Origin of the sequence: Marinobacter sp. UBA3607 (assembly GCF_002375525.1) — a bacterium.
GTDB classification, from domain to species: domain Bacteria; phylum Pseudomonadota; class Gammaproteobacteria; order Pseudomonadales; family Oleiphilaceae; genus Marinobacter; species Marinobacter vinifirmus.
In genome coordinates this window covers 57,672-104,849 of the sequence record NZ_DFLY01000032.1, presented here as the reverse complement: position 1 = coordinate 104,849, position 47,178 = coordinate 57,672, and the positions used below count along the sequence as shown (strand labels likewise).

At 59.5% G+C, this 47,178-nt stretch carries 42 protein-coding genes (1 of these 42 cut by a window edge); 6 read left to right on the top strand and 36 right to left on the bottom strand.

Annotated features, from left to right (window positions below; all coding sequences use genetic code 11):
• The 10 genes from B2589_RS14365 to B2589_RS12060 form a co-directional block, all read right to left on the bottom strand.
• A partial coding sequence (locus B2589_RS14365; RefSeq protein ID WP_414673957.1) for a hypothetical protein occupies positions 1 to 78 on the bottom strand: 78 nt, incomplete at its 3' end.
• 75 nt (positions 79 to 153) lie between these two features.
• Complete coding sequence (gene aroC / locus B2589_RS12100; protein WP_286816743.1) at positions 154 to 1,248, bottom strand: chorismate synthase; 1,095 nt, start codon at positions 1,246 to 1,248, stop codon at positions 154 to 156.
• A gap of 37 nt (positions 1,249 to 1,285) precedes the next feature.
• Positions 1,286 to 2,191, bottom strand: coding sequence for a 50S ribosomal protein L3 N(5)-glutamine methyltransferase (gene prmB, locus B2589_RS12095; RefSeq protein ID WP_022990110.1), 906 nt, complete (start codon positions 2,189 to 2,191; stop codon positions 1,286 to 1,288).
• A gap of 84 nt (positions 2,192 to 2,275) precedes the next feature.
• Entirely contained in the window at positions 2,276 to 3,472 is a 1,197-nt protein-coding gene (locus B2589_RS12090) for a patatin-like phospholipase family protein (RefSeq protein WP_286816742.1), read from the bottom strand.
• A gap of 3 nt (positions 3,473 to 3,475) precedes the next feature.
• Positions 3,476 to 4,387: a DUF4892 domain-containing protein gene (locus B2589_RS12085; protein WP_286816741.1), complete on the bottom strand. Its 912-nt coding sequence runs from the start codon at positions 4,385 to 4,387 to the stop codon at positions 3,476 to 3,478.
• On the bottom strand, positions 4,380 to 5,300 hold the full coding sequence (locus B2589_RS12080) for an alpha/beta fold hydrolase (protein ID WP_286816740.1): 921 nt from the start codon (positions 5,298 to 5,300) through the stop codon (positions 4,380 to 4,382). The genes B2589_RS12085 and B2589_RS12080 overlap by 8 nt, the downstream gene beginning before the upstream one ends.
• Before the next feature lie 12 nt (positions 5,301 to 5,312).
• A complete protein-coding gene (locus tag B2589_RS12075) occupies positions 5,313 to 5,663 on the bottom strand; it encodes a PilZ domain-containing protein (RefSeq protein WP_022990106.1) in 351 nt (116 codons plus the stop codon).
• Between the two features lie 59 nt (positions 5,664 to 5,722).
• Positions 5,723 to 6,754 carry a DNA polymerase III subunit delta' gene (gene holB, locus B2589_RS12070; RefSeq protein WP_286816739.1) on the bottom strand — a complete coding sequence of 344 codons (1,032 nt, stop codon included), beginning with the start codon at positions 6,752 to 6,754 and terminating at the stop codon, positions 5,723 to 5,725.
• Entirely contained in the window at positions 6,747 to 8,843 is a 2,097-nt protein-coding gene (locus B2589_RS12065; protein ID WP_286816738.1) for a transglutaminase TgpA family protein, read from the bottom strand. Before B2589_RS12065 ends, holB begins: the two co-directional genes overlap by 8 nt.
• Positions 8,840 to 9,868, bottom strand: a complete 1,029-nt coding sequence (locus B2589_RS12060) for a DUF58 domain-containing protein (protein ID WP_286816879.1) — start codon at positions 9,866 to 9,868, stop codon at positions 8,840 to 8,842. The genes B2589_RS12065 and B2589_RS12060 overlap by 4 nt, the downstream gene beginning before the upstream one ends.
• Before the next feature lie 251 nt (positions 9,869 to 10,119).
• Here B2589_RS12060 and B2589_RS12055 point away from each other — a divergent pair, with 251 nt between their 5' ends.
• Positions 10,120 to 10,734, top strand: coding sequence for a hypothetical protein (locus B2589_RS12055; RefSeq protein WP_286816737.1), 615 nt, complete (start codon positions 10,120 to 10,122; stop codon positions 10,732 to 10,734).
• A 134-nt stretch (positions 10,735 to 10,868) separates the two neighbouring features.
• Here the strand turns inward: B2589_RS12055 and B2589_RS12050 are convergent, their stop codons facing one another.
• Positions 10,869 to 11,918: a DUF6160 family protein gene (locus B2589_RS12050; RefSeq protein WP_286816736.1), complete on the bottom strand. Its 1,050-nt coding sequence runs from the start codon at positions 11,916 to 11,918 to the stop codon at positions 10,869 to 10,871.
• A gap of 160 nt (positions 11,919 to 12,078) precedes the next feature.
• Complete coding sequence (locus tag B2589_RS12045; RefSeq protein ID WP_286816735.1) at positions 12,079 to 12,657, bottom strand: hypothetical protein; 579 nt, start codon at positions 12,655 to 12,657, stop codon at positions 12,079 to 12,081.
• A gap of 171 nt (positions 12,658 to 12,828) precedes the next feature.
• Here B2589_RS12045 and pabB point away from each other — a divergent pair, with 171 nt between their 5' ends.
• Positions 12,829 to 14,190 (top strand): aminodeoxychorismate synthase component I, encoded by a 1,362-nt coding sequence (gene pabB, locus B2589_RS12040; RefSeq protein WP_286816734.1) that lies wholly within the window; start codon positions 12,829 to 12,831, stop codon positions 14,188 to 14,190.
• A 58-nt stretch (positions 14,191 to 14,248) separates the two neighbouring features.
• Here pabB and thrH read toward each other — a convergent pair whose 3' ends face one another.
• Positions 14,249 to 14,863: a bifunctional phosphoserine phosphatase/homoserine phosphotransferase ThrH gene (gene thrH / locus B2589_RS12035; protein ID WP_273134582.1), complete on the bottom strand. Its 615-nt coding sequence runs from the start codon at positions 14,861 to 14,863 to the stop codon at positions 14,249 to 14,251.
• Positions 14,864 to 15,072: 209 nt separating this feature from the next.
• Here thrH and B2589_RS12030 point away from each other — a divergent pair, with 209 nt between their 5' ends.
• The gene (locus tag B2589_RS12030) at positions 15,073 to 15,798 is read left to right on the top strand and encodes a phosphoadenylyl-sulfate reductase (protein WP_286816733.1); all 726 of its coding nucleotides are present in this window, start codon (positions 15,073 to 15,075) and stop codon (positions 15,796 to 15,798) included.
• Here the strand turns inward: B2589_RS12030 and cysB are convergent, their stop codons facing one another.
• Entirely contained in the window at positions 15,799 to 16,776 is a 978-nt protein-coding gene (gene cysB, locus B2589_RS12025; RefSeq protein ID WP_286816732.1) for an HTH-type transcriptional regulator CysB, read from the bottom strand. It abuts the gene before it with no gap.
• A gap of 214 nt (positions 16,777 to 16,990) precedes the next feature.
• On the opposite strand from cysB, the gene B2589_RS12020 reads away from it, so the two are divergent.
• A complete protein-coding gene (locus B2589_RS12020; RefSeq protein WP_286816731.1) occupies positions 16,991 to 19,738 on the top strand; it encodes a LuxR C-terminal-related transcriptional regulator in 2,748 nt (915 codons plus the stop codon).
• Positions 19,739 to 19,986: 248 nt separating this feature from the next.
• On the opposite strand, the gene dinG is transcribed toward B2589_RS12020, so the two are convergent.
• The 5 genes from dinG to B2589_RS11995 are packed head-to-tail and all read right to left on the bottom strand — an operon-like array spanning position 19,987 to position 26,866.
• Complete coding sequence (gene dinG, locus B2589_RS12015) at positions 19,987 to 22,173, bottom strand: ATP-dependent DNA helicase DinG (RefSeq protein ID WP_286816730.1); 2,187 nt, start codon at positions 22,171 to 22,173, stop codon at positions 19,987 to 19,989.
• Positions 22,173 to 22,880 (bottom strand): general secretion pathway protein GspB, encoded by a 708-nt coding sequence (locus B2589_RS12010; protein WP_286816729.1) that lies wholly within the window; start codon positions 22,878 to 22,880, stop codon positions 22,173 to 22,175. Before B2589_RS12010 ends, dinG begins: the two co-directional genes overlap by 1 nt.
• A gap of 3 nt (positions 22,881 to 22,883) precedes the next feature.
• Positions 22,884 to 24,572: an ExeA family protein gene (locus B2589_RS12005; protein WP_286816728.1), complete on the bottom strand. Its 1,689-nt coding sequence runs from the start codon at positions 24,570 to 24,572 to the stop codon at positions 22,884 to 22,886.
• A gap of 6 nt (positions 24,573 to 24,578) precedes the next feature.
• On the bottom strand, positions 24,579 to 26,063 hold the full coding sequence (locus tag B2589_RS12000; RefSeq protein WP_286816727.1) for a DUF3336 domain-containing protein: 1,485 nt from the start codon (positions 26,061 to 26,063) through the stop codon (positions 24,579 to 24,581).
• A 23-nt stretch (positions 26,064 to 26,086) separates the two neighbouring features.
• Positions 26,087 to 26,866: an MlaA family lipoprotein gene (locus B2589_RS11995; RefSeq protein WP_022989023.1), complete on the bottom strand. Its 780-nt coding sequence runs from the start codon at positions 26,864 to 26,866 to the stop codon at positions 26,087 to 26,089.
• 90 nt (positions 26,867 to 26,956) lie between these two features.
• Here B2589_RS11995 and B2589_RS11990 point away from each other — a divergent pair, with 90 nt between their 5' ends.
• Positions 26,957 to 27,364: an acyl-CoA thioesterase gene (locus B2589_RS11990; protein ID WP_286816726.1), complete on the top strand. Its 408-nt coding sequence runs from the start codon at positions 26,957 to 26,959 to the stop codon at positions 27,362 to 27,364.
• 6 nt (positions 27,365 to 27,370) lie between these two features.
• Here B2589_RS11990 and B2589_RS11985 read toward each other — a convergent pair whose 3' ends face one another.
• The 3 genes from B2589_RS11985 to B2589_RS11975 form a co-directional block, all read right to left on the bottom strand.
• Positions 27,371 to 28,492, bottom strand: a complete 1,122-nt coding sequence (locus tag B2589_RS11985) for a beta-ketoacyl-ACP synthase III (RefSeq protein WP_286816725.1) — start codon at positions 28,490 to 28,492, stop codon at positions 27,371 to 27,373.
• 117 nt (positions 28,493 to 28,609) lie between these two features.
• Positions 28,610 to 32,542: an ATP-dependent RNA helicase HrpA gene (gene hrpA / locus B2589_RS11980; RefSeq protein WP_286816724.1), complete on the bottom strand. Its 3,933-nt coding sequence runs from the start codon at positions 32,540 to 32,542 to the stop codon at positions 28,610 to 28,612.
• Between the two features lie 140 nt (positions 32,543 to 32,682).
• A complete protein-coding gene (locus B2589_RS11975) occupies positions 32,683 to 34,356 on the bottom strand; it encodes a long-chain fatty acid--CoA ligase (RefSeq protein ID WP_058340815.1) in 1,674 nt (557 codons plus the stop codon).
• A gap of 165 nt (positions 34,357 to 34,521) precedes the next feature.
• Here B2589_RS11975 and B2589_RS11970 point away from each other — a divergent pair, with 165 nt between their 5' ends.
• The gene (locus tag B2589_RS11970) at positions 34,522 to 35,007 is read left to right on the top strand and encodes a MaoC/PaaZ C-terminal domain-containing protein (protein ID WP_058340814.1); all 486 of its coding nucleotides are present in this window, start codon (positions 34,522 to 34,524) and stop codon (positions 35,005 to 35,007) included.
• An 11-nt stretch (positions 35,008 to 35,018) separates the two neighbouring features.
• On the opposite strand, the gene B2589_RS11965 is transcribed toward B2589_RS11970, so the two are convergent.
• The 14 genes from B2589_RS11965 to B2589_RS11900 form a co-directional block, all read right to left on the bottom strand.
• Complete coding sequence (locus B2589_RS11965; protein ID WP_286816723.1) at positions 35,019 to 36,008, bottom strand: AgmX/PglI C-terminal domain-containing protein; 990 nt, start codon at positions 36,006 to 36,008, stop codon at positions 35,019 to 35,021.
• Positions 36,001 to 36,489: an ExbD/TolR family protein gene (locus tag B2589_RS11960; RefSeq protein WP_286816722.1), complete on the bottom strand. Its 489-nt coding sequence runs from the start codon at positions 36,487 to 36,489 to the stop codon at positions 36,001 to 36,003. Before B2589_RS11960 ends, B2589_RS11965 begins: the two co-directional genes overlap by 8 nt.
• The gene (locus B2589_RS11955; RefSeq protein ID WP_286816721.1) at positions 36,486 to 37,016 is read right to left on the bottom strand and encodes an ExbD/TolR family protein; all 531 of its coding nucleotides are present in this window, start codon (positions 37,014 to 37,016) and stop codon (positions 36,486 to 36,488) included. Before B2589_RS11955 ends, B2589_RS11960 begins: the two co-directional genes overlap by 4 nt.
• Before the next feature lie 40 nt (positions 37,017 to 37,056).
• Positions 37,057 to 37,701, bottom strand: coding sequence for a MotA/TolQ/ExbB proton channel family protein (locus B2589_RS11950; RefSeq protein WP_022989032.1), 645 nt, complete (start codon positions 37,699 to 37,701; stop codon positions 37,057 to 37,059).
• Between the two features lie 26 nt (positions 37,702 to 37,727).
• Positions 37,728 to 38,078: a hypothetical protein gene (locus B2589_RS11945; RefSeq protein ID WP_286816720.1), complete on the bottom strand. Its 351-nt coding sequence runs from the start codon at positions 38,076 to 38,078 to the stop codon at positions 37,728 to 37,730.
• Positions 38,075 to 38,563: a tetratricopeptide repeat protein gene (locus B2589_RS11940; protein ID WP_286816719.1), complete on the bottom strand. Its 489-nt coding sequence runs from the start codon at positions 38,561 to 38,563 to the stop codon at positions 38,075 to 38,077. The genes B2589_RS11945 and B2589_RS11940 overlap by 4 nt, the downstream gene beginning before the upstream one ends.
• Complete coding sequence (locus B2589_RS11935) at positions 38,556 to 41,336, bottom strand: tetratricopeptide repeat protein (protein WP_286816718.1); 2,781 nt, start codon at positions 41,334 to 41,336, stop codon at positions 38,556 to 38,558. The genes B2589_RS11940 and B2589_RS11935 overlap by 8 nt, the downstream gene beginning before the upstream one ends.
• A 5-nt stretch (positions 41,337 to 41,341) precedes the next feature.
• Positions 41,342 to 42,946, bottom strand: coding sequence for a hypothetical protein (locus tag B2589_RS11930; protein ID WP_286816717.1), 1,605 nt, complete (start codon positions 42,944 to 42,946; stop codon positions 41,342 to 41,344).
• Positions 42,947 to 43,326: 380 nt separating this feature from the next.
• A complete protein-coding gene (locus tag B2589_RS11925; protein ID WP_058340808.1) occupies positions 43,327 to 44,505 on the bottom strand; it encodes a vWA domain-containing protein in 1,179 nt (392 codons plus the stop codon).
• Positions 44,506 to 44,527: 22 nt separating this feature from the next.
• Positions 44,528 to 45,370 carry an AAA family ATPase gene (locus tag B2589_RS11920; protein ID WP_199457413.1) on the bottom strand — a complete coding sequence of 281 codons (843 nt, stop codon included), beginning with the start codon at positions 45,368 to 45,370 and terminating at the stop codon, positions 44,528 to 44,530.
• A 31-nt stretch (positions 45,371 to 45,401) separates the two neighbouring features.
• Positions 45,402 to 45,746, bottom strand: coding sequence for a hypothetical protein (locus B2589_RS11915; RefSeq protein ID WP_286816716.1), 345 nt, complete (start codon positions 45,744 to 45,746; stop codon positions 45,402 to 45,404).
• Entirely contained in the window at positions 45,746 to 46,192 is a 447-nt protein-coding gene (locus B2589_RS11910; RefSeq protein ID WP_199457414.1) for a YcgN family cysteine cluster protein, read from the bottom strand. The genes B2589_RS11915 and B2589_RS11910 overlap by 1 nt, the downstream gene beginning before the upstream one ends.
• Positions 46,189 to 46,482, bottom strand: a complete 294-nt coding sequence (locus B2589_RS11905) for a YcgL domain-containing protein (protein ID WP_286816715.1) — start codon at positions 46,480 to 46,482, stop codon at positions 46,189 to 46,191. The genes B2589_RS11910 and B2589_RS11905 overlap by 4 nt, the downstream gene beginning before the upstream one ends.
• On the bottom strand, positions 46,479 to 47,178 hold the 3' portion of the coding sequence (locus tag B2589_RS11900; RefSeq protein WP_286816714.1) for a ribonuclease D. The gene runs 452 nt beyond the window's last position; 700 of the gene's 1,152 nt are visible here — the last part of the coding sequence; its start codon lies beyond the right edge, outside the window — the gene reads right to left on this strand; it ends in the stop codon at positions 46,479 to 46,481. The genes B2589_RS11905 and B2589_RS11900 overlap by 4 nt, the downstream gene beginning before the upstream one ends.

Sequence of the window (47,178 nt, the reverse complement as noted above, 5' to 3'; positions counted from 1 at the left end):
CTGAATGGTCGCCATCAGGGTGGCGATTTGCAGATAGGAAAAGCCCTGCCCCTCCAGGTAGAGGGACCAATAAGGCAAAAGCCCTCCAAGGAGGGCGAAGAACCAGAAGTAAAGGTTAGACAGCCGCCAGTAGATGGTAGCGCCTCCCGGCTATCAGAGCTGGCCGAGTACCGGCGTATCGACGCTTACATCACCATTCTGGCCACGATGGCGCAGGTAATGATCCATCAGCACAATGGCCATCATGGCTTCGGCAATCGGCGTGGCCCGGATACCCACACAGGGGTCGTGCCGGCCAGTGGTGATCACTTCTACCGGTTTACCATTCACATCAATACTGCGGCCCGGCAGGCGCAAGCTGGATGTGGGTTTCAGGGCAATGCTGGCGACAATGGGCTGGCCGGAGGAAATACCACCCAGCACACCACCAGCGTGGTTAGACAGGAAGCCTTCCGGCGTCATTTCGTCCCGGTGCTCGGTGCCCTTCTGCTCTACGCAGCCAAAACCGGCGCCGATTTCCACACCCTTAACAGCGTTAATGCTCATCAAGGCATGGGCCAGGTCGGCATCCAGCCGGTCAAAAATCGGCTCGCCCAGCCCCGGCGGAACACCATCAGCCACCACGTTGATACGGGCGCCAATGGAGTCGCCTTCTTTACGAAGTGCGTCCATGTAGGCTTCCATTTCCGGCACCTTGTCGGCATCCGGGCAGAAGAACGGGTTCTGGTGTACCTGGTCCCAATCCAGCTTCTCGATCTTGATGGGGCCCAGCTGTGACAGGTAACCCCGAATACGAATACCCAGCCGCTGCTCCAGGAACTTGCGGGCAACGGCGCCAGCGGCCACCCGCATGGCAGTTTCCCGGGCCGAGGAACGGCCGCCGCCACGATAGTCACGCACGCCGTATTTGTGGGTGTAGGTGTAATCGGCGTGGGCCGGGCGGAACTGTTCGGAAATCCTGGAATAGTCCTTGGAGCGCTGATCGGTGTTCTCGATGATCAGGCCAATGGGCGTGCCGGTGGTTTTACCTTCGAACACGCCGGACAGAATCCGCACCTCATCCGGTTCCCGGCGCTGGGTGGTATGGCGGGAAGTGCCCGGCTTACGCAGGTCCAGGTCCTTCTGCATGTCGGCTTCAGACAACTCCAGCCCTGGAGGGCAGCCGTCGATAATGCAGCCCAGAGCTGCCCCGTGGCTTTCACCGAAGGTGGTTACGGTAAACAGTTTTCCAAATGTATTTCCGGACATAATTCAGCACTTTATAAAGGTTTTATAATAAATTACTTCAGCTGTTTCTGGCCTGCCATTCACGCAGGTCCCGGGCTGCAACCAGGAACACACCATCGCCGCCATTCTCGAATTCCAGCCAGGTCAGCGGCAGGTCCGGATAGGCATCGTCCATCGCACCCCAGGAGTTACCCACTTCCACAATCAGCAGGCCGTCTTCGGTCAGGTGGTCGGCGGCACCGGCGATGATGCGGTGGGCAATATCCAGGCCGTCGTCGCCTGCGGCAAGGCCCAGTGCCGGCTCATGCTGGTATTCTTCCGGCATGTCCGCCAGGTCTTCGGCATCCACATACGGCGGATTGCTGAGGATGACATCGTAGCGGCCCTCGATGTTGTCAAAAACATCCGAGCGAACCGTTTGTACCCGCCCTTCCAGGCCGTGCATCTCGATGTTGGATTCGGCAACCGCCAGCGCGTCTTCAGAGATATCCGACAAGTCTACTTCTGCCTCGTCGAACACCGTCGCGGCGCCGATTCCGATACAACCGCTGCCCGTGCACAGGTCCAGAATGCGCTGAACGTGGGTGCCGCCAAGCCAGGGCTGCAAGCCGTTTTCCAGCAGCTCTCCCAGCGGTGACCGGGGCACCAGTACCCGCTCATCCACGTTAAAGGGCATGCCCATGAACCAGCCTTCGCCCAGTAAATAGGCAATGGGCACACGCTCGTTAATGCGCCGCTCGATACGCTCGATGATCAGCTCCCGCTCGCTGCGGGTCAGGCGCGCATCCAGGAACAGGTTATTGTTTTCCAGCGGCAGGTGAACGCTGCGCAACACCAGTTGTACGGCTTCGTCCCACACGTTATCGGTGCCATGGCCAAAGTACAGGGGCGAGGCAGCAAACCGCGAGGCGGCATAGCGCAACAGGTCGCGAATGGTCTGCAGGTCATCTACGGGGCTGGTCACAAAGTCGGTTTCCTGGTCGGTAAGTTTCAGCCCGGCATTATACGCTGATTAGGCCGATGGCTGCAGCTTTCCGCCCGCCGGCCATCACAGCGCCAGCGGGCCGGAACTGCTGCGGCTGGCCTCAAAGCGGTCCAGGGCCGCGGTCATACGCTCACGCCCCAGCTGGATCAGCTCCGGCGCTTTGTGGAAGTCATAGCTACGGGACGCGTTCTTGGGAATGTTGATCAGCAAGTCCGGCGGATAACCGGCAATCTTGTACTGCACCAGGGCGCTCTGCATGGTTTCGATGGTCAGGTTCATCACATCAAACTTGCCAATGCCGAGCTTGTCCCAGTCGATGGTGTCGTGCTCTTCCCGCTTTTCCGCATCCGGGTGGTCGGCAGGCACCGGAGCCTTGGCCTTGGCCTCAATCGCTTTTTCCTGCGACTTTTTGGCAATCTCCCGGCTGATCTTCTGTTCCGGAGTTTCGCCCTCACTGCCCTTGCGGTTGGTAAGCGCTTTCAGGGCATCCCAGTCGAACCAGCGGGAAGCTTTGTCCCGGAGCGCATCCATCCACTCTTCCATATCGCCGCCGGTATCTTCTGCAGGCGTCAGCGCTGCGTCCGGAATTCGCTGGAGCTGCTCTTCCTCGCCCGCCAGGTTGACCGCCATAATCAGGTCTGCGTGGGCAGAGATGGTGGGAATAATCGGTAAGGGATTCAGCACGGCACCGTCAACCAGCACCCGGCCGTCCAGCACCAGCGGTGTCACCACGCTGGGAATCGCGATGGAGGCGCGGATAGCCTTGTCCAGGGGCCCTTCCTGGAACCAGATTTCCTTATGTGCCAGCAGGTCCGTCGCTACGGCCGTAAAAGGAATCGGCAGGTCTTCAATGCGGGTATCACCCAGAATTTCCCGCACGATGGAAAACACCTTCTCGCCCCGGATGGCACCGATGGAGCTGAAGGTAAGGTCCAGCAGCTTGATCACATCAAACTGCCCTAACCCGGTTACCCAGTCTTTGTACTCTTTCAGCTTGCCGGCGGCATACATACCGCCAATCAGGGCGCCCATGGAGCAGCCGGAAATCGCAGCAATCTTGTAACCACGCTCTACCAGCACCTCGATTGCGCCAATGTGGGCATAGCCCCGGGCGCCACCGCTACCCAGGGTCAAGGCAACGGTCTTGCCCTTTCCGGTCTTGCGAACATTGCTGCTGGCAGGCGCACTTGCAGGAGAAACATCAGAGCTTTTTATGACAGCACTGGCGCCGTTATCAACCGGTTTATCCTTCTGTGCCATGGCTTACCTCTTGATCACCAATACTTCTACACGATCACCACGACGATCCGGGTCTTCCACCTGCACCACGGGCCCTACCGTGACAATTCGAATCTGGCTGCGGGAGATTCCGGTTTTGCCCAGCACCTCGGCCAGGGCATCACCTGCCTGCCGGGCGCGCTCCAGGGCAGCCTCCAGACGCTCGCCGTCCTGCAGGGAGGAGAACGCGGCCAACACCACCTCGGCGCCCTCATCAGCCGCCCAGTCGGTCAGCCTGCGCCGGTCATCGGCACTGAAATCAAATCGATAGGTAACGCCACCGCTCCAGGGCACCACCACCGGCCCCTTCATGCGCCCGTTTGACGCTTCAAAGCCCGGAATGGACGCACCCGCGCCTACCTCCAGCTGCTCCACCCACACATACTCCCGCAGGTTACCGCGAGTGACGGTATACACCAGCGTGAGCCACTGTGTGCCGTTCTCGTCTTCCACTGCAGCGGCCACGTAATCCTGGCTGCCGTCACGGCCCAACAGGCGGGATTGCTGGAAAATCTGGTTGGCCCAGACATTGTTGCGGCCGCACTGGATACCGGAACACTGGTACAGAACGCTGGCGCCCCTGGCCCGGAGTTCCGTCAGGTAATGGTCCAGTGCAGCCTCGCGACTGGCATCGCGGTTGATCTCGAACAGCTGCCCCTGGCCAGACACCGGCAGGCGCGCCATTACATCGGAACGGATTTCGTTGCGAATCTCCCGCACCGGGCTGAACAGCACCAGGTGGCCGCTGGATTCAATCGCTGCGGTATTCTGCAGCGACGATTGCGAGAACTGAACAGGGGCCTGTGCCAGAGCGTTCGCCTGGACAGCACCGGCAGACGAAAACAGAACTATGGCCGCCAAACCTCTCAAAAAGCCACTGCGGGATCGGTTAAACATCAAAAAGAAACCTTTTTATGGCATCACTGACTGGCGTGGTATCGCCATCCAGGTGACAGTGGTGGCCGCCGGGAACATCCACCGTGGTCAGCTCCGGAATCAGCGCCGCGCGCTGGTCCAGCCCCTTCCGGTAAGTCAGCAGGCCTTCCTCGGCACGCACAAACAGCGTCGGAGTTTTGATGGCCGCCAAAGAGGCTTCCACCTGTTGCTCTGTCATCATCAAAGCCGTGGGGTGCCGCAACCTTGCATCGGTCTGCCAGACATACCCCACCCCGTAACTGCGCATGTTCCGGGGCACCAGCAAGCTGGCCGCCTCGGCACTCAGGGGGCTGAGGCCTCCCTCGCGAATTCGTGCTGCGGTTTCCACATCCGGATAGATCGCCGGCGGTGCCGAACCGTTACGCTTTTTCTGCAATGCCCGGCGTAGCTGGGGAATGGTTTCTTCCGCCGGGCGGCTAAGCGCCCCCAGGCTGTCGATCATCACCAGCCGCCGAACCCGCTCCGGAAAGGCCGCTGCGTACAAAGCACATACGATGCCGCCCAGAGAATGGCCGACCAGGTCTATCGGTTCTTTTTCGCTGTGCGGAAAATGGCTGTCGATCAGTTCGGAAAGGTCGCCCACATAGTCCATCAGCCAGTAGCTGTACCCCGGCGGCCGGTGGCCGGACTGGCCGTGGCCTGCCATGTCGATGGCGTGGACCGGCGCATGGGCGGCAATTTCCGGCGCAAGGTGGGCAAAGCTCATGGCGTTATCCAGCCAGCCGTGCACCATCAGCACAGGTTGCCGGGTAGCTGCTTCGCGGGGCGGATGCCAGCTCAGGCCGGCAAGGGTGATGTTTTCGAGTGGCCAGTGCGCCTCCCGGCAGTCGGCCGGAACTTCGTGCCCACTGTCGGGTAACACTGTGTCATTCATGCAAGGCAGGTCCTACATGGTGTGGGTGGGGCGATCAGAGCTCAGGGAGCCAGCCAGGTAAGATTCAATCTTGGTGCGGGCGGTTTCATCATCACCGTTGAACTGCACACCGATACCGGCAGCCCGGTTGCCCTGGGCGCCTTTCGGGGTAATCCATACAACCTTGCCGGCCACCGGGATTTTCTCCGGCTCGTCCATCAGGGTCAGCAGCAGGAAAACCTCGTCGCCAAGCTGGTACTGCTTGTGGGTGGGAATGAACAGGCCACCCTGCTTTATGTACGGCATATAGGCTGCGTACAGCGCGGCTTTGTCGTTGATAGTCTGGGTCAGAATACCACTGCGTGCTCCGAATCCGGGCCCCATATCAAACACCTTCTTTTTTCTGATATTTCGCAATCATAGCAGCTGTTAACCGCTAAAGCTCAACCTGCGGCGCGCTTTCTGGGCATCAAATCACGCCAGGCAATCAACAGCTGGCTGGCCTCCAGTTCCGGGCTGGCATTATACACGGCGGCCTCCCGGCTCTGCCGGACCTGATCCAGCAATTCATGGGCCCGCCAGGGCGGATTGCTGCGGGCCAGGAACATCAGCATATCTGCCGCTTCGGTATCATTGGGCTGACCGCCGGCGCTGCACCGGGCCAGGTCGGCGGCCCAGCTTTCGAACAGCCAAAGGGTGTCTTCCAGGCCGATGGTCTTGAAGCACTTCGCCGCATCACCCACGGTGACCTGCCCTTTCATAAACTGCTTGAACGCCTCGAAGGCCTTGTCCCGCAACCCCGGAAACTCTCCGGTGGCATATTCCAGCGCCAACCTTGGCGCATTACCCGCCAGCATCAGGCTCTTGGCCAGCACCTCGGCTCCGGGGCGCTGATCCTCCTCCAGCCCGGATACCTGCGCCGCCAGCCAGTTCTGGGCCTGTTCTTCCGCCGGCACCGGAATGGTCAACGCCTGGCACCGGGAGCGAATGGTGGGAAGCACCGGCCGGCCACTTTCCTGCAACAGCAGCAGGGTGACATCCGGCAGCGGTTCTTCCAGGGTTTTCAGCAGGGCGTTGGCGGCATTGATGTTCAAAAGGTCTGCCCGGTCGACAATGGCCACCTTGTGATGGGCCACCTGGGGCGAACCCACGGCAAAGGTAGACAGTGCCCTCACCTGGTCCACCTTCACCATACGGGATTTCTCCGGCGCGTAGATTCGCAAATCCGGATGACTGCCCGCACGCAGCAACTCACACTGCTTGCAGTGGCCGCAAGCCACCAGGTTGCCATTACCCAGGTCTTCCCGGCGATCGCACAGCAATAACCCGGCAACGGCCTCGGCCCAGGCACGCTTGCCCACACCCCGTTCGCCGGCCACCAGCAAGGCATGGGGCAGCCGGTCTTCCGCAAGCCGGTGCTGAACCGCGTGCCAGGCCTTAGTCAGCCAGGGCATGTCTTGGGCGATATCACTCATTGGGTGGAGTCCCTGTTTCGGGTACTGGTTCCGGGCCATTGCGCCGTTGCCGCTTCATGGTGCGCAGCAACCGCTTCAAACGGCGGGTATCGTCGGCAGAGGCCGGCGCAGATGAAGCACTATAGTAATGATTGTTCACGGCCCGGGCAAAGACCCGCGCCGATTCAGACACAGCGGGAACCGCCCGGGACAGCCTTTGCGCCAGCGCCTCCGGAGTTTCACCAGCCCGCACCGGAACTCCCGCCTGTTCACAGAACCGGTGCCAGCTGCTGACCACCCGGCGGAACGCATCCTGCCGTGCGCCCCGCTTCATGCCCAGGGCAGACACCAGGCCGGCCACCAGCAACGCCAGGCCGACAATACCTGCAGTCAGGTAGCCCAGTTCCTTCATACCTACGCCACCGGGCAACCGGGACATCAGATCCATCTGGCTCTGGCCCTGATAACCCACCACCCAGCGCTGCCATTGGTAGTTGATGCGGTCCAGCTGCAGTGAGGCCCACTGCAACACCTGCAGATCGCTGTAACGCTGAGGCGAGATCAGTTCGTTTTCCAGGAACGAACCTTCATCGGCCATGGCGTCCCGCAGCCCGGATTCAATCCGGCTGGGTGCGATGGCGGCCGTAGGATCAACCCTTACCCAGCCGCGCCCTTCAATCCAAACTTCCACCCAGGCGTGGGCATCGTATTGACGAACAATGTAATACTCGTTGTTGGCACCGGCGTCGCCACCCTGGTAACCCACAACCACCCTTGCCGGAATACCTGCTGCCCGGAACACAAAGGTCGCTGCACCGGCATAGTGGGCACAGAACCCCCGCTTTTCATCGAACAGCAGTGCATCAATGCCATCTTCCGGCATGGCCGGTGGCCGAAGCGTGTAGAAATACTCCTGCTCCCGGAACCGGCGCATCAACTCCATCACCGTTTGTTCCGGGCTTAACTGCGAACCCAACTGCTGCGCCAGTTCCCGTGCCCGGGGATTCCCCTGCGCCGGCAGCTGCAGGTATCGGCGTTGTTCCAGCGGTGACAACCCCTGCACTGCGCTGCTCGCCGCCACATTGCCCAGAGCCATCCGATAGCGCACAGAGCTGTCTGCCGGGCGCCGGAAACGGAACAGGTTTTGCTCTGCCTCTACCACGTTATCCGAGACAGCTTCGGAGCCATCCAGGGCGAACGCCCAGCGCTGGTCGGTAGGCTCCAGCAGCACATCGTACTGGTTCGGCTCCAGCGCCCCCACGCCGCCATCAATGGCTACGCGGCCCGGCCGGAAGAAACGCTCGGAATCGCCCTGGCGCCAGGTTTCGCCGTCCAGGCGGTCCAGGATCAGCCCGCGCCAGTATCGGTCACGGTAATCCGGGGCATCACCACCGAAGGTCACCCGAAAGGCCCGTTCGCTGCTCTGGGCCAGGTTGGAGATATCTCCCGGGCGCATGGTGTCCGAAATCCCGCTCTGGGCCTGGCCAGACACCATGGGCACACTCCACAGCGGCGCCATGCGGGGGAAGAACACAAACAGCAGGATCACCACCGGCAGGGTTTTCAGCATCAGAAGGCCAAGGCGCTTCCAGCCCCGGCCGATGGCATTGGGCAGGTCCGGCGCGTTTATGGTTTGCAGCCCCACCAGCAACAGTGCAATGGCGGCAAAGTTCACCAGCGCCCAGAGAATGTCCTGCCGGAACAGGAAATTCACCGTGGCCAGGTACACCAGGATAAAGAACAGCACATAGAAGTCCCGGGCACTGCGGGTTTCCAGCCATTTCAGGCCCACGGCCAGCACAAAGAACGAGGCGGCGGTATCCACCGTAAAGCGCCCCTGAACCGTGGCAATGTACACCGCCATCAGGATCAGCATGATACCGGTGCGCAACCAGCGCCCGGGCAAACGCACCCGGCCCATCTGCGCCAGCCAGCGCCAGCCGGCCAGCACCACACAGGCCGCAATCAGCCACACCGGAAGTCGATCCCACTGGGGCACAAGCAATACCGCAAAGGCCACAATCAACCACAGCAGCGCCTTGCCGGGAATGGTTTCTTTCGGCGGTTCTTCGCGGCCACTGAACAGGCCAAAAGGCAGGGAAAGCTTCATGCTGCCTTGCCTCCCCCTGCTGCCCGATCCAGTTTCCTGCGGGTACCAAAGGCCCTGGCATCATCATCCCGAGGCTTTTCCTCGCCCCAGATAGCCAGCGCCCGCAGGCAACGCTCCACATGCACCTTGCCGGAATCCGGCTCGATCACCTCACCGGGCAGGTTCAGGCCGAAACGGGCGCCCTTTGCTGCCCTGTCCTGCACCAGCCAGGCCAGGTAACTCAAACGCAGTTCGTTATCCACGCCGGGAAACGCGGCAAAATCCAACCAGTGCGGGCTGCCCTGCTTCGCTTCCCAATCTGCCACCACCATCTGGCCGGAGCGGGCAAAGCGCTTCCACATCACCCTGGGGCTTAAGTCCCCTTCCCGCCAGGGCCGCAGGTCGGCTTCGTCCTGCCCGGCTGTTTTTGCAGCAGAAGCGCTTTCGGGGCCATCCTCCAGGGTACTGAGTGCTTCCGGCGCCGCTAATGGCCGCGGAAACACCAACCCGGCCGAAGACGGCCGCACCCAGGACCAGGCCTTCAGCAAACCAAACGGAAACCGGGTTTCAATACGTACCCGGTCGGGGCGCAGATAGCCGCGCCAGGCCGAAGGAACAGGCAGGGTGACGTCTTTCGACTCCCCGGCTGGCACATGAATGCCCACAACCCGGGAGTCCTCCACCGACAATCTGATCGACAAGGCATCGTCCTTGCCACTGCTGACCCGGAACCGGAAAGGAATATCTTCACCAGCCACACCTTCCCCCGGCTGAACGAGCGCCAGCGTCAAGCCGGACAGATTGCGATGGGTCTGATGCATGGCTCCCACAAACAGGGCGCCCAGCATGAAAGTAAGCAGGTAAATCAGGCTGTTCTGATAATTGATGCCGGTAATCAGCATGATCAGCAACAGAATACCGAACACCACACCGGCGCCGGTGGGCAGAATGAAGATGTTTTTCTGGCTGAACAGAACGCTGTCTGAACGGGGAATACGGCGGTTGATCCAGCGGCTGAAACGACGGCCAACAGATTGTTTTATCATGCCCATCAGGCCGGAAGACTCCTGAAAAGTTCAATGCGGTTTACGGACTATGAAACCATATCCACAGTGTTTTTATAACTGTACTCCGTAGGGAAAGATTCTGATCACAATACCGGCACTTTCCGGTTGAAATCGTGTCAGACAAACCGAATACTGACAAAATGAAGCGCATAGCCTGAATGCCTTGAGTTCGGCAGTCTCCGCAGTCTCAGCAGCGCCTCTGCACACACCGGTTACCCAAGAGGCAACTCATGATACGTCGCAAACTGCTTGCCGCTGCCATAACGGCCGCCATCGCTGCTCCCGCCACCGCGGGCGTACAAACCATGACGTCTGACGAAATGGTGGAAACCTACGTAGAAGACTCCGCCGTTATCGTGGTACCCAAAGACCAGCAGAAGTCCGAGGCAGATCGCCAGCGCATCATCCAGGCCCTGACCATTTCCCCGGGCGAGCCGGTCGTCACCGAGGCAGAAGAGGAAGCCTACCGGGAAGCCCTGCAACGCTACCTGGAAGATGACCGCAAAGATTCCTTAACCGACGCCGAAGAAGAGTTCCTGCGCCGCGCCCTGCTGCTGCCAGTCGACGAACTGGCAAGGGTACAGCCACCAGCCGAATTCCGCCCGGACATCCCCCAGCTGATCTTCGGCCAGCAACCGGAAATCCCGGACGAGCCCTTCACCCAGACCTTCCTGAACGACCAGCTGGGTATCGGCTTTGACGGCCAGAACCTGAATTTCAGCATTGGTAATCCGCCGGGGGTAGACCGGATCAATATTCCGCAGGGGATTAACGAAGGGCCGATTAATCTGACACCGCGACCTGGGGGTGGGTTTGATCTTTCTATTCAGGTGCCGGATCAGTAAGGCCTGATAACAATTCTTACGATTAATGAAAAACGGCAGCCGGTGAGCTGCCGTTTTTTGTGCCTGCGTGTTCTGCAGAAACAAAAACGCCCCGCCGAGGCGGGGCGTTGCACCAGTTTTGGTGTCAGGTCGGATTAGCGACCGTAGACCACAAGCTTGGTGTCAGTGATGGCTACGTTATTCAGAGCCACAGAACCGATTGACAGATTAGGCCCGCCGGTGCCAGTGCCATCGTTACCGATGAGGATATCGCCAATAGATACGTCGAGATACACGTCATTCACATCGATGTTCAAGGCTTCGTTAACACCAGCCGCTTTCGCCTCGCCGCTGTAGACATTAACATCCACGTAAGCGTAACCCTTAGACAGATAGGCATCGGCTGTTGCATTACCAGTTCCGCCAACAGGCAGGGAACCAGAGACCTTCAGGTCACGAATACCCACACCCATAAAGTCAACATCGAAATCCATGTCAGCCACATTGAAAGCCGTGGAAATGTTCAGCAGGCCGGTACCAGCTGTTTGGCCGGTCTCCACCGTATCCTGGTTACGAACAGCGATGTCCAGTTTTGCCAGATAACCATAACCACTCATTCCCGAAATGAGGGTGGTTTCAGCTCCAGCGGAAGAGCTCAACTTAATCTCATCGACGGTGACACCCCAGTCGATTGGCGCAGGCGAATCTGGAGTTCCATCGCCATCAATATCAATTGTTGAAAGTGAAGCGATATGGATTATCGCATCACCATTCGCTGCAACGTCGATATTAATCGCCAAATCATCTAATAGACCAGAGTCTTGTGTCGGCGTGAAATCTACCGGATTACCGCCTTCTTCCACAAACTTCTTAAATGCGACAGCGTCTTTGGCAGTTAGGCCTCCGGCAACGCCAGCACCACCAAGAGTAATACCACTAACTACAAATGAACCACCCTCTGCTGCGTCGGCATAAGGATTTCCGAAACCATCAACAATTGGTTTGGTTGGATCGGTTTGATAACCATCTGTATCAGTATAACGGAACTCACCAATACTAACCTTCGTTTGCAACTCGATGGTTACACCTGCCTGGCCAGTGACGTTACCCATTGCGGTATCGTCAAGGGCTTTCATGCCGGCGTGGGAAGCGAACGGTGCAGCGGCAATAGCCGTTGCCAGAGCAATTTTCTTCAGGCCTTTCATTATTTTCTCCTTGAACAACTCAATTTTTGTTGTACGAGTTTCTTAATGGAGCGTCATACTCCACGCCTTCATTTAAGATTGTTTAACACTCCTAGTCCGTGACGGTCTTCACAGTCTATTAAACCGACCACTACCCCCTGATCAAAACTGCGAACCTGCATCATTCGATCTCCGGCTTACCTTCATAAAACCATTGAAAAGGCTTTTTATGGCTTACAGGCTCGCCCCAGACAATTTCTCCACCCTCTACCTCATAGCCCACCACCTTGTGGCCCGACACACCAACCATGTGCTCATGCTCGATAACCAACGCCTTAGTCTCATCACCCTCATGAAGCTGGCCAGCATAGAGTATTGCTGCTGCGACTATTTGTTTGCGCTGTGCGATTGATTTAATTGCCGCCCGATACATCAGCAATTTTACTGATGGAGGGGCACCTACGGCTTGTCCGTCCATATTGATTCGCTTAACGGTTTCGCCATCTTTCATCAGCATCCAGGCTGCAGGCATGACTTCTTCAGAACCGAGCAGATCCGGCTCATATTCCTCGGTTGCTTCAGCGACCAAGTTAACGAGCTGCTCCCGAGCCGCCGTCAGAATAAAGGCCAACTCTTTCTTGGCAGATTCTTCGTCTGTGGCCGAATCATTTGCGTGCACCACGGGGCTCAGCATGCTGACGCTAAAAACAAGGCCAATGCCAAGAATGGATGTGTGAACGAACCGCTTAAATCTACACATAGAGTTATTCCACTTATTGTTTTACAGATTCCCAGAACCCGGGCTGAAACTCCGGTAAAATACCGGCCACCCGATTTCTTGCGTAAAACCATTAGATCAGCGCCTGTCCCGATCGGACAACGCCCGTTTTGTGCAGCGTGTAGCATTCTTCCAATTTTTAACGGAGGTAACTTGGCCTTTCCTGTCTGCCAGTTCATTTCCCGCCAGCAGTTTGATCAGCTTTGCAGCCATTCGGCGGCAGAGCCGGACTTTGTATTTCTGGGTGGCCAGGCGATTTCGGGCGGGCGCGGGGCTGCGCGGGGGTTCTCCTGCCATGCGGTAGAAAGGGTCTCGTTGCCAGCCAATGCAGGCATGGGCGTGGACACTCAGGCTTTGGCCCGGGAGATGGAACAACTTGCGGCGCCTTACCAGCCTGCACTCTGTTCGTTAAAGGAAGCGCCCTGCCCGCTGATCGGCGGCTGGGTGGGCAGCCTGGCCTATGAATTCGGCTATGCCCGCGAGGCAAAGCTGCAGGGGCTGGTACAGGAGCTGCCATTGCCGCTGATGTTTGCCGGGCTGTACCTGTGGTTTGCCAGTGAAGACCTGGAATCAGGGAACTGTTATCTGTGGGTACACCCGGACTTGCCGCAGGATCAGCAGAAACAGCTGGAGAACTGGCTGGCTACGCCCGCTGCGCCACAACCAGAGCACTGGGCCATGGAGCAGCCGTTCAAACCGACTCAAGCCCCGGCCGATTTCCGAAATCACGTGCAACAGGTGCAGGATTACATCCAGGCTGGCGATTGCTATCAGGCCAATCTGTCCCAGTCTTTTGAAGGCCACTACAGTGGCGATCCCTGGCTGGCGTTCACGGAACTGAGCCTTGCCAACCCCACACCCTACGCGGCGTTTCTGCGCCATGAAGGCAGCGCGGTGGTGTCGGTTTCACCGGAGCGGTTTCTCGCAATCCGCGACGGGGTGATCGAAACCAGTCCGATCAAAGGCACCCGGCGGCGTGGTGCCACGCCGGAGCAGGACAAGGCCCTGGCCGATGAGCTGCTGGCCTCGGAAAAAGACCGTGCGGAAAACCTGATGATTGTGGATTTGCTGCGCAACGACCTGAGCGTGAACGCCCTGCCCGGCTCGGTGAAGGTGGACGAGTTGTTTGCGCTGGAAAGTTACCAGAATGTGCACCACCTGGTGAGCCACATTCGCGCACAACTCAAGCCCAGTGTCAGCCCGTTACAGGCGCTGTTTGATGCCTTCCCCGGCGGCTCGATCACCGGCGCCCCGAAAATCCGGGCTATGGAGATTATTCACGAGCTGGAGCCCCACTGGCGCGGGCCCTATTGCGGGTCGGTGTTCTATTACGGGCTGGATGGGCGGCTGGACAGCAACATTGCCATTCGCACCCTGCTGTGTGAGGCGAACGGAACGATCAGATGCTGGGGTGGCGGCGGAATTGTGGCGGATTCAGACCCGGAAGCGGAGTATCAGGAAACCCTGACCAAGGTGAAGCCGCTGATGGACTTTCTGGAACAACTAAAGCGGTAAGGGCTGTGATCTGTGCCGCAGGGTTTCCCGCAGCGGCACAGACCGGAATACCGGAAAATCAGGCGCTGTGAATGGCGCTGGCTTTCAGGAATTCTTGCTTCAGGTCGTCAAAGTTGTGCACCGCCGGGAACTGCGGGAACTCGTCGATCACGTTCTGGGGCGCGTGGAACAGAATACCGGCTTCGGCCTGGCCCAGCATGGTGGTGTCGTTGTAGGAATCACCGGCGGCAATCACCCGGTAGTTCAGCAACTGGAAGGCCCGCACAGACTGGCGCTTGGGGTCGCGCTGACGCAGCAGGTAGTTGGTAATCTGGCCGTTGTCGGCCACTTCCAGCTTATGGCACAGCAGCGCCGGGTAGCCCAGCTTCTTCATCAGCGGCATAGCGAATTCGTAGAAGGTGTCCGACAGGATCACCACCTGGAAACGCTCACGCAGCCAGTCCAGGAACTCCCGGGCGCCGGGCAGCGGGTCCAGGGTGCCGATCACTTCCTGGATTTCCGGCAGGCCGTAACCGTGCTCGTCCAGAATGCGCAGGCGCTGCTTCATCAGTACGTCGTAGTCAGGAATATCCCGGGTGGTTGCCTTGAGTTCTTCAATACCGGTTTTTTCTGCAAAGGCGATCCAGATTTCCGGGATCAGTACGCCCTCAAGGTCAAGACATGCGAGTTCCACAACGGTCTCCTGAATAAATGATAAGGTGGCAGGCACAACAGGCGCCCGACTTGCTGCCGCGTATGATATGAAAAACGGGGCGGGAATGCATCGGGAATCCCGGCCTTTAACCTGCCGGCGAGCTATAAATATATAGTTTGTCATTCCTTCAGGTTATTACCGGTTTGATGATAGCCTTGCGGCAACACGATAACGATTGCTGGAACAACATGACTGATATCGATTCTCTGCGCAGCGAGCTGGACGGCCAGAGCCCACGGGCCATCCTGAAAGCCGCCCTCGCCCGCTATGACAATATCGCCATTTCCTTCAGTGGTGCGGAAGATGTGGTGCTGATCGAAATGGCCCACAAGCTGACGGACAACCTGCAGGTGTTCACCCTGGACACCGGCCGGCTGCACCCGGAAACCTACGAGTTTATCGAGAAAGTGCGCCAGCATTACGGCATTGAGATTGAAGTGCTGTTTCCGGATGCCGCAGAAGTCCAAGCGCTGGTCAGCAAGAAAGGACTTTTCAGTTTCTATGAAGACGGCCATTCGGAATGCTGCGGCATCCGCAAGGTGAACCCGCTGCGCAAGAAACTGGCCACGGTGGATGCCTGGATTACCGGCCAGCGCCGGGACCAGAGCCCGGGCACCCGGAACGAGGTGCCGGTGGTGCAGGTCGATACGGCGTTCTCTACCGATGATAAAACGCTGGTGAAGTTCAACCCGCTGGCGAACTGGACCTCTAAAGAAGTCTGGGACTACATCCGCATGGCAGAAGCCCCCTACAACAGCCTGCACGAAAAGGGTTTTGTCAGCATCGGCTGCCAGCCCTGCACCCGCCCGGTACTGCCAGGCCAGCACGAGCGCGAAGGCCGCTGGTGGTGGGAAGAAGCCACCCACAAGGAATGCGGCTTGCATGCCGGCAACCTGATTGGCAAATCCGGCTGATCAGTAAACCGGCAGCTCAATGTCCTTGAACAGTTCCTGAATCTCGGTACGGCTGCCCTGATGGGCGACTACGCGATCCACCATTTCCTTGGTCAGGTGGGGGGCAAACCGCTGCATGAAGTCATACATGTAGCCCCGCAGGAAAGTTCCCTTGCGGAACCCAAGGCGGGTTACGGAAGACCGGAACAGTTTGCTGGCATCCAGCGCCACCAGATCGGTATCGGTTTTCGGGTCAAACGCCATGCTGGCGATAATGCCCACGCCCAGTCCGAGGCGAACGTAGGTTTTGATAACGTCGGCATCCGCCGCTGTGAACACCACTTTCGGGGTCAAACCCTTGGACTGGAAAGCCTCATCCAGCTTGGAGCGGCCGGTAAAGCCGAACACGTAGGTGACCAGCTGGTACTCGGCCAGCTCTTCCAGCGTCAGCTCCTGCCCCCTGGCCAGTGGATGGTCTTTCGGCACCACCACGCAGCGGTTCCAGCGATAGCAGGGCATCATCAGCAGGTCGTTGAACAGGTCCATGCCCTCGGTGGCGATGGCAAAGTCCACGGCACCGTTGGCTGCCATCTCGGAGATCTGCATGGGCGTACCCTGGTGCATATGCAGCGACACATCCGGATACTCTTCAATAAAGCCGCTGATCACCGGCGGCAAGGCGTAGCGTGCCTGGGTGTGGGTAGTAGCAATACTGAGGTCGCCCTTGCGCTGGTTGCTGAACTCCTGGGCAATTTTTTTGATGCCCTCTACCCGGCGCAGGATTTCTCCGGCCTCGCGGATGATAATCTCGCCGCCCGGGGTGATGCGGGTCAGGTGCTTGCCGCTGCGGGCAAATACTTCCAGCCCCAGCTCGTCTTCCAGCAGGCGGATCTGCTTGGAAATGCCCGGCTGTGAGGTAAACAGGCTCTGGGCGGTGGCGGACACATTCAAATCGTGGTGCGCAACTTCCCAGATATACCGCAGTTGTTGTAGTTTCATTGAATCTGTCGCTCCCTGGATGAGTCTACCGCCTGATAATACGCATAAGAACAGTTATTTTCATTCTTTTTTGATATACAAAAGGTAACTGTATTCAGTGTAGACCAATTCCATGCTTTCGCAGCCATGCCAAAGCCTTGCGTCACCGCAGCCCTTGACTTGCCGGCAGCAAAGCACACAATCCAAGACCTACATTTCGGTTAACCGGACAACCATGCTGCTGAACACCAAGTTTCTGAGGCCAACACCCGACCCGAGAGCCGTGCGCCGGCAACGGCTCGACTCGCTGCTGGAGCCGGAAACCGGCAAGCGGCTGAATATGGTGGTTGCGCCGGCGGGCTTCGGTAAAACCACCCTGGTAAGCCAATGGTGCGCCCTGAACAGCCACCGCACCGCATGGTTGTCGCTGGACGAACACGATAACCAGCCACGCCAGTTCTGGCAGTACGTGGTGGGTGCCTTTGAACACGCAGGGCTGATGGGGCTGGAAGATATCCGCAAACAGCTCGCCCGCAGTGACGGCGAGGACCAGACCGCCGCCATCACCGGTTTGATCAACACCCTGAGCCAGGACGACACGGCCTGGTTCCTGGTGCTGGACGACTATCACGAGATCACCAGCGACACGATTCACCGCCAGCTCGGCTGGTTTATCGACTACCTGCCCCCGGGCATGCTGGTCACCCTTGCTTCACGCACCGAACCACCCTTGCCCCTCGCCCGCTGGCGGGTGCGGCGGCAGGTGCAGGATATTCATCCGGGGTTGCTGGCGTTCTCTGAAGACGAATGCCGGGCATTCTTCCGGGACACCATGGCCATGGAGTTATCGGAGCAGGAGATCCGCTCGGTGTGCCAGCGTACCGAAGGCTGGGTGGCCGCCATGCAGTTGTCGGCGCTGTCGGCCAAGTCCGGCCAGCTCAACCTGGACCAGACTTCCGCGCCTCCAAGCCTGAACCCGGACGGCCGGCTGATCAGCGATTACGTGCTCACCGAGGTGCTGCGCCAGTTGCCCCGGGAACTGATGGACTTCCTGCTGGATACCGCCTGCTGCCCTCGCCTGTCCGGCGCCCTGTGCGATGCCATCCGGGAACGCAGCGACAGCCAGGATGCGTTAACCAGGCTACTGGCCCAGAACCTGTTCCTGATTCCGCTGGACACCCGCAACGAATGGTTCCGCTACCACGACCTGTTCCGGGAAGCCCTGTTGCAGCGTATTCAAAGCAAAGACCCCGCCCGGGCAGAGCTGATGCAATCCCGCACCATAGACTGGCTGCTCAGCCATGGCCAGGTGCAGGAAGCCATCGGCCAGATTGTCCAGCGCAAAGACACCGAGCGCCTGGCCCGGGTGCTCTCGGAGCACGGCAACAACCTCATCCACGGCGGTTTCCATTTGCCGGTACTGGAATGGCTGGAGAAAATCCCTGCGGATGTCATCAGCGACAGCCCGCAGCTGCAAATGCTCAAGGTCTGGGGCTTGTTCTTCGCCAACCGGGTAGAAGGGCTGGAGCCCTTGCTGACCCGGGTGGAAGACCTGCTGGACCGCCGGATGGCGGACTCTCACCCGGATGCCGAAGGCGCCCTGTCCATCCACAGTGAAGTATCGCTGGTGCGTTCGTACCTTGCCCGCAGCCGAAACGACGAGAAGAACGCCTCGGACCTGACCCGGCAGGTGCTCAAGGACATCGACAAGATCAGCATTCCCCTGAAATCCGTCACCTACTACGGCCTGGGCATGGATTATTTCGGTAAGGGCGAGCTGAACGAGGCCGAAGAAGCCCTGGAAAGCGCCGTGTATTACGGCCAGGTGGAACGCAAACCCAGTACCGTGCTGTCTTCCGGCGGGTTGCTGGCGTGGATCCAGTACAACCGGGGCGACACCGACCTTGCCCTGGAAACCACCAGCCGGGTGCGGCAATGGGTAGACGAACACTATGCCGACCCCAGCCAGCCGCGGCTGATCTCCTGCTGGCAGAACAGCGCCCTGATTGAGATCTACCGGGAACAGAACCAGCCCCAGACGGCAGCCGGCTATCTGTCGCCATTGCTCGAACATGTCGAAAAAGGCACCGAGCCCGGCCAGCATGTGGTTATACAGTTTGTTCGGGGCCACCTGGCGTTCAGTGAAGGCAAGCTGGATGCCGCCATCGATGCCCTGAAAGATGCCGTTACCGTGGGCCGAAAACGCCGGGATCACATCCTGTTTGATCCGCCCGCTGCTGCTGCCCTGCTGGCGCGCTGTTACCTCGCCACAGACCAGGCTGACAAGGCCATGGAATGCCTGCAACCAGCCCTTGAAGAACCGGCCACCAACCCCCTGAACCGGGAGCAGAACCAGATCGCCCTGGCCCGGGTATTGATTGCCCGGAATGACAGCCAGAAGGCCCAGGAGATACTGTCTGCGCTGATTCCCGCTGCCGAGCGCAACGCCCATACCCGTCATCTGGTAGAGATTCTGCTGGTGTACGCACAGGCATTGTTCCAACAGGGCCACGAGGAAGAAGCCAACCGGATGCTGGAACGGGCCATGGACAGGGCGGAACATGCCGGCTTCCTGCGCCTGTTTGCTGAAGAAAGCCCGGCACTGCGAGAGAAGATGCTGGAGCTGCCGCGGCTGAGAACACCGGGGCGCTGGAACCGGGAATTGCTGACCATGCTGAAGGATCAACTGCTGGAGCCAGCCGTGGCTATCGGTTCGGAACCGTCAGAGCCGCAAGCCGCCGCCATTTCCCCGGCGCCACGAACAACCGCAGCCAGCGAACTGGCCGAACCTCTAAGCCAACGGGAACAGGAAGTGCTGGAGCTGATCAACCAGGGCCTGGCCAACAAGGATATTGCCGGCAAGATGTCGGTGGCACCGGCGACGGTGAAAGCCCACATCCGTAACCTCTACGGCAAGCTGGGCGTGGGCCGGCGCACCGAGGCACTGGCCCGGGCCCGGGAGCTGGGGCTGCTGGGGGACTAGACAGGAACGTGACGTAGTTCACACTTTGCCCGAATTAAGCCCCCTTACTACGCCCTTTGGACGATCCGTTTACGCCCCTTTACGCCCTATCATTTAACCATGGTGAGGTTAGCGCCTTACCGCGAATTCTGAAATTCAGGCCTTCAGATTTCTTGTTCCGCGTTATTTCGACGCCCGGGTTCGTCAGAACCCCTTGATAAGAGCCACCCGATTGGGATGGCTCTTTTTTTATGGGCAAAGGGAAAGGCTCAGTATTCGATTACACGGCGGAACGGCGGCAGGGCATCCAGCAGCAGCTGGCCATAGCGACGGGCGACGATACGCCGGTCCAGGATGGTCACCCGGCCGGTATCCTGTTCGGTACGCAACAAACGGCCCACGGCCTGAACCAGCTTCACCGAGGCATCCGGCACGGTAATTTCCATGAACGGGTTACCACCACGCTGGGTAACCCACTCCGCCAGGCTGGCGTCGATGGGATCATCCGGCACGGAGAACGGCAGGCGCGTAATCACTACGTGGTGCAGGTACTTGCCCGGCAAATCGATACCTTCGGCAAAGCTGGCAACGCCGAACAGCACGCTGGGCTTGCCTTCATCAATGCGGGCGCAATGCTGCTTGAGCACTTCATTCTTGGCCATGTCGTCCTGGGTACGGATCAGTTCCGGGTATTCCGGAGCCAGGGCATCCCTCACCTGCTGCATCTGTCGGCGGGAGGTAAACAACACCAGGGTGGCTTTTTCACCGGCCCAGAGTTCCGGCAGGCGCTTGATCAGGGCATCGCCAAAACCGTCATCGGTGGGCATGGCATTCATGGCCGGCACTTCTACCGTAGCCATTTCGCCATAACGGAACGAGCTGGGCACCACCAGGTAACGGCTGGCTTCCGGCAAACCGGCCCGGGACCGCAAGCGATCGAACTTCCCCAGCGCCGTCAGGGTGGCACTGGTAAGCACCGCACCATAGGCCCGGGACCAAAGCCGTGAATACAACAGGTTGTCGGCCAGCACCGGCGAGCTGTACAGGGTAATGTCTTCCGCGTGATCCCAGCGCTGGCGCACCGCCCATCGCGCCGCCGGCGGGCCTTTGCGGATAACCGGGGCCGCGTCTGTGCTTTCAGTTTGAGTGGTGGCCTCGGAACCGGTCGCCCCTTCACACCAGGCCGCCCACAGGCGCAACTGCTCTTCTGCCCGGCTGTGGAAGGCACCGATCACGGGATACCAGGAATCGGCGGTGTCCCGGTCCAGTTCCGGATCTTTGCGTTCGTCGAAGGCATTCTGCAGTTCTTCAACCAGGGTGCCCAACTGCCGGCACAGGCCGGCGGTCACAATGCGCGTTTCGGCCGCCAGTTCCGCCAGGGTATCCGGCAGCTCGCCATCCGGGTATCGCCACTGGGCGCTGCGGCGCTCGTCGTTGAATTCCCAGGCGGTATTAAGCTCCACCTCGTCGTACACCTTGGCAAGAGCAAGGTCGAGATCCCGACCAGACAGGCTGATCTTGTCCACTGCCTTGGCTGCCTGCGAACCACCCGGCAACCAGGGCTGCATTTTCACCAGGGCCTGGGACAATTGCTTAAGCCACTGGCGGGTGGAGTTCAGGGGAACCGAGGCGGCAAAGTGGTTCAGGGCCTTGTCTGGCAGGTGGTGGGCTTCGTCGAAGATAAACAGGGCATTTTCCGGCTCCGGCAGGATCGCACCGCCGCCCAGGGCCAGGTCTGCCAATACGAGGTCATGGTTGGCCACCACCACATCGGCATCGTCCAGGTCTTTGCGGGCATCGAAAAAGGCACAGCTGTCGAAATAGGCGCAGTGGCGATTGGTGCACTGGCGGTGGTCGGTGGTCACCTGGCGCCAGATTTCATCGGGGATCTGCTCCGGCCAATGGTCTCGGTCGCCGTCCCATTCCCGGGAGCCGTAGCTGGCCAGCATTTTTTCAAAGGTAATTCGGCTGGCCGCTTCATCGTCTGCCGGCTGGTCCAGCAGGAACAGCGGCATGGTGTCGCTGTCGCCATGGCCTTCGTCGTGCAGCCTGGATTCCAGCCGGGACATACACAGGTAACGACCACGGCCCTTGGCCAGGGTCCAGCTGAAATCCAGCTTGCTGTGCTTGCGCAGGTCCGGCAGGTCTTTCAGGACGATCTGGTCCTGCAGGGCAACGGTGGCGGTGGAAATCACCAGGGTTTTGCCCAGCGCCTTGGCCACAGGGATGGCCGCAATCAGGTACGCCAGGGTTTTACCGGTACCGGTACCGGCCTCCACCACGCAGGTGGCCGGCGGCGAGGTGCGCTGGCCATCGTTGTCGGTGATATCGCCCATGTATCGGGCAATCTCGGCAATCATCAGGCGCTGGCCATAACGGGCACGGATGTCCTTGCCGGCCAGCAAGTCACGGTAGGCCTGCTGGATTTGCTGCTTTACGTCTTCTGTCAGGGCCATTATCTCGGACTCACCCAGTCCCTCACGGTACCAACACGGAAGTACTGGCCGTTCTTGCTGAGCACCACGCCGTCTTCGGTAATGCGTTCAATGGTGAGCTGTTCGAACCGGTCGCCGGTGCGCAGGTAACGATTATTGATCATCACGCGGCTGGCGGACGGGTCCGAGGAATAGATGTGGCTGTTGAAGGTCAAGTCGGGCACGCTCTTCTGAAAGGACAGGGGCAATTCTACCAGATGCGGCACCCTGCCCTCTGGCTGGGGCTGGGTCAAGCCCGGATTGGATTTTGACTGGCTGGGCACGATCACCACCGGTTCTGCCCAGAGCTCTTCTGTGCCGGAGTGGGCTTCCGGTACATCCGGGACTTGTGCCACCGGCGCCGGGGCTGGCTCCGGTTGGACAGTTGCAACCGGTTCCGGTTCGGGCTTCACGTTCGGAGTTTCTGCAGCAGGCTGTTCTGTCGGTGCCGGTTGTTCCGGGGCCGGTTCGGACTGAATGACGGCGGCAGCCGGGCCGGTGTCCGGCCAGAACACATAGGCCATCACCCCGGCATTGACCAGCAAGGCCAGCACCACAATCCATACCACCGCGGGTACCCGCTTTTTCTTCGGCCGGTACACCATCTGTACCTGATGACCGAGATCCGGAGCCTTGCCTTGCCGGCGCTCCGCTTCGGATTTTCTGAGGGCATCAAGAATGTACGACATAACCTACCGGTTGCCTCCCGCCGGGGCTGTTACCAGGCGCGGCACCCGCACTTTCAGGTCGTTGTTCATCTGAATGATGGTCATGGCGCCGGGAATACCGTCTACCGTCAAACCTTTCTGCTCCTGGTACCAGCGCACCTGCTGCTCCATGGCCAGGCGCTTTATCCGGGTACTTTCTGGCCCGGAACCGGCCAGCCGGTCTGCGATTTCCATCATGCGGGCCCCGATCCAAAGCTCCTGGCCGGACTCATCGCCGTAGAAGCCGTCACCGGTCATGAATTCCGGCACCCGCCAGAGTACCTGGAAATCACCGAACCAATAGCGCTCCAGTTCCCGGAACGGAACCGTTTCGGTGCCCCCCGGAACCGCCAGGGTGGCGGTGTCGCCATCCAGTGAACGCAGCACCGCATAGCGGGCCTCGCCATTTTCCGGCTTGAGCACTAACAGGGCCGGGCGATCAATAAATTCCAGGCTGCGGCGGCTGCCCTGGCGCTCCAGGCAACGCAAACCTGAATTCCGGGCGTGGTCACAGGCGTTGGGGAAAGCGGCAGGGTTGTAGTCGTTGCCCCAGATACCAAACAGTTCCACAAAGGCCTCGGCGCGAGGCATGGCGTGGCTGTCGAGAACAAACGAAGCCGGCTGGGTGGCAGCGGGTTCGGCCGGCTCGGGGCTTTGTTCTACAGGAACGGGATCTGTAGTCTCGTCCCGCTCTATGGTGCCACCGGCCTGAACTTCCGGGTCGCTATCGGCCAGGGCCGTGTTCACCGAATCCGGACTGTCCAGCAGCCACAGGGTGGCAATAATGGCCAGCAGAATACTGGCTGCCACCAGGGCCAGCTGGCTTTTGGCCGGCCCGCCGGAGCCGGTCCGGCGGCTGCCGTTACGGATACCACCGGTCACTTCCTTCGCGGCCCGCTTGATGTGGGCGCGGGTTATCTGGTGCTCGCCCTCGGCATAGGCGCCCAGCAATGCACGGTCGCTGATCAGGTTGATCAACCGGGGTACACCCTCGCTGGCGCGATACAGGTTTTTGACCGCACCGGCAGAAAAAAGGTCACCGCGCAGGCCAGCCACGCTCAGCCGGTATTGCAGGTAGGCGGGCAGTTCCGCCTGGTCAATGGCATCCAGGTGGTAACGGGCGGTTACCCGCTGGTTCAGCTGGCGCAACTCCGGCAGGGCCAGGATGTCCTGCAGCTCCGGCTGGCCCAGCAGCACAATCTGCAACAGCTTTTTCTCGGCGGTTTCCAGGTTGGTCAGCAGGCGCAGCTGCTCCAGCACTTCTGCGGAGAGGTTCTGGGCCTCGTCGATAATCAGTACCTTGTGCCGGCCGGCGGCGTGGGCCTTGAGCAGGTCCTGGTTGATGGCATCCACCAGGATCTTGATGGTCGCGTTGGCGGCGTGGGCAATGCCCAGCTCGTCGCAGATAGCCGACAGCAGCTCCCGGGCCGAGAGCCGGGGGTTGAGAATCAGCGCAATGTCGACGTGTTCCGGTGCGTTCTCGATAAAACAGCGGCAGACCGTGGTTTTGCCGGTTCCTACCTCACCGGTAATCACGATAAAACCGCCCTGCCCCTGCACGCCATACATCAGGTGCGCCAGGGCTTCTTTGTGGCGGTCACTCAGGTACAGGTAGCGGGGGTCCGGCGCAATGGAGAAAGGCGGTTCCCGAAAGCCAAAAAAATCGTAGTACATGTTTCCTCAGGACCTGGCCGGCGCAGTACCGCTGACCAGTTTCAATTCTACCGCCCGCCGGTTCTGCTGCTTAAGGCGGCGCACACAACGTTCGAGGGTCTTGGAAATCCGGGCATGGGTCCGGATCATCGAAATCTTCGGCCAGGTGGCCCGCTCGCCAGCCAGGATCATCTCGCGAACATACTCCGGGCTCGGGTTCGACAACATGCCGCGATAGTGCCGCAAGGAATACTCCGGGGCAATGGTTACGTCGCCGGAGTAACGCTGGGCCATGATGGTATACAGTTGCCCGGAGGCCTGCCTGAGCAATTCCGGGCGAACCCGCTTGCGCAGGTAGTCGAACACGCCACGGCCATGGAACTGCACTTCCGACTTCAGGAAATGCATTGGCAGGCGCGGCAGCGAGAGTTTTTCGTCTGTGTGTTCCGCCAGGAACGGCACCACATGGGGGTTGGTCTGGCTGACGATGCTGAAATTGGCATCGTACAAATGCATCAGGCGCTCGATGGGCAGGTCACTGACCACGGAACCGTCCACAAACTGGATTCTGGGCATGTACGGCAGAGCATTACCGTAAAGGTCTTTCTTCATCAGGGTAACCGGCGGGAACACCCCGGGCACCGCCGCACTGGCCAGGGCGGCGCTCCACACCATCAGGTACGGCGAGGTGTAACCGCACAGTAAGCGGGCTTTCTGATTGGACTGCACCGGCGACACGCTGATGTTAATGCTGCGGCCAGTACGCTGATAGGCTTCTTCGAAGGTGTATTCGCCAATATTCGCGCGCAGGCATTGCTGCAGGGTTTGCTGGTCCATCAGGCCTTCGCCGCGCATGGCGCTGATCAGCCCGCGCCATTTCCAGGCCTTGAGGTTGTGGTTCTCCGGCACCAGCATTTCCGGTATCTCGGCATCGGTGTGCACCCCGAGAATACCCGCGATAATGGCGCCGATACTGGAGCCGGCGATCACCTGGGGCAGCAACCCCTTTTCCCACAGTGCCTTGATGACTCCGAAATGGAACATGCCCAGCGATGCGCCACCACTGAGCAACAGCGTGGGCCGGCCGAAGCTGGTCAGGGTATCGCGGAAGAACTGCAGCTTGTCGTAAACCGGAAAGCCCGGCACCGGGTGATCGCACAGATAATCCAGGGCTTCACACGCCTGGCTGATGTATTCTTCGATCAGGTGCTTGGTGCCCACCCGGGAACGGGTGTACAGGGCCGGGTTCCCCATATTACCCAGATCGTGGTGCAGCCCTTCGCGCAGCGCCCGCTTGAGGCGCTCGAAGTCGTTCTGCTGGCGATACTGTTTGAGGTTGCTCAGGCGATCGTAGATCAGCTCGTAGTGGTAAAGGTCAGAAACAAACTCTTCCTTCCACTCGGCATTACCTTCCAGAAAATCCAGCTCCAGCCCGGCTTCCATCCACTGTTCATAGGTCGTGGCGCCGGCCAGGGCTTTGCGAAAACGGGAAATTCTGGGGTCCTTGATCACCTGTTGCCTCCCGGCTTTACTGCTCAGAAATCCTCGAGCATGAAATCGTCGTCGTCCGCGAAGGGATCTTCCGTGATCTTACCATCGTTAATCAGGAATTCACGACGCTGCAGGAAGGCATTGCGCACAAACGTGTACTGGTCCCCGGAAATAAAGCTTTCTGCTGGAATCAGATCTGCCCGCTTATCAACAATCTGCAGGGTGCGCAGGTAATACCATTCCGGGCTGTCGACCGCATCCCAGGCTGACGGCAGCATAAAACTGTCCGAGGCCAGGCCGCTAAAATGCCGTGGCGTGGACGGGCCCAGCAGCGGAAGCATCAGGTAAGGGCCGGAACCTACGCCCCAGTGGCCGAGGGTCTGGCCGAAATCTTCCGGCCGCTCGGGCAGATCCCACGCCGTGGCTACATCAAAGATACCGCCCAGGCCGAACACGGTATTGAAGGTAAACCGGCCAAAGGCCACCACGGCCGACTCCCCTTTCAGCTGAAACAGGCTGTTGGTGAAGTTGCGGATTTCGGTGAGGTTGTTGAAGAAATTGGTTACCCCGCGGTCTACGATGTCCGGGGTCACGGTCCGGTAACCACTGGCTACCGGGCGCAGGAACCAGCGGTCGATGGCATCGTTGAAGGCGTAGACCTTGCGGTTCCAGTTCTCGTAGGGGTCGTCGGTATTGGCAGGCATCGCCTCGCCTTCCATGGGCGGCTCTTGCAGATTCTGGGCCTGCACGGTTGTTGCACCAAGGGCCAGTGCCATAAACAGCAGCACGCCGGGCGCCCAACGCCGGATATCAAACTCTCTCATTTTGCACTCTCGGGTTGTTTAACCTGTTTCAGTTCGTCGACAATACCGGCGTTTTATTATTCTTGTGTCACTGTTCCGGAGGAAACTCAGATGTCTGTACCGGGTAATCCCGTCAGCTCAATGTCCATGGCCCTGCGCTGGGGCGATATGGATGCATACGGCCACGCCAATAATACAGTTTACTTCCGTTTTTACGAGGAAGCCCGCATTGTCTGGCTGGCGGAACTGGGTCTGGGTAAAACAGAAGACCCGACCGGACCGGTCATTATAAAGACCAGCGCCACCTTTCTGAAGGAACTGACGCACCCTGCCAGCGTGGTTGTTGAAACCTATGCAGACAAAGCGGGAACGACCAGCCTCGACACCTACCATCTGCTGAAAGATGCCGACACCGGCGATGTATACGCGGAAGGCTATGCAAAGATCGTTTGGGTAGACCGGACAACCCGCAAATCCACCCCGCTGCCAGACACCCTGAAGGCCCTGGCAGCGAGGTAAACCGGATTAGCGGTGGCGAACCACCACGCTGCCGATGGAATAGCCGGCACCGAAGGAGCAGATCACTCCCAGGTCGCCGGCTTTCAGGTCATCCTTGTGCTTGTGGAAGGCAATGATGGAGCCGGCTGAACTGGTGTTGGCGTATTCGTCCAGAATCACCGGTGCTTCCTGCTCGGTGGCATCCCGGCCAAGAACTTTGCGGGCAATCAACTGGTTCATGTTCAGGTTGGCCTGGTGCAGCCACATGCGGTCCAGGTTGTCCGGTTCCAGATTCAGGGAAGCCAGGTGATCCTGGATGGTGGAAGCCACCAGCGGTGACACTTCCTTGAAGACTTTCCGGCCCTGCTGGATAAACAGCTTGTCCGGCTTGCCCACACCGCTGTCATCGGCCCGGTTCAGGAATCCGAAGTTGTTGCGGATGTTATTGGAAAACTGGGTCTTGAGCTTGGTGCCCAGAATCTCGAAACCCTGCCCCGGCTGGGTGTTCTCTTCACGCTCCACCAGGATGGCGGTGCAGGCGTCACCGAAGATAAAGTGGCTGTCGCGGTCACGGAAGTTCAGGTGGCCGGAGCAGATTTCCGGGCTCACCACCAGAACCGCACGGGCAGCACCGTTCTCCACCGAGTTCACCGCCGCCTGCAAACCGAAGGTGGCGGAACTGCAGGCTACGTTCATATCGTAGGCGAAGCCGTTAATACCCAGGGCTTCCTGCACCTCAATAGCCACGGCGGGATAGGCGCGCTGCATGTTGGAGCAAGCCACAATCACCGCGTCTACATCGGCGGCGGTTTTACCTGCCTGCTCAAGGGCTTCTTTACAGGCTGCAACTGCCATGTCGCACTGCACCGATGGCTCATCGTTGCTGCGCTCGGGAATGTACGGTTTCATCCGCTTCGGGTCCAGGATCCCTTCCCGGTCGATCACGTGCCGGCGCTTGATGCCAGACGCCTTTTCGATAAAAGCAGATGACGAGGGTTGCAGGGCTGTCAGCTCGCCGCGGGCTATCTCTTCCGCATGCTCATTGTTGTACAGCTCTACATACTGGTTGAAGGCTTCGACCAGTTCGTCGTTCTCGATGATGGCGGGCGGCGTAAACAGGCCGGTTCCGCTGATGACGGCTTTAATCACAATAACCCCACGTCATGGTTATAAAACAGTTTTTGACAATTAACTGTCAGAAATACTAACACAGTCCGTCGGATTTGCCCGCTGGACTATCATCCACGGGCACCAGGCTGGTGCAATTTATATCCGGGTGTTTTCCCACTGTTTATCCAGCCGCTTGACCGATACCGTCATGGCGGTGCCCAGTTGCTGGGCGAAGAAGGAGACCCGGTACTCTTCCAGCATCCACCGGTACAGTTCCAGTTCCGGGTCACGAACGCCCTGGCGTTTCTGCTGTTCCTGCCTGGTGGCATAACGGGCCCAGAGCGGCTCGATAGTGTGCAGAAACTCCCGCTCCCGACCCATTTCCCGGGGCATTTTCTCCAGCCGTATCAAAGCCGCTTCGAAATACACCCCGAATCGATCCAGCCACGTTGCCGGCGTAGCCACCAGGAAACCGGGATACACCAGGTGCTGCAACTGGAATTTCAGGTCTGCCATGCTGTTGGCGAGGGCCAGGTTGATCTTGCCTTTGAGTTGCTTTGCCACCTTCTGGTAGCCGCTCATGGCCTGGAACAGTCGCTCATCAGCCGTTTCCAGGGCTGGAATGAAATCGCCCCGGTGCTGCTCGTAAACCCGGTTGAAGGCGTTTTCATCCCTGGGCAGGTCCCCGGCCAGGAAGTGCTGCATCACCGCAGACAACAACAGGTCATCCAGCAGTGCCTTTGCCTGCCCGACCGGGGCAAACATCAGTGCCGACTGCTTGAACCGGGGCAGCTTGCGCTCCAGGTCTGACAGGGTGTTTCCGAAACGGTTGATGATCAGGCGGGCGATACCACGGCGGGTAGTATCCCCGGCGGTCAGCCGGTCCAGGCAGCGGATTTCCCGAACCTGTTTGCCCAGGTCTTCCAAGGCCGGGTACACGGTTACCTGCATGCCGCCCTTTTCGGTCTGGACCTGCTCCGGCAGACGGCCGAACTGCCAGTCCGGGTATTCCTTTACCTTGTGTTCGCCAGTGTTTTCGCTGGTAACCGACGCCAGCGCTTCGGTTGCCCTGCCCTCAAGCTTCGCCTGCAGCTCGTCGGTGTCCCGGCTTTCGGCAATGGTTTTATCCTTGTTGCCGGTTACCCGAAGGTTCATCCGCAGGTGTCTGGGTAATTCGTCTTCCGGCCAGGCCTGGGGGTCAATCTGCACACCGGTCATCCGGCGCAGCTGCTCGCCCAGCTTCAGGGCCAGCGGCTCGTTACCCGGCTGCATGTTGGCGAGCGCGGCATCGACAAAATCCGGCACCGGCACGAAGTTCCGGCGCAGGGATTTGGGCAAGCCTTTAACCAGTGCGATGCATTTCTCTCGTAAAAGACCCGGCACCAGCCACTCCAACCGGCGGGAGGGAATCTGCTTCAGGGCCATCAGCGGCACTTTCAGGGTCACCCCGTCACGCTCGCTGGTGGGTTCGAATTCATAGCTCAGGGGGTATTTCACCCCTTCCCACTCCAGATAGTCGGGATACTGCTCCGCCGCGCCCTGGTCCAGCGGGCGTTGCAGCACATCAGCTTCGGTCAGTTCCAGCTTTTTCAGTTCTTCTGCCGACAGGCCTTTCCACCAGCTCTCAAAATGCCGGCCACTGACGATTTCCGAAGGCAGGCGCTCGTCGTAGAAGGCCACCAGCACTTCGTCGTCGACCAGCAGGTCGCGGCGACGGGTTTTCTTCTCCAGGTTTTCGACGGTGTCGAGCATTTCCCGGTTGCGGGCGATAAAGGGGGCTTTGGACTGATAATCGCCCTCCACCAGCGCCCGCCGGATAAACAGGTTACGGCATTCTTCCGGGTCGACCTTGGCGTAGGGAATGCGGCGTTTGGGCACCACATCCAGGCCGTAGAGGGTGACCTTTTCATAGCCCATGACCTGGGCCCGCTTCTGTTCCCAGTGCGGCTCGAAATAATGATGCTTCACAATATGCCCGGCCAGCGGCTCCACCCACTCCGGCTGTATGCCCGCCACCATGCGGGCGAACACCTTGCTGGTTTCGACAATTTCTGCCGCCACGATCCACTTGGGGCCGGACTTGGCCACTTTCGAGCCGGGAAAGATCATCACCTTGCGGTTTCGGGTGGCCAGGTATTCCCGCTTTTCGACTTTCACGGCAATCTGGCCCAGCAACCCGGCCAGGATAGCCTTGTGGATCCGGTCGTAGTTGGCGGAGTCCCGGTTCATGCTGAGCTTTTGTTCGCGGCAAATCAGGGTCAGCTGGCGATGGATATCGCGCCACTCACGCATGCGCATCCAGCTCAGGAAGGTCTTCTGGCACAGCTTTTTGAGCTGGTTCTGGGACAACTCCTGGCGCTGTCCCTCGAACCAGTTCCAGATGTTCAGCAAAGTGGCAAAGTCGGATTCCTTGTCGTTGAACGGGGCGTGCGCCTGGTCTGCCGCCTGTTGCTTGTCCTGGGGCCGCTCTCTCGGGTCCTGGATGCTGAGGCCGGCAATCACGATCAGCACCTCTGCCAGGCTGCCGTGGTCTGCCGCGGTGACCAGCATCCGGGCCAGGCGCGGGTCCAGCGGCAGGCGGGCCATGGTACGGCCGAGTTTGGTGACACGGCGCTTGTCGTCAACCGCGCTCAGCTCTTCCAGCAGTTTGTAGCCATCGTTCACCTGCCGGCGATCGGGTGCTTCCAGGAACGGGAAATGGCGAATCTCGCCCAGCCCGGAGGTGGCCATTTGCAGGATAACCGAGGCCAGGTTGGTGCGCAGAATCTCCGGATCGGTGAACTCCGGGCGATTCAGAAAATCGGTTTCATCGTACAGGCGAAAACAGATACCCGGTGCCACCCGGCCACAGCGCCCTGCCCGCTGGTTGGCACTGGCCTGGGAGATGGGCTCGATAGGCAGGCGCTGGATCTTTGAGCGCACACTGTAACGGCTGATGCGGGCAACACCAGTGTCGATCACATAGCGGATGCCAGGCACCGTCAGGGAGGTTTCCGCCACGTTGGTAGAGAGCACAATGCGCCGGCCCTTGTGGGCCTGGAAAACGCGGTTCTGTTCCTGGTTACTGAGCCGGGAATACAGCGGCAGCACTTCGGTGTGCCGCAGCTCGGCATGGCGCAGCACCTTGCTCAGGGCACGGATTTCCCGTTCGCCGGGCAGGAACACAAGTACATCCCCCGGGGGCTGTTTTTCCGAGCGCTCGTGCTGTTCGATTTCTTCCAGTGCCGAGAGCACCCCATCGGTCCAGCCCTGATCCCGGTCGTCTTCATCTCCCGCCAGCGGGCGGTAGCGAACATCCACCGGATAGGTACGGCCGCTGACCTCAATCACCGGAGCCTTGTCAAAGAACTCGCTGAAGCGCTCTACCTCAATGGTGGCGGAGGTGATGATGATCTTCAGGTCCGGCCGCTTGGGCAGCAACTGGCGCAGGTAGCCCAGCAGGAAGTCGATATTCAGGCTGCGCTCGTGGGCTTCATCGATAATCAGGGTGTCGTACTTGTCCAGAAAGCGGTCGTGCTGGATTTCCGCCAGCAGGATACCGTCTGTCATCACCTTGATCCGGGACGACTCGGAGGTGTTATCGGTGAAACGCACCTGGTAACCCACCTGCTGGCCCACCTGCTCGCCCAGCTCCTCCGCAATCCGGGCCGACACACTGCGTGCGGCAATCCGCCGGGGCTGGGTATGGCCCACCAGCCCGCGGATGCCCCGGCCCAGGTTCAGGCAGATTTTCGGAATCTGGGTGGTTTTACCGGAGCCGGTTTCGCCGGCGATGATGACCACCTGGTTTTGCTCGATGGCCCGGCTGATGTCCTCTACCCGGGCACTGACCGGCAGGCTGTCCGGAAAACTGGCAGGCTTGTGCAGGACTTGTCGCTTCTGCACCTTCTCCAGCCCCTGGTCCAGCCAACGTGCCATTTTCTCCAGATCCTTCTGCCCGGGCTTGCCCTTGCTCCGGCTGACCTGACGAATAATGCGCGCCGCTTCCTGCTGGTTACAGGCGTCCAGCTGGCTCATAAAGGCCTTCACGGCTGCTTGCGGGTCAGCGGTGGTGGTATCGGGTGCGTTACTACGGGTCGGTTCTGTCATTGCTCGGTTTACGGGCTCTTGCTGGGGGCTGGATCTGTTCAGGCGCCACAGTCTAACGGGAAATCGCCCCTGCAGAAACACAAAGACCCCGCCGAAGCAGGGTCTCTGGGCTCTCCCGGGAGAGCAGGCAACACCTGGAATCAGGCGTTGGCTTCATCCCGCAGTTCGCGGCGCAGGATCTTGCCCACGTTGCTCTTGGGCAGTTCGTCGCGGAATTCAAAGTGCTTGGGCACCTTGTACGCGGTCAGGCGCTCGCGGCAGAACTCCTTGATCTCGTTGGCGGTTACGCCTTCCTTGGTGGGCACCACGTAAACCTTCACGGCTTCGCCGCTCTTGGCATCCGGGATACCAACCGCAGCACACTCCACCACTTTCGGATGGCTGGTTACCACGTCTTCGATTTCGTTCGGGAACACGTTGAAGCCAGACACGATAATCATGTCTTTTTTACGGTCGACGATACGGATGTAGCCGTCTTCCTGGATCAGCGCGATGTCGCCGGTTTTCAGGTAACCGTCTTCAGTGAAGGACTTCTGGGTGTCATCCGGGCGCTGCCAGTAACCACGCATTACCTGCGGGCCTTTCACGCACAGCTCACCAGGTTCGCCAACCGGGGTTTCATTGCCGTCGTCATCAATGGTCTTGATCACGGTAGACGGAATCGGCAGGCCGATGGTGCCAATCTGGATGGCGCTGCGGGGGTTGAAGGTAACCACCGGGGAGGTTTCGGTCATGCCGTAACCTTCGCTGATTTCACAACCGGTCACACGCTCCCACATCTTGGCCGTGTCGCTGGTCAGGGCCATACCACCGGAGGCGGTCAGCTTCAGGCCGGAGAAGTCCAGGTCCTGGAATTCTTCGTTGTTGCACAGGGCGACAAACAGGGTGTTCAGGCCGATAAAGGCGGAGAACTTCTGCTTCTGCAGCTCCTTCACAAAGCCCGGGATATCACGGGGGTTCGGGATCAGGATGTTGTGGGCACCGGCTTCCATCATGATGCCGCAGTTCAGGGTGAAGGAATAAATGTGGTACAGGGGCAGCGGTGCGATCACCACTTCCTTGCCTTCTTCAATCTGATCTTCCAGCATCGGGCGAACCTGGGTCAGGTTAGCCACCAGGTTGGCGTGGGTCAGCATGGCACCCTTGGCTACGCCTGTGGTACCGCCGGTATACTGCAGTGCAGCCAGGTCATCCAGCTTGATGTCGACCGGGGTGAACTTCTCGCGAGCACCGGCGCTAAGCACGGCTGGCAGCTTGTGGGCACCGGGGATGTTGAACGGCGGTACCATTTTCTTCAGGTACTTAACCGCAGCGTTCATCAGGGTACGCTTGAGCGGTGAATGCATGTCGGCCACTTCGGTAATGATGACATGCTCGATACCGGTATGAGGCAGCACCTTCTCCGCGTTTTCCGCCATGTTAGCCAGCACCACCAGGGCCTTGGCGCCGGAGTCGTTGAACTGGTGCTCCATTTCACGGGTGGTGTACAGCGGGTTGGTGTTCACCACGATCATGCCCGCACGCATGGCACCGAAAACTACTACCGGATACTGGGAAACGTTGGGCATCTGTACCGCGATGCGGTCGCCGGGTTTCAGGTCGGTTTTGTTCTGAAGCCATGCAGCAAAGTTGCGGCTCTGGGTATCAAGATCCTTGTAGGTCAGCGTAGCGCCGACTGCGGAGAATGCGGGGCGGTCACCGTATTTCTTAACGGCCTGCTCAAAGACATCCACCATGTTCTTGTATTTCTTAAGGTCTACCTCCCGGGGAATGCCGGCGGGGTATTTGTCTTGATAGAACTGCTCGAAATCCATCACCATCTCCTGTCTGAACGGCGCGAATTGATTAAAAAATCAACCCTACAAAAGTATCAGCCTCAAAAAGTGGTGGAGAGAATAGCAGTTTTGTTAACGATGAGGTAGGTTTCAGGACAACGAAAGCACTCCCCTTGCTGGAAACACCAATCACCGGAGCCTGTGATGAGCGACACCCTCGATACCCTGGAAAATATCACCTACAGCGAGCTGAACGAAGGCGATTCTGCCACCTTCACCCGAACCCTGACTGAAGACGAGCTGGTGCTGTTTGCGGCCGTGTCCGGAGACGTTAACCCGGTGCACCTGGACTCCGAATTTGCCGCGGAATCCATGTTCAAGGAACGCATTGCCCATGGCATGTGGAGTGGCTCCCTGATTTCTGCCGCACTGGCGACCGTGATGCCGGGCCCGGGCACGATCTACCTGGAGCAAAGCCTGGCATTCAAGCGGCCGGTGAAGCTGGACGATACCCTGACCGTCACCCTCACGGTGCTGGCCAAGGAACCGAAGAACCGGGTGGTGTTCGGTTGCGATGTGCGCAACCAGAACGACCAGCAAGTGGTAAGCGGCGAAGCCAAGGTGATCGCCCCTACCGAGAAAATTTCCCTGCAGAAACCCCGCCTGCCGAAGATTACCATCGAAGGCTGAACCGGCGCTGATCAGCCCGGAAGGAATTCAATCGGGAATTGAACCTTCCGGGTTTCTACCTGCGCCGATCCGAAGTTGAACATCCGAACCCGCATGGCGATGCGCTGCTCAAGGCCCGGGTTACCAAGCTCTGAGCCCACCACCTGACAGGCCGAGACGCTACCATCCGGCTCGATAACCAGTTCCAGGGTAACCTTGCCTTCCAGGGTCGGATCTTGCCGCAGCTCCCGCTGGTACAGCGAATACAGCACACTCTTCTGGGCATCGAATACCTGCCGGATATTGCTCATGGCGCGCTGGCCAACCGAAGGCCTGGCAGCAGGTTTCGCCCGGGCCACCTGCACCTCTTCTTTCGGTGCCTGCACCTGAGTCACCTGGTGTTCGGCAACCTCTACCTCCCTGACTGGCGCGTCACTGTCCTGCACGCCACCACTGCCGGCTAACGCTTGCTCCCGGTTCACCTCGGGTTCCGCCACATCAGATTCATCACCGGTGATATTGGCCTGCCGTGCCACCGGTACCGGCGTTTGTTCTGTTCGGGTCAAGGCGGCCAGCCGATCTTTCATGGCAAAAAGGCCGGAGCGGGAGGCGGTTTCCCTCGCTTGCTCGGTAGTCTGGGCAGGCTTATCCGCGACGGTTGCCACCGGTTTTGCAGGTTCCGGCTGGGGCTGCGGAGCCGGTTCCGGCGGCGTCACTTCCTCGACGTTTGCGACCGGTTCGGGCTCCGGCTCTGGCTCAGGCTCAGGTTCGGGTTCATGTTCGGGTTTGACCGGCTCGGGCGGTTCTACCGGCGCCGGGGCTTCGACCAGCCGGGCCAGTCTGGGCGGAACCTTTTCGGTCTCGGACCGCTCCAACTTGGGCACGATCAGCCCCGGAATGATCACCGCAGGCACCAGGAATGCCGCCAGCATCACGATCACAATTACGCCAAAGCGAATGCTTTCGGCCCGGTCATGGCTCCAGGGTAAACGGGTGCTTCCGACCTGCTGACGCTCAGCCATTGCGAACCTCCGCTTCCACGGCCAGCCGCACCTGGCGGAACTGCTCGTCTACACAGGTTTTCATGATCTTTCGCAGCAACCGGTAGTCGGTCTCCCGGCCTGCCATAATGGTGACTTCCAGCCCCTGTTCCGGCACCTCGGTCCAGCGGTTTCGACGATAGGCCAGCTCTTCCGACAATCCGGCCACATGCAGGTCATCGGCACCGATGGCATCCACCCGGGCGACTTCCCGGCCCTGCACCAGAATGGACTGGCCGCTGACCTGAATGGTCAGGTTCTCAACGGCATCCTTCTCCGAGGTGGAAACCGGTAAAGGCACATCAGCGGTGTTCTGCATCACTTTTACATCAGAGGAATTCACCATCAGGAAGAACACGAGGATGGTGAAGATATCCATCAGCGACACCAGGTTCAGGCCTCCGGCCCGGTGCATCCTGCGGTAATGACGCTGGCGCAGCCTTGCTCTGCGGGAGGTTTTCATGCGCCCTCCCCGTTTGCCGCATCTGCCCGTGCGGCCAGTGTCCGGCCCTCTTCAGCATCCATCAGGGAAACATCCGGAAACAGCTCCGCTTCCACCACGCTGGCAGCCACCACCGCCGGATAGGAACGCACCGTGTCCATGACGGTCACCAGGGTCTGGTAATCCACCTCCGGCCCCACTTCCAGGATCACATCGGTTTTATCCGGCACCCGGGACTTGATCTGCTGCAGCACCGTGCGTAAGCCCTCGTAGTCCTGATTCTGCTCTTTCGCCGGCAGCACCTCGATCAGCCCGCGATCGCTGTCGGCTACTTCCAGCCCACCAGGAATCACGGTAACCACCAGCCGGAACTGGTCTGTCGGTGGAGCCTCTCCCGCTTCCATGCCCGGGAAGTTGAGTTCGATCATGCGGATCTGGGTGAACACCATGCCCAGCAGCAATACCGGAACCAGCACGATCATCAGGTTCAGAAACGCGGTAATGTCCAGGTCCGCCGAGGCCTCAAACCTGCGATGTCGACGTCTCATATCGCCATACTCCTGTTTGTCCTGGCTTTATGATGCGGGCTCACGCAGCGACCGGTGCATCCGGGTCGGACACGATATTCAGCAGTTTCACGCCGGCCATCTCGAAGCTGTCGACAATTTCATTGGTGCGGGTTTGCAGCAAGGCGTGGAACAGCAGCAGCGGAATGGCCGAGATCAGGCCAAAGGCGGTGGTGTTCATGGCTACGGAAATACTTTCCGACAACAAGGTAGCCTTCTGGGCCGGATCCGCCGCGGCAACCGCGGTAAAGGCGGCGATCAGGCCGATGATGGTGCCAAGCAGGCCAAGCAGCGTGGCGACATTGGCCAGGGTTGCCAGGTACTGGGTGCGCTTTTCCAGCCTCGGCAAGACTTCCATCAAGCCTTCTTCCATGGCGTATTCGATGTCTTCACGGCGGCTGTTGGACAGCAGGCGGGAAATCCCGGCCCCCATCACGGCCGCAATGGCGCTGTCGGAGGTAGACGCAGCTTTCATGGCCCGCTTGAAATCCCGCTTTTGCAGGGCCGGCAGAATGCCCCGCTCAAACGCGAGCCGGTTTCTGCGCCGCACCGCTCCCAGGTAGATGAAGCGTTCCAGTGTTATGGCCAGCCCAAGCGCCAGAACCAGCGCGATGGGGTACATGAATGGGCCGCCTTCCTGAAAGAATCGGATGATGGTGTCGAGCATGGTGCGTTTCTCCGTTTACTGCTGTGTCACGGTTGGGTCTGGCCGGGTGCTGCGGTTAAGGGCTGCAGCACCAGCGGGTTCAGGGTCTGCCGGAACTGGCGATGGCTTTCCAGAGTCCGGGTTGAAAGTGGTTGATCCAGTTCCCGGGCTTCCCGGTTCAGTTCAGCGCGAGGCCGGCGCGGCAGGCTGGGTGCCTGCCAGGGCAAAATGTAGAGCACCCGGGGGTCATCTTCGCCGCCACTGGCGGAAATTCCGGCCACCTCAAAGCCAGGCCGCTCAGGCGATTCGGCCTCGGTTGTGTCGGCACTTTGCGCCAACGCAGCATGGGCAAAAACCAGCATCAGGGCGGTTGCGACAGCACGAATCACCGGGCTCATTGCAATCTCCTCTGAAGGTCGGCCATCCAGCCGGTGACAGCCTTGTCTTCCTCCGCGGCCAACTCGGTATAGCGCTGGTAATGGTTAAGCGCAGCGGAAAGATCGAGCAGGTAAATTTCTGAAATAACTGCCAGGTTGTAATGGAGGTCAGCCACATCCGGGCTGCCCTGGATGGCGGTTCTGAGCACGCCGGCGGCTTCTTTAAACCGGTTTTGCTGCTTCAGCAGCAGGGCCAGATTGTTGGCTGCTGCTGCGTCGGTCGGGGCCAGCGCCACGGCTTTTTGCAGTGCTTCAATGGCCACCGATGTCTGGCCTTGCTGGTGCGCGAGCATGCCCTGCCGGGACAGTTCCCGGGCCTGCTCCGGCGAACGTACAGGCTCCGGTTCCGCTTGTTTGGAGACCGGCGCATAAGCGGCACACCCCGCCAGCATGGCCAAGCCCACCAGCACACCGACCGTGCGGCAGCAAATACTGAACTCAGGCATCGTCGTTACCCTCCATGTTCCAGCTCATCCATCGCAGTTCCCTCTGGTAACGGCCCGGATGCATACCTGCCAGCGCTTCCAGGCTGCGGGCGATCCACTGGTCATAGCCCTGCCCGGTAATGCGCTGATGGTTACGGGCATGCAGTGCCATGGCCCTTTCTTCCAGCGGGAAGGCTTCTTCCTCCAGCAGCATCTGGTATTGCATGGTTTCCATATCGTTCAGTTCGGCCGGCACCTCTGATGCCATCAGGTCACTGGCCAGGGTTCGGTAGAGCTCTGCGCGCCGGTAAAGGACTTCGGACTGCACGGCCTCACCGGCAAAGGACTCCGCTTGCAGCAGGTAGGTTTGTGCCTGCTCCATGGCTTGCTGTTTTCTGGCCAGGGTGGTTTCGAGGGGCGCAGTCAACGCAATGGCTGCGAAACGTTCAGCAGCATCGGAACCCAGCGCCAACGCAGCGTCTGCGGCCCATTGCAGGGTCTCTTCCGAGTGCCACTCACTGGCGTCTTCCCGGGCCAGCAGGGTGTTCTGCTGATTGGAAACATCGATGCCGGACTCAATCAGGCGCTGACGCATACTCTGCTGCTGCAGGTGATCCCTCGCATCGGTGGGCTCAGGCGCAACGGCCAGCCACTGCTGGTAAAGATCGTTACGTTCCGGCTCAGCACCCGCCTCGTGGTACAGCGCTGCGGCACGCAATTTTATGGGCCAGGGCTCCGGCGCAGAACCGGCAGCGGCCATGAGTTCGCCCGCGGCTTTCACCGGCTGACCGGATTGTTGATAGGCGTAGACCAGCTTTTCGCTGGTTTCAGCCGTAAGGGCATCTTCCGGGAAATCGAGGCGGAACCGGCGCAATTCATTAATGGCGGTTTGCCAGTCTGCAGCCTTCAGCAGGGTGTTGGCGGCATCGAAGCGGGCCTTGATGGCAATTTCCGAGCCCGGGAGGATGGTTTCCACTCGCTGGAAATTGGCAACGGCCAGTGCCGTCTTGCCAGCGCCCGCTGCGGTTTCTGCTTGTCTGTATATTGCAGTGGCCAACTGGTTCTGGATTTTCTGCTCATCATCCCGGGCCTCGGCCACCTCAGGGGTTGCCTGCACCAGTTGCAGCGCCTGGCGCCAGGCTGCCTCCGCCTGCGAATAGTCGCCATCACCCTGCCTTACCCGGGCCGTAACCAGCCAGGCGGCGTACTGCTCCCGAGCGCTTGCTTCCGGCCAGTCCAGCGTGGCGCGCGCATAACGAAGTGCCTGCTGGCCGTCGCCGGCTTCAAGCCAGCGGTTGGCGAGATCGGCACGTAAAGCGGACAGCCTGGCATCCGGCCCAAAGGCATTGGTGTAGCGTTGTTCGGCGGAACTCAGGCTGGCCAGTGCCCCGGTAACAGGTTTGGAGCGGTTGCCCAGCCTGCCCCGCAGAATGCTGATCGCCGCCCAGGCAGATTCCGCTGAGCGGTCATGGGAATACGTGTAGGCCGCTTTCTCGAAATTCGCCAGGGCCTGGTCAAGGCGCCCCATCTGCAATCTTGCATCGCCGGCCAGGTGCAGGATTTCGCCGGTGTTATCGGCTCGCAACGCCAGGGATTCGTAATAATCAGCCGACCGGCTCCAGCGCTTACCGGCGTAGTGATAGTCGGCCAGGAACCGGCTGTAATCCCGCCAGTTTGCCTTCTGGTTGCCGTTCAGGGCGGTATAACGCGCATCCGAAGCGAAGCGCGTAACATAATCGGAACGTGCGACTCTGGCGGCTCCGGCATCTCCGGCCACCTGCCAGAATTCAACGCTCTGGGCCAGCATATCCGATGCTGCGGCGTTGTCCGGATAGGCTGCCGCAAAGGCTTCATTCACCGCCACTGCCTGCTGGTAGCGGCCCTCATGGGCGTGCAGATCCGCCAGCCGGTCATAGAGAATCGGAACCCAGGGTGACGGATTGCGCCCGGCAAGCCAGCGGTCCAGTGATCGGGCGTTATCGGAGCGGGCCGCCATCACCGCCAGGATACGGAAGCTGTCTTCGATCATGTCCCGGCTCTCGGCCGGCGGTGACTTCAGCCGTTCGGGCTCCGGCAGGTGCTGATCCAGCAACGCCATGAACGATTCCACCGAGCGACCCCAGGCACCTGCCCCCTGCTTGAACTGGCTCCAGCCCATCATGTAGCGGGCTTTTGAGGCGATATCCTGTTTACCATCACCATCAAGCAGTTGGCGATACCCCGCTTCGGCCTCCCGGTAACGACCGGCGGAAAAGTCGGCTTCAGCAACCCGGAACCGGGCTTCCGGCACCAGCGGAGATTTCGGATACAGGCCGATCAGCTGCTCAAGCCGGTCGATGGACTGCTGGTGCTGGCCGGTCAGCGCGTGGGCTTTCGCCATCTGGTACAGGAGTTCATCCAGCCGGCCGGAGAAAGACCCCCTGGCCAGGATGTCTTCATAGCTCTCCAGCACGTCCTCGTAGATACCCGCCTCCTGTTCGGCGGAAAAACCCACCTCCTGGCCGGATCGGTCACGGATGTTGTTCAGGCGGTTGAGGGCATCGATGCGCACTTCAGGTTCGTCAGAACTCTCGAACAACTTCTGGTAGCGGCGAGCAACTTCGGCAGGCGAAATGGCCGGTAATGGCCGGCTTTCGAATTTCAGGAACACCGGGCGCATATCACCCAGGGTTTCGCCGTCGCGACCAAGCTCCACCCGGAAGGATTCCTGGGCCAGTGCCGGTGCCGATACCAGCGCTGCCATCAGCAAGCAGGTACGTAACTTCAGCCGGGCGGTGCTTTTCATTGGGGCCATCGGGGTCACTGGGCGCCCTCCCCGCTGGCTTCATAAGCCAGTTTTTCCAGTGCCAGGTATTCGTACAGGTGCGCCACTTGTTGTTCGGTTCTGTCTATGGCGTGTTCCATGCGCCTGTCTTCGTTGGCCACAAAGGCCAGGGCCAGTTCATCCAGCTGGCCGGACGCCTGCTGCCGGGCTTGCAGAACCTGCTGGCCAAGCGCCCGGCCAGTGGCGGCCAGTTCCCGGGCTGCTACCAACAGATCGTTCATGCCACCGTGGTGTTCGATGACCTGCGCAAATACTTCAAGGTTGTGCCGGTTCTCTTCAAGTATTGCCGACATCTCGTCCAGCCCGGCTACCCGGCGTACCCCGATCTGGGTGTCGGCTTTTTCCAGGAAACGAAGCAAATAGGCCATGCGTGGCTGGGTCAGGGTTCGGCTGTCCGAAAGGAACCACTGTGTCTGCGGGCCGCGGGCATCGGTTACCAGGGTTTTATAGGCGCCATCGCTTTTGATGCCATCTGCCAGCTTGGAAAGGGTTGTGCGCTCGCCTTCAAAGGCCACGTTGGCGGCCAGCCAGGACTCCCCGGCCTGGCCGGGATAACCCGCAATGTCGTAGCCCCTCCCCATACCGATCCAGGCTTCCGCCACACCGGGAAACGCCAGGGGAAATTTCTTGGCCCGGTGCCAGCTCTGCATCGCGCCCCGGTGGTTTTCCTTGCCGGAAAGAGCGAGGCCATGCAGGTAAAGCGCCCTCGGAGCGTGGTAACTGTCGAGCGAGACCTTTTCCAGAAACCCCAACGCCTTGTCGTATTCCTCGTTATTCAGGGCCAGGTAACCGGCGCGCAGATGCAGCTGGTCGAGTAGATCACGGCTGCGTGCCGACTCGGTGTCATGGGCCGCCATCGACATAGCCACCCGCAGGGCAACCAGCGCCCGGGACGGATCAAGGTCGGTCTCGGCAAAGTCAGCCGCCAGGTTCATGTAACCCACTGCGGCCAGGTAACCTTCCTTCATCCCGGCCAGAATCTGACCGGCCTTATCGAGCCTGCCCTGCTGCCGGGCCTGCTCGGCATCCTGCAGTAATTCCTTTTGCCGGTTGGGCCGGGCAATTGCAGCATTCCCGGCTTCAGAGGTCGCCGCCCCGGCCCACGGCTGTTTGTCCAGGCTAACCCGGGGCTCGTAATCCGGCCCGGTCGCGTCGATGCTCATCTGCAGCTGCATCGCACCCGACACTTTGCGGAACGGGTGTACCACCTCACGACGGACAAACCGCTTGTTCACCGCCCTGGCGTTGATAACGGCGGTCAGCTGATGATTGCCATCCGCCATATGGCCGCTAAACAGGGGGTAGCTGTGGCCGGCTTCAAGGGAATCCCTATCGGAAAGGGTAAAGAGGTGATTACCAACCGGCCGGCCATTCAGGAACAGTTCGACAGAATCCAGGTCCAGTGCTTCCGGATTGGCGAGGGAGAGGAATACCGCAACGCGGGTATCGATGGTCTTGCGCAGCTGTTTCTCAAGGGTGTGCACGCTGGCAGCGTGACGTGAGACCTCAGCCTCCAGGCCACTGATGGCGTTGTCGATGGCCGCAGCACTGGCCTGGGCCATGGCTGCAATCATCAACATAACAGGAAGACCGGATATCCAAAGCCCCCTGCTCCGTGGGGGTATCCGGCACTGTTGTGATTTTTGTCTGCCGAACATGCTGATCCTGCTGTGTAACAATTCGAAAGGAAGAGTAACACCGGCTACAAACCAAGAACGGTATCCAATTCACCAAATGGCATTTTGGGTCAGACGGCAAAAGTGTCGGTTTATTTGACAGATGACGGGGCCAGAGGGAGTAACCAGACAGCGATTTTCCGGTTAACTTATTGATCTTGCTTCGGAAGGGAAAGGGTTGGCCCCTGACTTGCTTTAACGGAAGGGGCGGGAGCGCTGAATGGGCAACCCCCGCTTGAATATGCCGAGCTTTTGCCGATGCGTTAACCGCGCATCGGCTTTTTTTATTTGCTCAGCTGCTTCATGGCCGATTCCAGGCCTTCAATGGTAAGCGGGTACATGTGGTCTTCCACCAGCTGCCGGGTAATCCCCAGCGACCCTCCGGTACCCCAATAGCTCTCCGGTAGCGGATTCAGCCAGACCACCTTGTTGAAGTGCTCAGTAATCCGCTGCATCCAGGTGGCACCGGCTTCTTCGTTCCAGTGCTCGATGGAGCCGCCCGGGTGGGTAATCTCATAGGGTGCCATGGTGGCATCACCCACAAAGATCACTTTGTAGTCCGGCGTGTACTTGTGAAGGATGTCCCAGGTGCTACTGGTTTCATTCATGCGGCGAATATTGTTCTTCCACACACTCTCGTACACGAAGTTGTGAAAGTAGAAATACTCCATGTGCTTGAATTCCAGCCGCGCCGCCGAGAACAGCTCCTCGCAGACCCGGATGTGCGGGTCCATGGAACCACCCACATCGAAGAAAATCAGCACTTTAACGGCATTATGCCGCTCCGGAACCATCTTCAGGTCGAGGTAACCGGCATTACGGGCGGTGGAGCGGATGGTGTCATCCATATCGAGTTGATCGGCCGCCCCCTGTCGAGCAAATTTACGCAGCCGGCGCAGGGCCACTTTGATGTTGCGAATGCCCAGGGTGATGCTGTCGTCCAGGTCTTTGAATTCGCGTTTTTCCCAGACCTTAACCGCCCTGCCCTGACGACCGTCTTTCTGGCCAATGCGGAAACCCTCGGGATTGTAGCCGTTGGCGCCGAATGGCGAGGTGCCACCCGTTCCAATCCACTTGTTGCCACCGGCATGGCGTTCTTTCTGCTCTTCCATGCGCTTCTTGAAGGTTTCGATCAGCTCCTCGAGGCCACCCAGGGATTCGATTTTCGCCTTCTCTTCCTCGGACAAATGCTTCTCGAACTCGGCCCGCAGCCAGTCGTCCGGAATCAGTGCCTCGAGCAGATCATCCAGGTTTTCGATGCCTTCGAAATACGCCTTGAACGCCCGGTCGAACTTGTCGAAATGGCGCTCGTCTTTCACCAGGCACACTCGTGCCAGGTAGTAGAACTCTTCCATATCAGCAAAGGCCAGGCGCTGCTGGAGGGCTTCCAGCAGGTCCAGGAATTCCCGCAGGCTGGCCGGAACCTTGGCCCGGCGCACTTCGAGAAAAAAGTCGATCAACATAAAGCGAAACTCTTGCCAGAGATCAGTTGCGGCGGCGCGCCATGAACGCCAGCTTCTGCAGCAGGTGCACGTCTTGCTCGTTCTTCACCAGTGCGCCATACAGCGGCGGCAATGCCGAGCTGCTGTCCTTTTCCTGAAGAGCCTTGGCAGACAGTTCATCGGCCATCAGCAGCTTCAGCCAGTCGATCAGCTCGGAGGTAGACGGCTTTTTCTTCAGGCCCGGTACCTTGCGTACATCAAAGAACACTTCCAGCGCGTCCCGCACCACTTGCTGCTGCAGCCCCGGGAAATGCACGTCCACGATGTCTTGCATGGTGTCGTGGTCCGGGAAGCTGATGTAGTGGAAGAAGCAACGGCGCAGGAAGGCGTCTGGCAGTTCTTTTTCGTTGTTACTGGTGATAACCACAATCGGGCGTTTCTTCGCTTTGACGAACTCCTGGGTTTCGTAAACGAAGAACTCCATCCGGTCGAGTTCCAGCAACAGGTCGTTCGGGAATTCGATGTCGGCCTTGTCGATTTCGTCGATCAGCAGCACCACCTGGTCGTCGGCCTCAAAGGCTTCCCACAGCTTGCCTTTGACGATGTAGTTACGAATGTCTTTGACCTTCTCATCGCCCAGCTGGGAATCCCGCAGGCGGGAGACCGCGTCGTACTCGTACAGGCCCTGCTGGGCCTTGGTGGTGGACTTGATGTGCCAGGGAATCAGGCGCATGCCCAGGGCCGCCGCCATTTCTTCCGCCAGCAGGGTTTTGCCGGTGCCGGGCTCGCCTTTGATCAGCAACGGGCGCTGAAGCGCGATCGCTGCGTTAACAGCCATCTGCAGGTCATCGGTGGCTACGTATTTTTCGGTACCGGTAAATTTCATGGGTCTGTGTCCTGTTTGGTTTCTATGAAAATTATTTGCGTACCAGGCGGTAGCGAACGAGATCCAGTATCCACACCAGCAGCATCACCAGCGATGCCACGGTGAAGTTGAATATGGCGGAACCGGCCGCGCTGATGTCACCAAGAATCAGCTCGTAGCCGGCGAACAACCAGGCCGGGATATACCAGCCTGCCACTTCCGGTGATTCCACGGGGGTCAGAAGCAACACAACCAGTGCTGCCAGCAGCAAGGTGCGCAGCCCGTAAAGTGGTAGCAGGCGGAACAGCGCTTTCATCATGTAAAACAACACGACAAACGCAACGGCGTAAGCCGCCCAGAAAATCCCGTATGCCAGTGAGGCGTCAGTATCGATCATTACAAAATCCAGTGAATGATATGTTCTTCCCAGTCTTGTTCGGCAACGGCGTCTTCAGAGACCACCTTGCCCCGTACTGAAACACCGGCCCTGTGCACGGAATCCGGATCGCCGCTTCGCAGCGGGTGCCAGTCCGCCAGCGGCCGGCCTTCTGCCAGGGTGCGATAAGCGCAGGTTTGCGGCATCCAGTGGTACTCGTTCACCGTATCCGGCGTCAGCACCGTGCACGCCGGTACCTTTTTCAGGCGCTCGCTGTAAACCGTACAGCGGCAGGTTTCCAGGTCCATATACCGGCACGCGAGGTCGGTATGGTACACCTCGCCGGTGTCTTCATCTTCCAGCTTCTGCAGGCAGCACAGGCCGCAGCCATCGCACAGGGATTCCCATTCGGCCGGCGTCATTTCATCCAGGCGCTTGCGCTGCCAGAAGGGAATCTCGGCAATCATTTTTGACGCTGCTCGATCTTGCGCTTGAAATCGACGATATAGGTTTCCTGCTCTTCCGGCATCTGGAGGAAAAAGGATTTATCGTGGATAGCTTCAAGGACTTCTTTCCCGCTAGTGCGGGCCAGTTTTTTGTCCGGTGTCAGCAGCAGGTCCATCGAATGGACCGGCTTGCCGAAGATGCTCCGCAATGCTTCCGGCAGATCGTCCCAAACCTGGCCGCGGCGTACGTAGATATAGGTGTCTATCTTCTTGCTGCTGCGAAACACCGAAACGAATTCACGGTCTGTCATGGTCTGAGAAGTTCCTCGATGTCGGTTTCGACCGGCTTCAGCAGTTCGCCTCGCCAGCCTTGAAAAAATTCGTTTCCGGCCAGGGTGCCGTCTTGCAACACCTTCTCGATACGCTTCCTGGGAGCCAGAAGTTCTATTGGAATATCAAGATCTTCCGCCACTTTATTAAAGCAACGCTTTACCTTTTTATAGACAGCTTGCTGGTCCCGGCTCAGGGGCCGGGGGATTGGCTCGAGGTTGGCATTATCGGCTTCCCGACCTTCGCGGACAAGTTCCAGCAGGTGCTCGCCATAGCGTTTTACGATACCGCCGGGAACGCCCTGGATGTCGTTCAGCGTTCTCAGTGAACCCGGCAGGCGTTCGGCGATGGCAATCAGCAGGCCATCGTTCAGCACGCGGTTTCGGGGGCGGTCGACCTTCTGGCATTCCCGCTCCCGCCAGGCCACCAGCAACCTCAAAACGGCCTGTTGCTCCCGGGTGAGAGCCCATCCACCGCGAAGTTTCAGGTAATGCTGCTCCGGATCTTCCTGGCCTGCGGCTTCATCGGCAAAGCGCTGGGATTCCTCGGCCAGGGCCTGCTTCAGGTTCCGCTGCTGCAGCTTTTCAATCACCCAGTTGTACAGGGGCTCCAGAAAGCGGATGTCGTCTATGGCGTACCGCTGTTGCTCAGGTGACAGCGGGCGGGACACCCAGTCT

Excerpts from the sequence above, each read along its gene's own strand:
- aroC (WP_286816743.1), bottom strand. The coding sequence starts at position 1,248 with ATGTCCGGAAATACATTTGGAAAACTGTTTACCGTAACCACCTTCGGT.
- B2589_RS12090 (WP_286816742.1), bottom strand. The coding sequence starts at position 3,472 with ATGGCACAGAAGGATAAACCGGTTGATAACGGCGCCAGTGCTGTCATA.
- B2589_RS12085 (WP_286816741.1), bottom strand. The coding sequence starts at position 4,387 with ATGTTTAACCGATCCCGCAGTGGCTTTTTGAGAGGTTTGGCGGCCATA.
- B2589_RS12080 (WP_286816740.1), bottom strand. The coding sequence starts at position 5,300 with ATGAATGACACAGTGTTACCCGACAGTGGGCACGAAGTTCCGGCCGAC.
- B2589_RS12075 (WP_022990106.1), bottom strand. The coding sequence starts at position 5,663 with ATGGGGCCCGGATTCGGAGCACGCAGTGGTATTCTGACCCAGACTATC.
- holB (WP_286816739.1), bottom strand. The coding sequence starts at position 6,754 with ATGAGTGATATCGCCCAAGACATGCCCTGGCTGACTAAGGCCTGGCAC.
- B2589_RS12065 (WP_286816738.1), bottom strand. The coding sequence starts at position 8,843 with ATGAAGCTTTCCCTGCCTTTTGGCCTGTTCAGTGGCCGCGAAGAACCG.
- B2589_RS12060 (WP_286816879.1), bottom strand. The coding sequence starts at position 9,868 with ATGATAAAACAATCTGTTGGCCGTCGTTTCAGCCGCTGGATCAACCGC.
- B2589_RS12055 (WP_286816737.1), top strand. The coding sequence starts at position 10,120 with ATGATACGTCGCAAACTGCTTGCCGCTGCCATAACGGCCGCCATCGCT.
- B2589_RS12050 (WP_286816736.1), bottom strand. The coding sequence starts at position 11,918 with ATGAAAGGCCTGAAGAAAATTGCTCTGGCAACGGCTATTGCCGCTGCA.
- B2589_RS12045 (WP_286816735.1), bottom strand. The coding sequence starts at position 12,657 with ATGTGTAGATTTAAGCGGTTCGTTCACACATCCATTCTTGGCATTGGC.
- B2589_RS12030 (WP_286816733.1), top strand. The coding sequence starts at position 15,073 with ATGACTGATATCGATTCTCTGCGCAGCGAGCTGGACGGCCAGAGCCCA.
- cysB (WP_286816732.1), bottom strand. The coding sequence starts at position 16,776 with ATGAAACTACAACAACTGCGGTATATCTGGGAAGTTGCGCACCACGAT.
- B2589_RS12020 (WP_286816731.1), top strand. The coding sequence starts at position 16,991 with ATGCTGCTGAACACCAAGTTTCTGAGGCCAACACCCGACCCGAGAGCC.
- dinG (WP_286816730.1), bottom strand. The coding sequence starts at position 22,173 with ATGGCCCTGACAGAAGACGTAAAGCAGCAAATCCAGCAGGCCTACCGT.
- B2589_RS12010 (WP_286816729.1), bottom strand. The coding sequence starts at position 22,880 with ATGTCGTACATTCTTGATGCCCTCAGAAAATCCGAAGCGGAGCGCCGG.
- B2589_RS12005 (WP_286816728.1), bottom strand. The coding sequence starts at position 24,572 with ATGTACTACGATTTTTTTGGCTTTCGGGAACCGCCTTTCTCCATTGCG.
- B2589_RS11995 (WP_022989023.1), bottom strand. The coding sequence starts at position 26,866 with ATGAGAGAGTTTGATATCCGGCGTTGGGCGCCCGGCGTGCTGCTGTTT.
- B2589_RS11990 (WP_286816726.1), top strand. The coding sequence starts at position 26,957 with ATGTCTGTACCGGGTAATCCCGTCAGCTCAATGTCCATGGCCCTGCGC.
- hrpA (WP_286816724.1), bottom strand. The coding sequence starts at position 32,542 with ATGACAGAACCGACCCGTAGTAACGCACCCGATACCACCACCGCTGAC.
- B2589_RS11975 (WP_058340815.1), bottom strand. The coding sequence starts at position 34,356 with ATGGATTTCGAGCAGTTCTATCAAGACAAATACCCCGCCGGCATTCCC.
- B2589_RS11970 (WP_058340814.1), top strand. The coding sequence starts at position 34,522 with ATGAGCGACACCCTCGATACCCTGGAAAATATCACCTACAGCGAGCTG.
- B2589_RS11965 (WP_286816723.1), bottom strand. The coding sequence starts at position 36,008 with ATGGCTGAGCGTCAGCAGGTCGGAAGCACCCGTTTACCCTGGAGCCAT.
- B2589_RS11960 (WP_286816722.1), bottom strand. The coding sequence starts at position 36,489 with ATGAAAACCTCCCGCAGAGCAAGGCTGCGCCAGCGTCATTACCGCAGG.
- B2589_RS11955 (WP_286816721.1), bottom strand. The coding sequence starts at position 37,016 with ATGAGACGTCGACATCGCAGGTTTGAGGCCTCGGCGGACCTGGACATT.
- B2589_RS11950 (WP_022989032.1), bottom strand. The coding sequence starts at position 37,701 with ATGCTCGACACCATCATCCGATTCTTTCAGGAAGGCGGCCCATTCATG.
- B2589_RS11945 (WP_286816720.1), bottom strand. The coding sequence starts at position 38,078 with ATGAGCCCGGTGATTCGTGCTGTCGCAACCGCCCTGATGCTGGTTTTT.
- B2589_RS11940 (WP_286816719.1), bottom strand. The coding sequence starts at position 38,563 with ATGCCTGAGTTCAGTATTTGCTGCCGCACGGTCGGTGTGCTGGTGGGC.
- B2589_RS11935 (WP_286816718.1), bottom strand. The coding sequence starts at position 41,336 with ATGGCCCCAATGAAAAGCACCGCCCGGCTGAAGTTACGTACCTGCTTG.
- B2589_RS11930 (WP_286816717.1), bottom strand. The coding sequence starts at position 42,946 with ATGTTGATGATTGCAGCCATGGCCCAGGCCAGTGCTGCGGCCATCGAC.
- B2589_RS11925 (WP_058340808.1), bottom strand. The coding sequence starts at position 44,505 with ATGTTGATCGACTTTTTTCTCGAAGTGCGCCGGGCCAAGGTTCCGGCC.
- B2589_RS11920 (WP_199457413.1), bottom strand. The coding sequence starts at position 45,370 with ATGAAATTTACCGGTACCGAAAAATACGTAGCCACCGATGACCTGCAG.
- B2589_RS11915 (WP_286816716.1), bottom strand. The coding sequence starts at position 45,746 with ATGATCGATACTGACGCCTCACTGGCATACGGGATTTTCTGGGCGGCT.
- B2589_RS11910 (WP_199457414.1), bottom strand. The coding sequence starts at position 46,192 with ATGATTGCCGAGATTCCCTTCTGGCAGCGCAAGCGCCTGGATGAAATG.
- B2589_RS11905 (WP_286816715.1), bottom strand. The coding sequence starts at position 46,482 with ATGACAGACCGTGAATTCGTTTCGGTGTTTCGCAGCAGCAAGAAGATA.